Origin of the sequence: Planctomonas sp. JC2975, from assembly GCF_012985205.1 — a bacterium.
In the GTDB taxonomy this organism is placed as follows: domain Bacteria; phylum Actinomycetota; class Actinomycetes; order Actinomycetales; family Microbacteriaceae; genus Humibacter.
The window spans coordinates 2631736-2687704 of the sequence record NZ_JABEKS010000001.1; the positions used below are offsets into that span (position 1 = coordinate 2631736).

General features: G+C 66.4%; 56 protein-coding genes and 3 tRNA genes (2 of these 59 running past the window's edge). 34 read left to right on the forward strand and 25 right to left on the reverse strand.

Going from position 1 to position 55969, the window contains the following annotated elements:
* The 4 genes in view from yidC to rpmH are tightly spaced (at most 12 nt apart) and all read right to left on the reverse strand, a layout consistent with a single transcriptional unit that may run on beyond the window.
* Window positions 1-797, reverse strand: the 5' portion of a protein-coding gene (yidC, locus tag HII28_RS12005; protein ID WP_170025604.1) for a membrane protein insertase YidC. 187 nt of this gene lie to the left of the window's left edge; 797 of the gene's 984 nt are visible here — the first part of the coding sequence; it begins with the start codon at window positions 795-797; its stop codon lies off the left edge, out of view.
* An 11-nt stretch (window positions 798-808) separates the two neighbouring features.
* Window positions 809-1108, reverse strand: coding sequence for a membrane protein insertion efficiency factor YidD (yidD, locus tag HII28_RS12010; protein ID WP_240977341.1), 300 nt, complete (start codon window positions 1106-1108; stop codon window positions 809-811).
* The gene (gene rnpA / locus HII28_RS12015; RefSeq protein WP_170025606.1) at window positions 1108-1455 is read right to left on the reverse strand and encodes a ribonuclease P protein component; all 348 of its coding nucleotides are present in this window, start codon (window positions 1453-1455) and stop codon (window positions 1108-1110) included. Before rnpA ends, yidD begins: the two co-directional genes overlap by 1 nt.
* 12 nt (window positions 1456-1467) lie before the next feature.
* Window positions 1468-1605 (reverse strand): 50S ribosomal protein L34, encoded by a 138-nt coding sequence (gene rpmH, locus HII28_RS12020; protein ID WP_026940492.1) that lies wholly within the window; start codon window positions 1603-1605, stop codon window positions 1468-1470.
* Between the two features lie 461 nt (window positions 1606-2066).
* Between rpmH and dnaA the strand changes: the two genes are divergently transcribed.
* The 10 genes from dnaA (at window position 2067) to HII28_RS12070 (ending at window position 13598) form a co-directional block, all read left to right on the forward strand.
* A complete protein-coding gene (dnaA, locus tag HII28_RS12025; RefSeq protein WP_170025607.1) occupies window positions 2067-3491 on the forward strand; it encodes a chromosomal replication initiator protein DnaA in 1425 nt (474 codons plus the stop codon).
* A 437-nt stretch (window positions 3492-3928) separates the two neighbouring features.
* A complete protein-coding gene (gene dnaN / locus HII28_RS12030) occupies window positions 3929-5074 on the forward strand; it encodes a DNA polymerase III subunit beta (protein WP_170025608.1) in 1146 nt (381 codons plus the stop codon).
* A 49-nt stretch (window positions 5075-5123) separates the two neighbouring features.
* Window positions 5124-6011, forward strand: a complete 888-nt coding sequence (gnd, locus tag HII28_RS12035; RefSeq protein ID WP_170025609.1) for a phosphogluconate dehydrogenase (NAD(+)-dependent, decarboxylating) — start codon at window positions 5124-5126, stop codon at window positions 6009-6011.
* A gap of 178 nt (window positions 6012-6189) precedes the next feature.
* Window positions 6190-7419, forward strand: a complete 1230-nt coding sequence (gene recF / locus HII28_RS12040; RefSeq protein ID WP_170025610.1) for a DNA replication/repair protein RecF — start codon at window positions 6190-6192, stop codon at window positions 7417-7419.
* A complete protein-coding gene (locus HII28_RS12045) occupies window positions 7416-7901 on the forward strand; it encodes a DciA family protein (RefSeq protein ID WP_170025611.1) in 486 nt (161 codons plus the stop codon). Before recF ends, HII28_RS12045 begins: the two co-directional genes overlap by 4 nt.
* Before the next feature lie 124 nt (window positions 7902-8025).
* The gene (gyrB, locus tag HII28_RS12050) at window positions 8026-10017 is read left to right on the forward strand and encodes a DNA topoisomerase (ATP-hydrolyzing) subunit B (protein ID WP_170025612.1); all 1992 of its coding nucleotides are present in this window, start codon (window positions 8026-8028) and stop codon (window positions 10015-10017) included.
* A 101-nt stretch (window positions 10018-10118) separates the two neighbouring features.
* The gene (gene gyrA / locus HII28_RS12055) at window positions 10119-12746 is read left to right on the forward strand and encodes a DNA gyrase subunit A (RefSeq protein WP_170025613.1); all 2628 of its coding nucleotides are present in this window, start codon (window positions 10119-10121) and stop codon (window positions 12744-12746) included.
* Window positions 12739-13149 carry a DUF3566 domain-containing protein gene (locus HII28_RS12060; RefSeq protein WP_170025614.1) on the forward strand — a complete coding sequence of 137 codons (411 nt, stop codon included), beginning with the start codon at window positions 12739-12741 and terminating at the stop codon, window positions 13147-13149. The genes gyrA and HII28_RS12060 overlap by 8 nt, the downstream gene beginning before the upstream one ends.
* Window positions 13150-13343: 194 nt before the next feature.
* Window positions 13344-13417: transfer RNA gene (locus HII28_RS12065), tRNA-Ile, on the forward strand.
* A gap of 108 nt (window positions 13418-13525) precedes the next feature.
* Window positions 13526-13598, forward strand: a tRNA-Ala gene (locus HII28_RS12070).
* A gap of 60 nt (window positions 13599-13658) precedes the next feature.
* Here HII28_RS12070 and HII28_RS12075 read toward each other — a convergent pair.
* A complete protein-coding gene (locus tag HII28_RS12075) occupies window positions 13659-13886 on the reverse strand; it encodes a hypothetical protein (protein ID WP_170025615.1) in 228 nt (75 codons plus the stop codon).
* Between the two features lie 207 nt (window positions 13887-14093).
* On the opposite strand from HII28_RS12075, the gene HII28_RS12080 reads away from it, so the two are divergent.
* Window positions 14094-14516 carry an NUDIX domain-containing protein gene (locus HII28_RS12080; RefSeq protein ID WP_170025616.1) on the forward strand — a complete coding sequence of 141 codons (423 nt, stop codon included), beginning with the start codon at window positions 14094-14096 and terminating at the stop codon, window positions 14514-14516.
* Between the two features lie 78 nt (window positions 14517-14594).
* Here HII28_RS12080 and HII28_RS12085 read toward each other — a convergent pair whose 3' ends face one another.
* The gene (locus tag HII28_RS12085; RefSeq protein WP_170025617.1) at window positions 14595-15113 is read right to left on the reverse strand and encodes a hypothetical protein; all 519 of its coding nucleotides are present in this window, start codon (window positions 15111-15113) and stop codon (window positions 14595-14597) included.
* Between the two features lie 98 nt (window positions 15114-15211).
* Between HII28_RS12085 and HII28_RS12090 the strand changes: the two genes are divergently transcribed.
* Window positions 15212-15751, forward strand: a complete 540-nt coding sequence (locus tag HII28_RS12090) for a peptidylprolyl isomerase (protein WP_170025618.1) — start codon at window positions 15212-15214, stop codon at window positions 15749-15751.
* 213 nt (window positions 15752-15964) lie between these two features.
* Window positions 15965-16681, forward strand: a complete 717-nt coding sequence (locus HII28_RS12095; protein WP_240977342.1) for a rhomboid family intramembrane serine protease — start codon at window positions 15965-15967, stop codon at window positions 16679-16681.
* Between the two features lie 192 nt (window positions 16682-16873).
* On the opposite strand, the gene HII28_RS12100 is transcribed toward HII28_RS12095, so the two are convergent.
* Entirely contained in the window at window positions 16874-17122 is a 249-nt protein-coding gene (locus HII28_RS12100) for a cell division protein CrgA (protein ID WP_170025620.1), read from the reverse strand.
* A 107-nt stretch (window positions 17123-17229) separates the two neighbouring features.
* Between HII28_RS12100 and HII28_RS12105 the strand changes: the two genes are divergently transcribed.
* From HII28_RS12105 to HII28_RS12115, 3 genes are read left to right on the forward strand one after another with little or no spacing between them, the layout of a single operon-like run.
* Window positions 17230-18129, forward strand: coding sequence for a class E sortase (locus HII28_RS12105; protein WP_346769284.1), 900 nt, complete (start codon window positions 17230-17232; stop codon window positions 18127-18129).
* Window positions 18129-18290, forward strand: a complete 162-nt coding sequence (locus HII28_RS12110; protein ID WP_170025621.1) for a hypothetical protein — start codon at window positions 18129-18131, stop codon at window positions 18288-18290. Before HII28_RS12105 ends, HII28_RS12110 begins: the two co-directional genes overlap by 1 nt.
* Window positions 18287-18925: a gamma-glutamyl-gamma-aminobutyrate hydrolase family protein gene (locus HII28_RS12115; RefSeq protein WP_170025622.1), complete on the forward strand. Its 639-nt coding sequence runs from the start codon at window positions 18287-18289 to the stop codon at window positions 18923-18925. Before HII28_RS12110 ends, HII28_RS12115 begins: the two co-directional genes overlap by 4 nt.
* 427 nt (window positions 18926-19352) lie before the next feature.
* Here HII28_RS12115 and pknB read toward each other — a convergent pair whose 3' ends face one another.
* From pknB to HII28_RS12150, 7 genes are all read right to left on the reverse strand, one after another.
* Window positions 19353-21074: a Stk1 family PASTA domain-containing Ser/Thr kinase gene (gene pknB / locus HII28_RS12120; protein ID WP_346769286.1), complete on the reverse strand. Its 1722-nt coding sequence runs from the start codon at window positions 21072-21074 to the stop codon at window positions 19353-19355.
* Between the two features lie 77 nt (window positions 21075-21151).
* Complete coding sequence (locus HII28_RS12125) at window positions 21152-22861, reverse strand: serine/threonine-protein kinase (protein WP_170025623.1); 1710 nt, start codon at window positions 22859-22861, stop codon at window positions 21152-21154.
* Window positions 22858-24309: a penicillin-binding protein 2 gene (locus HII28_RS12130; protein WP_170025624.1), complete on the reverse strand. Its 1452-nt coding sequence runs from the start codon at window positions 24307-24309 to the stop codon at window positions 22858-22860. The genes HII28_RS12125 and HII28_RS12130 overlap by 4 nt, the downstream gene beginning before the upstream one ends.
* Window positions 24310-25707, reverse strand: a complete 1398-nt coding sequence (locus HII28_RS12135; protein WP_170025625.1) for an FtsW/RodA/SpoVE family cell cycle protein — start codon at window positions 25705-25707, stop codon at window positions 24310-24312. It lies immediately after the preceding gene.
* Window positions 25691-26938: a PP2C family serine/threonine-protein phosphatase gene (locus HII28_RS12140; protein ID WP_170025626.1), complete on the reverse strand. Its 1248-nt coding sequence runs from the start codon at window positions 26936-26938 to the stop codon at window positions 25691-25693. The genes HII28_RS12135 and HII28_RS12140 overlap by 17 nt, the downstream gene beginning before the upstream one ends.
* A 3-nt stretch (window positions 26939-26941) precedes the next feature.
* A complete protein-coding gene (locus HII28_RS12145; RefSeq protein WP_170025627.1) occupies window positions 26942-27610 on the reverse strand; it encodes an FHA domain-containing protein in 669 nt (222 codons plus the stop codon).
* Window positions 27607-28347, reverse strand: coding sequence for an FhaA domain-containing protein (locus tag HII28_RS12150; RefSeq protein ID WP_170025628.1), 741 nt, complete (start codon window positions 28345-28347; stop codon window positions 27607-27609). The genes HII28_RS12145 and HII28_RS12150 overlap by 4 nt, the downstream gene beginning before the upstream one ends.
* 356 nt (window positions 28348-28703) lie before the next feature.
* On the opposite strand from HII28_RS12150, the gene HII28_RS12155 reads away from it, so the two are divergent.
* A tRNA-Leu gene (locus tag HII28_RS12155) sits at window positions 28704-28787 on the forward strand.
* A 112-nt stretch (window positions 28788-28899) separates the two neighbouring features.
* Here the strand turns inward: HII28_RS12155 and HII28_RS12160 are convergent.
* Window positions 28900-29943: a zinc-dependent alcohol dehydrogenase family protein gene (locus HII28_RS12160; protein ID WP_170026116.1), complete on the reverse strand. Its 1044-nt coding sequence runs from the start codon at window positions 29941-29943 to the stop codon at window positions 28900-28902.
* Window positions 29944-30027: 84 nt separating this feature from the next.
* On the opposite strand from HII28_RS12160, the gene HII28_RS12165 reads away from it, so the two are divergent.
* Together HII28_RS12165 and HII28_RS20730 are read left to right on the forward strand one after the other, a co-directional pair.
* Entirely contained in the window at window positions 30028-30504 is a 477-nt protein-coding gene (locus tag HII28_RS12165) for an anthrone oxygenase family protein (RefSeq protein ID WP_205864645.1), read from the forward strand.
* Between the two features lie 120 nt (window positions 30505-30624).
* Entirely contained in the window at window positions 30625-31701 is a 1077-nt protein-coding gene (locus HII28_RS20730; RefSeq protein ID WP_346769287.1) for an alcohol dehydrogenase catalytic domain-containing protein, read from the forward strand.
* Between the two features lie 30 nt (window positions 31702-31731).
* Here the strand turns inward: HII28_RS20730 and HII28_RS12175 are convergent, their stop codons facing one another.
* Window positions 31732-33117 (reverse strand): glycine--tRNA ligase, encoded by a 1386-nt coding sequence (locus HII28_RS12175; RefSeq protein WP_170025629.1) that lies wholly within the window; start codon window positions 33115-33117, stop codon window positions 31732-31734.
* 170 nt (window positions 33118-33287) lie between these two features.
* Between HII28_RS12175 and HII28_RS12180 the strand changes: the two genes are divergently transcribed.
* Both HII28_RS12180 and HII28_RS12185 read left to right on the forward strand, forming a co-directional pair.
* Window positions 33288-34229, forward strand: a complete 942-nt coding sequence (locus HII28_RS12180) for a TIGR01777 family oxidoreductase (protein ID WP_170025630.1) — start codon at window positions 33288-33290, stop codon at window positions 34227-34229.
* Window positions 34216-34773, forward strand: coding sequence for a YdeI/OmpD-associated family protein (locus HII28_RS12185; protein ID WP_170025631.1), 558 nt, complete (start codon window positions 34216-34218; stop codon window positions 34771-34773). Before HII28_RS12180 ends, HII28_RS12185 begins: the two co-directional genes overlap by 14 nt.
* A gap of 27 nt (window positions 34774-34800) precedes the next feature.
* Here HII28_RS12185 and HII28_RS12190 read toward each other — a convergent pair whose 3' ends face one another.
* Together HII28_RS12190 and HII28_RS12195 are read right to left on the reverse strand one after the other, a co-directional pair.
* Window positions 34801-35580, reverse strand: a complete 780-nt coding sequence (locus HII28_RS12190) for an HNH endonuclease family protein (RefSeq protein WP_170025632.1) — start codon at window positions 35578-35580, stop codon at window positions 34801-34803.
* 227 nt (window positions 35581-35807) lie between these two features.
* On the reverse strand, window positions 35808-36509 hold the full coding sequence (locus HII28_RS12195) for a hypothetical protein (RefSeq protein ID WP_170025633.1): 702 nt from the start codon (window positions 36507-36509) through the stop codon (window positions 35808-35810).
* A 130-nt stretch (window positions 36510-36639) separates the two neighbouring features.
* On the opposite strand from HII28_RS12195, the gene HII28_RS12200 reads away from it, so the two are divergent.
* The 4 genes from HII28_RS12200 (at window position 36640) to HII28_RS12215 (ending at window position 40876) form a co-directional block, all read left to right on the forward strand.
* Window positions 36640-37269 carry a DUF2127 domain-containing protein gene (locus HII28_RS12200; protein ID WP_170025634.1) on the forward strand — a complete coding sequence of 210 codons (630 nt, stop codon included), beginning with the start codon at window positions 36640-36642 and terminating at the stop codon, window positions 37267-37269.
* Between the two features lie 10 nt (window positions 37270-37279).
* Window positions 37280-38782, forward strand: coding sequence for a glycerol kinase GlpK (gene glpK, locus HII28_RS12205; protein WP_170025635.1), 1503 nt, complete (start codon window positions 37280-37282; stop codon window positions 38780-38782).
* Between the two features lie 103 nt (window positions 38783-38885).
* The gene (locus HII28_RS12210) at window positions 38886-39572 is read left to right on the forward strand and encodes an endonuclease/exonuclease/phosphatase family protein (protein ID WP_170026119.1); all 687 of its coding nucleotides are present in this window, start codon (window positions 38886-38888) and stop codon (window positions 39570-39572) included.
* 29 nt (window positions 39573-39601) lie between these two features.
* Window positions 39602-40876: an aminotransferase class I/II-fold pyridoxal phosphate-dependent enzyme gene (locus HII28_RS12215; RefSeq protein ID WP_346769288.1), complete on the forward strand. Its 1275-nt coding sequence runs from the start codon at window positions 39602-39604 to the stop codon at window positions 40874-40876.
* A gap of 57 nt (window positions 40877-40933) precedes the next feature.
* Here the strand turns inward: HII28_RS12215 and HII28_RS12220 are convergent, their stop codons facing one another.
* Entirely contained in the window at window positions 40934-42424 is a 1491-nt protein-coding gene (locus HII28_RS12220; RefSeq protein WP_170025636.1) for an MDR family MFS transporter, read from the reverse strand.
* 67 nt (window positions 42425-42491) lie between these two features.
* Between HII28_RS12220 and HII28_RS12225 the strand changes: the two genes are divergently transcribed.
* The 3 genes from HII28_RS12225 (at window position 42492) to HII28_RS12235 (ending at window position 45563) form a co-directional block, all read left to right on the forward strand.
* The gene (locus HII28_RS12225; protein ID WP_170025637.1) at window positions 42492-43121 is read left to right on the forward strand and encodes a TetR/AcrR family transcriptional regulator; all 630 of its coding nucleotides are present in this window, start codon (window positions 42492-42494) and stop codon (window positions 43119-43121) included.
* A 97-nt stretch (window positions 43122-43218) separates the two neighbouring features.
* Window positions 43219-44613, forward strand: coding sequence for an MFS transporter (locus HII28_RS12230; protein WP_346769289.1), 1395 nt, complete (start codon window positions 43219-43221; stop codon window positions 44611-44613).
* A 146-nt stretch (window positions 44614-44759) separates the two neighbouring features.
* Complete coding sequence (locus tag HII28_RS12235; protein ID WP_170025638.1) at window positions 44760-45563, forward strand: ATP-binding cassette domain-containing protein; 804 nt, start codon at window positions 44760-44762, stop codon at window positions 45561-45563.
* Between the two features lie 70 nt (window positions 45564-45633).
* On the opposite strand, the gene HII28_RS12240 is transcribed toward HII28_RS12235, so the two are convergent.
* Window positions 45634-46191: a universal stress protein gene (locus HII28_RS12240; protein ID WP_170025639.1), complete on the reverse strand. Its 558-nt coding sequence runs from the start codon at window positions 46189-46191 to the stop codon at window positions 45634-45636.
* A gap of 8 nt (window positions 46192-46199) precedes the next feature.
* A complete protein-coding gene (locus tag HII28_RS12245) occupies window positions 46200-47201 on the reverse strand; it encodes a transcriptional regulator (RefSeq protein WP_170025640.1) in 1002 nt (333 codons plus the stop codon).
* Between the two features lie 113 nt (window positions 47202-47314).
* Here HII28_RS12245 and HII28_RS12250 point away from each other — a divergent pair, with 113 nt between their 5' ends.
* From HII28_RS12250 to HII28_RS12265, 4 genes are all read left to right on the forward strand, one after another.
* Window positions 47315-47686 (forward strand): VOC family protein, encoded by a 372-nt coding sequence (locus HII28_RS12250; protein WP_170025641.1) that lies wholly within the window; start codon window positions 47315-47317, stop codon window positions 47684-47686.
* A 40-nt stretch (window positions 47687-47726) separates the two neighbouring features.
* Window positions 47727-48794, forward strand: a complete 1068-nt coding sequence (locus HII28_RS12255; protein WP_170025642.1) for a 3-oxoacyl-[acyl-carrier-protein] synthase III C-terminal domain-containing protein — start codon at window positions 47727-47729, stop codon at window positions 48792-48794.
* 100 nt (window positions 48795-48894) lie between these two features.
* Window positions 48895-49428, forward strand: a complete 534-nt coding sequence (locus HII28_RS12260; protein WP_170025643.1) for an isoprenylcysteine carboxyl methyltransferase family protein — start codon at window positions 48895-48897, stop codon at window positions 49426-49428.
* Complete coding sequence (locus HII28_RS12265; protein WP_170025644.1) at window positions 49425-50489, forward strand: NAD(P)/FAD-dependent oxidoreductase; 1065 nt, start codon at window positions 49425-49427, stop codon at window positions 50487-50489. The genes HII28_RS12260 and HII28_RS12265 overlap by 4 nt, the downstream gene beginning before the upstream one ends.
* Before the next feature lie 102 nt (window positions 50490-50591).
* On the opposite strand, the gene HII28_RS12270 is transcribed toward HII28_RS12265, so the two are convergent.
* A complete protein-coding gene (locus HII28_RS12270) occupies window positions 50592-51266 on the reverse strand; it encodes an HAD hydrolase-like protein (RefSeq protein WP_170025645.1) in 675 nt (224 codons plus the stop codon).
* A 291-nt stretch (window positions 51267-51557) separates the two neighbouring features.
* Between HII28_RS12270 and HII28_RS12275 the strand changes: the two genes are divergently transcribed.
* Window positions 51558-51896, forward strand: coding sequence for an Lsr2 family protein (locus HII28_RS12275; RefSeq protein ID WP_170026122.1), 339 nt, complete (start codon window positions 51558-51560; stop codon window positions 51894-51896).
* 198 nt (window positions 51897-52094) lie between these two features.
* Here HII28_RS12275 and nucS read toward each other — a convergent pair whose 3' ends face one another.
* Window positions 52095-52790, reverse strand: coding sequence for an endonuclease NucS (nucS, locus tag HII28_RS12280; RefSeq protein ID WP_170025646.1), 696 nt, complete (start codon window positions 52788-52790; stop codon window positions 52095-52097).
* Window positions 52791-52875: 85 nt separating this feature from the next.
* Window positions 52876-54192, reverse strand: coding sequence for an MFS transporter (locus HII28_RS12285; RefSeq protein WP_170025647.1), 1317 nt, complete (start codon window positions 54190-54192; stop codon window positions 52876-52878).
* A 418-nt stretch (window positions 54193-54610) separates the two neighbouring features.
* Between HII28_RS12285 and HII28_RS12290 the strand changes: the two genes are divergently transcribed.
* Window positions 54611-55714 carry a substrate-binding domain-containing protein gene (locus tag HII28_RS12290; protein WP_170025648.1) on the forward strand — a complete coding sequence of 368 codons (1104 nt, stop codon included), beginning with the start codon at window positions 54611-54613 and terminating at the stop codon, window positions 55712-55714.
* A gap of 238 nt (window positions 55715-55952) precedes the next feature.
* On the opposite strand, the gene HII28_RS12295 is transcribed toward HII28_RS12290, so the two are convergent.
* Window positions 55953-55969 carry the 3' portion of an MATE family efflux transporter gene (locus HII28_RS12295; protein WP_170025649.1) on the reverse strand. Its footprint extends 1306 nt past the window's final position, so the window shows 17 of its 1323 coding nt (coding positions 1307-1323); its start codon lies off the right edge, out of view; it ends in the stop codon at window positions 55953-55955.

Below are 55969 nucleotides of genomic sequence, written 5' to 3' on the forward strand. Positions count from 1 at the left end.
TTCCGAATGACCAGGAACTGCTGACCCATGGTCCAGAGGTTGGACGTCAGCCAGTAGAACATCACGCCCAGCGGGAACGCGACACCGGAGAACAGGAAGACGAAGGGAAGCAAGTAGAGCAGGATGCGCTGCTGACGGAACTGCGGGCTCGCCTTCGTCTCGGGCGACATGTTCTTGGACACGATCTGCAGCTGGGTCAGGAACTGCGACGCAGTCATCAGCACGACCATCGTTGCGGCGATGATCATGACTTCCCAGCTGAAGTCCTTGCCCGCCATCATGAGTGTCCACTGCGAACCGAAGGACGCGTTGAGCGGTGCGCCGAGCAGGGTCGCGTTCTGGAACGAATGCAGGAGGTTGAAGTTGGCCAGAAGACCGACGCTGTCCTTGCCCTGCTGGGCGTCGTTCAGCACGTGGAACAGGCTGAAGAACACCGGCATCTGCAAGAGCAACGGGAGACAGGAGCTCAGCGGGTTCGTGCCCGTGCGCTTGTACAGCTCCATCGTCTCGCGGGACATCGCCTCGCGGGAGAGCTGGTCCTTCTTGCCCTTGTACTTGTCCTGGATTTTCTTGAGCTGCGGTGCGACCTCCAGCATGCGACGCTGGTTCTTGATCTGACGCACGAAGATCGGGATCAGCGCGGCACGGATCACCGCGGTCAGCCCGACGATGGACAGCACCCAGGTGAGACCGGCGTTGGGATCGAGACCGAGCGACGTCCAGAGCAGGTGCCAGCCGACCAGAAGCAGCTGCACGAGCCACTCGATGGGCCAGAGGATCGTATAGATGAAGTCCATCTGTTAGTCGGTCATCCTTTTGCGTGGCCGCGTGCCACCACGAACCCGAACGGCGTGACGGAATAGCGGGGGGTCTTCTTACGGGGAACATCGTCGACTCCGCCGGCGGCCCACGGGTGGCAGCGCGCAATGCGCACGACTCCCAGACCGGTTCCGACGATCAGGCCATGTTCCTGGATCGCACCGAGCGCGTACGCCGAGCACGAGGGGTAGTAGCGGCAGACATCGCCGTACAGCGGCGAGATCACAGCACGGTACGCGCGCAGAATCAGCACAGCGACGTTCCTCGGCAGAAGGAGGAGGGTCGTCATCACGGCATGCATCTGGCGCCCACTTTGTCGACGGCTCGGCGAATCTCACCTTGCAGGGTAGCCCAGGATGCCTGCGCAGACGCTGGCAGCGCCCGGACCACGATCTCGTGGCCGGGCGCTATATCCGGTAGGAGTTCTCTGCTCACGGCTTTGAGCCGACGACGCACGGTGTTGCGCACAACAGCGACGCCGACGGCCTTGCTCACGATGAAGCCGAAGCGAACCGGCGACGGATCGGGCACCCGCCTGACGTACGTGATCGTGTGAGTCGCGTGGACTCGCACACCCTTGCGGACCGTCAGGCGATAGTCAGCGCCACTCCGGATCCGGTTCGTCTTGGCGAGCACCGCACTGAGCTGCTACGCGGAAAGCTCGGTGCGGCCCTTGCGGCGACGGTTCGCGAGGATCGCGCGACCGGCACGCGTGCGCATGCGCAGACGGAAGCCGTGCACCTTGGCGCGGCGGCGGTTGTTCGGCTGGAACGTTCTCTTGCTCATCAGACTTGTCTCTCGATCGATGGAGTTCTCTTCGCGAGGCAGGCCTGGTGGGACACATCGCCCGAGGCGCCTGGAAGGAAGAAGTGCCGCTCGCACGGCAGGGGTCAACCCATTAACGGTACGGGGTGGCCTGCGCAAGGTCAAACCGAGCCCGAACGAAGCGTTGATTATCCCAAGGGACAGGACTATGCCTGGAAGGACGCGCCGACGTTCGCGGAGATCGCCTTCGCCCGAAGATTTGAGCGTGCGGGTCCGATTCGTTAGCGTGACATGCGGAGTTATCCCCAGGTTGTGAATCGATCTGTGTCCAACCCTTACGGCAGCATGCAGAATGCCGTTGCAACGCTGGGGATAACGGTGTGGATTAGAGCGGCCGGACCTGCTGCTTCGGCCGGCCTGATTCACGACGGGGTGGATCGGACTGCTGGTGCCAGGGTCCGTGAGAGTGATCTAGGGGAACTATGGCTGACGGCGATCCGGCGTTGACGAACGCATGGCGATCGGTTTTGTCGACGCTAGAAGCCGACGACCGGGTCACACCGCAGCTGTATGGATTCCTCAGCCTGGTCGAGCCGAAGGGCATCATGGCCGGCACCTTCTATCTCGAGGTGCCCAACGAGTTCACTCGCGGCATGATCGAACAGCGCTGCCGCGTTCCGCTGCTCAGCTCGATCGGAAGACTCGATGACTCCTTCGCGGTCTCGACCTTCGCGATCGTCGTTAATCCGGACATCACCCACGACTCCCCGCAGCTCGAACCGGACCGCCTCGAGTCCAGCTACATCGACACCCCGACCACCGTGACGCAGCCCTCGGCTCCGATCACGGAGATCAGCGCGGCTCCCCGGAGCTCCGATTCGCGACTCAATCCGAAGTACAGCTTCGACAACTTCGTCATCGGACAGTCCAACCGGTTCGCCCACGCTGCGGCCGTCGCCGTCGCCGAAGCTCCCGCCAAGGCCTACAACCCCCTCTTCATCTACGGGGACTCCGGGCTCGGCAAGACGCACCTCCTGCACGCGATCGGCCACTATGCCATGAGCCTGTACCCGGGCATCCGGGTCAGGTATGTGAGTTCCGAGGAGTTCACCAACGACTTCATCAACTCAATCGCCAACAACCGCGGCTCCTCGTTCCAGGCGCGATACCGCAACATCGACATCCTGCTCATCGACGACATCCAGTTCCTTCAGCGAGCAGTGGAGACGCAGGAAGCGTTCTTCCATACGTTCAACACCCTGCACGACCACAACAAGCAGGTCGTGATCACGAGCGACCTGCCACCGAAGCACCTCACCGGGTTCGAGGACCGCATGCTGACGCGCTTCGAGTGGGGTCTGATCACGGATGTCCAGGCTCCCGACCTCGAGACCCGTATTGCGATCCTGCGCAAGAAGGCGCAGAGCGAGCGGATCCTCGTGCCGGACGACATTCTCGAATTCATGGCGACCAAGGTGTCGAGCAACATCCGCGAGCTGGAGGGAACGCTCATCCGCGTGACCGCGTTCGCCAGCCTCAACAAGACACCGGTCGATATGAACCTGGTGCAGACGGTGCTCAAGGATCTGATCACGCTCGACGACGACAACGTGGTCGCGCCGGCAGACATCATCACGGCGACCGCCGACTACTTCAAGCTCAGCGTCGACGACCTCTACGGTTCGTCGCGTTCGCAAGCGATCGCCACTGCGCGCCAGATCGCCATGTATCTGTGCCGTGAGATGACGAACCTTTCACTCCCCAAGATCGGCCAGTTGTTCGGCAACCGCGACCACACCACCGTGATGTACGCGAACAAGAAGATCAGCGAGCTCATGAAGGAGCGGCGCTCGATCTACAACCAGGTCACCGAACTCACCGCGCGCATCAAGCAGACGCACCGCTGACCGCTCGTCCGACCATCGCGACCGGACGGCATCCGATGACAGCGCCGTCAGCGATGCCATCGTGTCCCGTCCCGAAGAAATCCACACTGTGGATAACCCTGGGGATACTTAACGAATAACAGCCTCCGCCATGTGAGCGATCGCTCGACGGCTGTGAAATCTTTGTCATTCGGTTGCAGCCGCGCCAGCAGCAGTCGTCCCGTCATCAACATGTCACTGACAACTCACAAGCGTGTAGTTCCCGCTGAATCACTGGAATGCACGGAGTTATCCACAGTATCCACAGCGGTTAAGCCGGTTAAAAGAACAAGAATTCTTAAGCAGGCGTCCGACAACCTCAGCTCCATCGACAGAGCCTCCGACTGCTTCGTCCACCGACGACAGGCTGGGGATAGCATGGAGCGCGCGCACTCGATCCACCGATAGGGGAGAACTTCGTGAGGTTTCAGGCCAACCGCGATGTGCTGAGCGAAGCCGTTTCGTTCACCGTCAAACTGCTTCCCCAGCGCACAACGCTGCCCATCCTCAGTGGAATCCTCATCACGACGACAGATTCCGGAATCTCGTTGTCTGCCTTCGACTACGAGGTCTCAGCTCAGACGGAGATCTCCGCGAACGTGGAAGAACCGGGAACGGTGCTGGTCTCCGGTCGCCTGCTCGCCGAGATCGCGTCCAAGTTGCCGAATGCACCTGTGACCTTCGCCACGGATGACAATCGCATCGTCGTTACGTGCGGCACCGCGAGCTTCACCCTGCTGTCTATGCCTGTAGAGGAATATCCGACGCTCCCGCAGATAGACGGTGAGTCCGGGCTGGTCCCGGCCGGCGACTTCTCCGAAGCCGTTTCCCAGGTCGCCGTCGCCGCATCGAGGGACGACGTGACGCCCGTGATCACAGGTGTCCAGCTCGAAATCACCGAGAACCGACTCAGCCTGGTCGCCACAGACCGTTATCGCGTCGCTGTGCGCGAGATCGACTGGGATGGATCGCTTGGGCAGACAGAGTCCTCTACTGCACTCGTTCCAGCGCGTACCCTGCAGGAGATCGGAAAGACCTTCGGTCACGACGGCACGATCAGCGTGACGCTCGTCTCCAAGGACGATCGCGAGCTCATCGCCTTTACCGCTGAGAAGAAGACCGTCACATCGCTTCTGATCAAGGGCAACTTCCCGCCCGTGAAACGACTCTTCCCCGAGAACGTCAACAACTACGCCGTCGTGAACACGGCCGATCTCATCGAAGCCACGCGTCGTGTGTCGCTCGTACTCGAGCGAGAGGCCGCCCTGCGGTTCTCGTTCTCCAGCGACGGCCTCACACTCGAGGCGATCGGATCGGAGCAAGCACAAGCATCCGAGAGCATCGACGCTCTCCTCACCGGACCGGACACCGTCGTCTCGCTCAAGCCCCAGTTCCTGCTGGACGGCCTCGGCGCCGTGCACTCGGAATACGTGCGCATCTCGTTCACGAAGACCGACAATCCCAACAAGCCTGGTCCCGTGCTCATCACGAGCCAGACCAGCAAGGAGCAGGCGGGGAGCGACAGCTACCGTTATCTGCTGCAGCCGAACCTGCTGTTGCGCTGACCCATCATCCGGTCGGTTCCGGTTCGGCTCACACCACGAAGGACTACTCATGCACATCGGTCTCATCGGTCTCGGAAAGATGGGCAACAACATGCGTGCGCGCCTCGAGCGCAAGGGCATCGAGGTCACGGGCTTCGACACGAACCCGGATATCTCCGACGTTGCAACGCTCGCGGACCTGGTTTCCGCGTTGCCCGCACCCCGCACCGTCTGGGTGATGGTCCCAGCGGGCGAGATCACCGATGGCGTCGTCAACGATCTGGCAGGTCTCCTCGAGGCGGGCGACCTGGTCATCGACGGTGGAAACTCCAAGTTCACCGAAGACTTCAAGCACTCCGAACTGCTCGGCAAGACCGGCGTCGACTTCATGGATGCCGGTGTCTCCGGCGGCGTGTGGGGACTCGACAACGGCTACGGCCTGATGGTGGGCGGCAGTGCCGCCCAGGTCGAGCGCGTCATGCCGGTCTTCGACGCGCTTCGTCCGGAGGGTCCGCGTGACGAGGGATTCGTCCATGTCGGCGAGGTCGGCGCGGGACACTACGCGAAGATGGTGCACAACGGCATCGAATACGCGTTGATGCAGGCATACGCCGAGGGGTATGAACTCCTCGACACCCGCAAGGACATCATCAAAGACGTCACCGGTACGTTCAAAGCATGGCAGCGCGGCACCGTGGTGCGCTCATGGCTGCTCGATCTGCTGGTTCGAGCGCTCGAACAGGATCCGGAGTTCGAGCACATCGAGGGTTACGTGCAGGATTCCGGCGAGGGCCGCTGGACCGTCGAAGAGGGTCTGAACAACGCCGTCCCGATGCCGACGATCAGCGCGTCGATTTTCGCCAGGTTCGTCTCGCGCCAAGAGGACTCTCCCGCCATGAAGGCCGTCGCTGCGCTTCGCAACCAGTTCGGTGGCCACGCCGTCAAGGCCGTCGACTGATCCGGTACCGCTGGTCGAGGTTGTCGAAACTGGTCGGGGTCGACCCATTGTGCTGGGTCGGCGCCCCACCGAAACCGACCGTCAGGTCGCCGCGCCGCGCGACGGAGCCGGCGGCCGGAAACGTGAACTCGACCGGCGATATGGGCTCCATCAAGGAGATTCCTGTGAGGGCTCGGCGATGAGGGTTACGCATTTGTCGCTGACCGACTTCCGCAACTACGCGCATGCCGAAGTCGAAATCGCGGCTGGTCCGAATCTGTTCGTGGGACGAAACGGGCAAGGCAAGACGAATCTCGTCGAGTCGCTCGTCTACGTCTCCACCGGCTCGTCGCATCGGACGCCTGTCGATGCGGCCATGATTCGACAGGACTGCTCCGCTGCGGTCGTTCGCGCCCGGCTCGAGCACGATGGCAGAGCCGTGATGCTGGAGCTTCAGCTCAACAGGGGGTCGGCGAACAAGGCGATGGTCAACCGGTCACCGTCTCGTCCTCGCGAACTCGTTCGCTATTTGTCCACGGTCCTGTTCGCGCCAGAGGACCTCGCGCTGGTGCGCGGTGAGCCGGCCATCCGTCGGCGTCTCCTCGACACGGTGCTCGTGCAGCGCACCCCGCGCCTCGCGGGCGTGCTCGCCGATTACGATCGTGTGCTTCGTCAGCGCAACACCCTTCTCAAGTCGGCCAGGGCATCAGGGGTGCGCGGGTCGGCGCTGTCCACCCTGGATGTCTGGGACGAACGGCTCGTCGCCCTCGGCTCGGAGATCATCGACGAGCGCTCCGACCTCGTCGACAAATTGCGGCAGCCTGTGCGGGATGCCTATCGGTCCGTGGCCGGCGACGATCACGACCCACGGCTGGTCCCCCTTCTCTCGGTCGACGGCGCGGCTCCGGATGAAGACGGCGACTCTGCATCCGAACCGGATACTGACGGCTCGGCCGGCGGATCAGGGACGACGAACGAGCGGTTCGCGGCAGCGATCGCGCGCCTGCGGCCGCGGGAGTTGGACCGCGGCGTGACCCTCGTCGGCCCGCACCGGGACGATGTGCGCTTCGAACTGAACGGACTGCCGGCCAAGGGCTACGCGAGCCATGGCGAATCGTGGTCGTTCGCGCTCTCGCTGCGGCTGGCATCCGCACAACTGCTGCGCGAGCACTCGACCACGGGCGATCCGGTGCTGATTCTGGACGACGTGTTCGCGGAACTCGACCAGACGCGACGGGCGCGGCTGGCGGCATCCGTGCACGATTTCGAACAGGTGCTCGTCACATCGGCCGTGCTCGACGACGTGCCGGCGGAACTCCGGGCGCATACCGTGCACATTCGGGCCGGCCGCGTGATCGACGCGGCTGAAGCGGGATCGGATGCCGGCCCTCAGCCTTCTGATCACAGTGAGGCCGACGAGGCGTCATGAGCGAGGCGTCCAACTTCTACCGTCACCTGAAGGAGCTCTTCGGAACGGACCCGGGCAGGGGACGGCGACGAACGGATCGTGCCGACAGACGTGATTCGAGGAACGCCAGCCAGCCGTTCGACCCGGGCCGTGAGCCTCACGGGCTCGGCCGTCTCATGGACTCGCTCGCCGACGAGCTCGGCTGGAACTCGCCGCTGGCCAAGTCCGAGCTGATGGCTGCGTGGTCGGAAGTGGTGGGCGAGGAGACGGCGAAGCACTCGGATCCGGTGGGCGTCGAGGGCGGCGTGCTCACTGTGCGATGCGACTCGACGAGTTGGGCGACACAGCTGCGCATCATGCGCGGAGAGCTGCTGCTGCACATCGAACGCCGGTATCCCGACGCGGGTGTGGAAAGTATCCGGTTTTTGGGGCCGGACGTCCCCACCTGGAAACGCGGCCCCAGGTCGGTTCCAGGGCGTGGCCCACGCGACACCTACGGTTAAGGCGCCAAATCAGGTCAACCCGTCACTTTCATCGCGTCAGACGGCCGTTTCTCGCCCGTTGATCAGGTCGTTCTTGGTAGAATGAGTGGTCACGAAAAGCGTGCGGTCAGGAGCTCTCAACCCGATGACGACAGAACCGAATACGGCTGGAACCGACAACAACTACGGCGCAAGCCAGATTCAGGTTCTCGAAGGACTCGAGGCGGTCCGCAAACGGCCGGGCATGTACATCGGCTCGACCGGTCCCCGAGGACTTCACCACCTCGTCACCGAGATCGTGGACAACGCCGTCGACGAGTATCTCGCCGGCTACGGCGACCACATCAACGTGACCCTGACCGAGGACGGCGCCGTGCGTGTGGTGGACAACGCGCGCGGCATCCCGGTCGACATCCACCAGCCGGAAGGCATCTCGACCGTCGAGCTCGTGCTGACTGTGCTGCACGCCGGCGGCAAGTTCGGCGGCGGCGCGTACGCGGTTTCCGGCGGTCTCCACGGCGTCGGCTCGTCGGTGGTCAATGCGCTGTCCAGCCGCCTCGAGGTCGAGGTGAAGAACCAGGGCCACGTGTGGAGGCAGAGCTACCACGACGGCGTCCCGGATGCTCCGCTCGAGCGGGGCGAGGAAACCAGCGACACCGGAACCACGATCACGTTCTGGCCGAGCGCCACGATCTTCGAGACGACCGAGTTCGACTACGACACGCTCCGCACTCGGTTCCAGCAGTACGCGTTCCTCAACAAGGGACTCACCATCTCGCTGTGGGACAAGCGCGAGCGCGAGGTGCTCGATGAAGAAGGCGAGCTCGCGCCGGACCGCAACGACACATTCCTCTATCAGCGTGGCCTCGAGGACTACGTCGAGTACCTCAACTCGGCGAAGCGTGCGGATGTCGTCAACGACGAGATCATCTCGTTCGAGTCCGAAGACACCGAGCGCAAGATCGCACTCGAGGTCGCGATGCAGTGGACGACCGCTTACACGGAGAGCGTCCACACCTACGCCAACACCATCAACACGCACGAGGGTGGAACCCACGAAGAGGGTTTCCGTGCCGCGCTGACGACGCTGGTAAACCGGTATGCGCGGGAGAAGGGCATCCTGAAGGAGCGCGACGACAACCTGTCGGGCGATGACGTGCGCGAGGGCCTGACCGCGGTGATCTCGGTGAAGCTCGCCGAGCCGCAGTTCGAGGGTCAGACCAAGACGAAGCTCGGCAACACCGAGGCGAAGGCGTTCGTGCAGAAGGTCGTCGGCGACCAGCTCGGCGACTGGTTCGACCGCAATCCCAACCAGGCCAAGGAGATCATCCGCAAGGCGATCCAGGCCGCCAGTGCACGAGTCGCCGCTCGCAAGGCGCGGGACACTGCCCGGCGCAAGGGTCTCCTCGAGGGTGGCGGGATGCCCGGCAAGCTGTCCGACTGCTCCAGCCGCAATCCCGCCGAGAGCGAGATCTTCCTCGTCGAGGGTGACTCGGCAGGCGGATCCGCGAAGCAAGGACGCAATCCGGCGACGCAGGCGATCCTGCCGCTGCGGGGCAAGATCCTGAATGTCGAGAAGGCACGACTGGACCGTGCACTGGCGAACGCTGAGGTGCAGGCGATGATCACCGCCTTCGGCACAGGTATCGGCGAGGACTTCAACGGAGAGAAGGCCAGGTATCACAAGATCGTGCTGATGGCCGATGCGGATGTCGACGGCCAGCACATCACGACCCTGCTGCTCACCCTCTTGTTCAGGTACATGCGACCGCTGATCGAGATGGGATACGTCTACCTCGCCCAGCCGCCGCTCTACCGGCTCAAGTGGTCCAACTCCGATCACCAGTTCGTGTATTCGGATCGAGAGCGTGATGCCCTGCTCGCGGACGGCCTGGCCGCCGGCAAGCGGATCCCGAAGGACAACGGCATCCAGCGCTACAAGGGTCTCGGCGAGATGAGCTATCAGGAGCTGTGGGAGACCACGATGGATCCGGAGACCCGCACGCTGCTCCAGGTCACCATGGATGATGCGGCCGCGGCCGACGAGACGTTCGCCACCCTCATGGGCGAAGACGTCGAGTCACGCCGCCACTTCATCCAGAAGAACGCGAAGGATGTGCGGTTCCTCGACATCTGATGGGTCCCGGCCGCCGGCCGGGAGTAACAGACGGATCACCCCGACACCGTGGGTGAACGAGGAATCGCAGCAGACGAGAAGAAGACGAAGAAGAGAAGTAGATGGCAGACGAGACCGACGGCATCGAGCAGACCGCATCCGAAGGAACCAACGATGGTGTCGGCATCGTGCACGGCAAGATCGAGCCGGTCGAGCTGCAGCTGGAGATGCAGCGCAGCTATCTCGACTACGCGATGGCCGTCATTGTCGGACGCGCGCTGCCCGAGGTGCGCGACGGTCTGAAGCCGGTGCATCGCCGGGTGATCTACGCGATGTACGACGGCGGATACCGTCCGGACCGGGCGTTCTCGAAGTGCTCCCGGGTCGTCGGTGATGTCATGGGACAGTTCCACCCTCACGGTGACACGGCCATCTACGACACGCTCGTTCGTCTTGTGCAGCCGTGGAGCCTGCGGTATCCGCTGGCGCTCGGCCAGGGCAACTTCGGGTCCCCTGGCAACGACGGTGCGGCAGCCATGCGGTACACGGAGACCAAGATGGCTCCGCTCGCCCTCGAGATGGTGCGGGACATCGACGAGGACACCGTCGACTTCAAGGACAACTACGACGGCCGCACGCAGGAGCCGTCCATCCTGCCGTCACGGTTCCCGAACCTGCTCGTCAACGGGTCGGTAGGCATCGCGGTCGGCATGGCCACGAACATCCCGCCGCACAACATGCGAGAGGTGGCCGCCGGCGCACTCTGGGCGTTGGAGCATCCGGATGCCACCCGGGATGAGCTTCTCGATGCGCTGATGGAGCGCATCAAGGGTCCGGACTTCCCGACCGGCGCGCAGATCCTGGGCGTGAAGGGCATCCACGACGCGTACCGCACCGGGCGCGGTTCGATCACGATGCGCTCGATCGTCAACGTCGAGGAGATCCAGGGTCGGACCTGCCTCGTCGTCACCGAGCTGCCATACCAGGTGAACCCGGACAACCTGGCGATCAAGATCGCCGAGTTCGTGAAGGACGGCAGGATCGCGGGCATCGCGGACATCCGCGACGAGTCGAGCGGTCGCACCGGCCAGCGGCTGGTCATCGTTCTCAAGCGTGACGCCGTCGCCAAGGTCGTGCTGAACAACCTGTACAAGCACACGCAGCTGCAGGAGAACTTCGGCGCGAACATGCTGGCGATCGTCGATGGCGTGCCGCGTACGCTGCCACTCGACGGCTTCATCAGCGCCTGGGTCGACCACCAGGTCGACGTGATCGTGCGCCGTACGCAGTTCCGTCTGCGCAAGGCCGAGGAAGACGCGCACATCCAGCGCGGACTCGTGAAGGCGCTGGACGCACTGGACGAGGTCATCGCGCTGATCCGCCGCTCTCCGAACGCCGACGAGGCGCGCGCCGGCCTGATCGACTTGCTCGACGTCGACCAGGTGCAGGCTGATGCCATCCTCTCCATGCAGCTCCGTCGCCTCGCGGCCCTTGAGCGGCAGAAGATCATCGACAACCTCGCCCGTCTCGAGGCAGAGATCGCGGACTACAAGGCGATCCTGGCCGACCCGGTGCGCCAGCGGACCATCATCAGCGAAGAGCTCACTGAGATCGCCGACAGGTTCGGCGACGAGCGCCGCACGAACATCCTGTACGGCTTCGACGGTGACATGAGCGTCGAGGACCTCATCCCCGAAGAGGAGATGGTCGTCACCGTCACCCGTGGCGGCTACATCAAGCGCACGCGCAGCGACAATTACCGTTCGCAGCATCGTGGCGGCAAGGGCGTCAAGGGCGCACAGCTTCGGGGAGAGGATGTAGTCGACCACTTCTTCGTGACGACCACGCACCACTGGCTCCTCTTCTTCACGACGAAGGGCCGGGTCTACCGGGCCAAGGGGTACGAAGTGCCCGAGGCGGGCCGTGACGCGAAGGGTCAGCACGTCGCCAACCTGCTCGCGATGCAGCCGGATGAGGAGATCGCCGAGATCCTGGACATCCGCGACTATTCCGCTGCGAAGTACCTGGTGCTCGCGTCGCGGGAGGGCCTCGTCAAGAAGACGGCGCTCGCCGAGTACGACACGAATCGCACGGGCGGGATCATCGCGATCAAGCTGCGCGAAGGTGACGAGCTGATCTCCGCGTTGCTGGTGGAAGAGGACTCGGACATCCTGCTCGTTTCACGCAAGGGGATGTCGATTCGCTTCACGGCGACCGACGAGGCGTTGCGTCCGATGGGCCGCTCCACCTCAGGCGTGATCGGCATGCATTTCCGTGATGACGACTCGCTTCTGGATGCCGCGGTGATCGGATCGCCGGGCTCCGAGCGCACGGATACCGCAGCATCCGCCGACGACGGTTACGTCTTCGTGGTCACCGAAGGTGGGTACGCCAAGCGCACAGCGATCGACCAGTACCGCCTCCAGGGACGCGGTGGCTTGGGCATCAAGGTCGCGAAACTGAGTGACGACCGAGGGGATCTTGCAGGTGCTCTCATCGTCGACGAGGACGACGAGGTGCTCGTGGTTCTTGCCAGTGGCAAGGTGGTACGCTCTGCCGTGGCCGAGGTGCCGGCGAAGGGCCGGGACACCATGGGTGTCGTATTCGCTCGTTTCGCCGATGACGACAAGATCATCGCCATCGCACGGAACAGCGAGCGGAATCTGGACGCTCACGACGCCGAACCGGTTGAAGTAGAAGCCGGCGAGGAGGCCGAGGAGCCCGGAAAGGACGACGCAGTAGATGAGTAGTGTGGCAGAACGATTGGCCCAGAAGTCCTCCACCCGCAGAGCACCCGCCAAGCAGGTGCGGCTTCGCCTGGTCTACATTGACTTCTGGTCGGCCGTGAAGCTGTCGTTCCTCGTCGGCTTGTGCCTGGCGATCATCTCGATCGTCGGATCGTTCCTGATCTGGGTGGTTCTCGACCAGACGGGCATCTTCGACAACCTGAACAGCCTGTTCAAGGACATCTCCGGTACCAGCGGAAGCGACTTGAAGTCGATTCTCAGCCTGGGAACGGTGATGGGTTTCTCGATCGTGGTCGCCATCCTGAACCTCGTCATCACGACGGCGCTGGGCGCGGTCTGCTCGCTGCTGTACAACCTCAGTGTGAAGATCACGGGCGGCCTGCTCGTCGGGTTCACCAACAACTGATTGAGGCGAGAGCAACGCGAGCCCACTCGCTTTGCCGAGCCGATTGAAGTTGTCGAGCGGCGTAGCCGCGAACACAACTGATTGAGGCGAGAGCAACGCGAGCCCACTCGCTTTGCCGAGCCGGGACGCCTCGATTCGCGTCAACGCAGACGCTCGGGTAGTCTGTCATTCGGCCAATTCAACGGCCGGATCCCGGGGATATAGCTCAGGCGGTTAGAGCGCTTCGCTGATAACGAAGAGGTCCGAGGTTCAAGTCCTCGTATCCCCACGGTTCGCTTCTTGCACTCGCAGGAAGCGCCAAAAGCTGCACAACGCGACGTGCTCGCCATCCGCGCAGCGACGCAAGCCGGGCGCGGACCGGCTTGCAAATAGGCACGGGGCCTTAGCTCAATTGGTAGAGCGCCTGCTTTGCAAGCAGGAGGTCAGGGGTTCGATTCCCCTAGGCTCCACAGATTGTTCCGTCGTGAGCCGCGCCGTTACGCGCCAGGGCGACACACGTCACGCGATCACTACGGGAACAGTTGGAAGATGCCGTAGGCGATCACGTCGAAGCTGGCGCTCCCGTAGAGCAGGTACCAGAGCGCAATCACCGCGCCGACGCCGATTCCCACCAGGAGCCCGAACGCCAGGCAGAGGCCGAGGATCCCGAGTCCCGCCGTTCCTCGCGTCGTTGGAGTGACGGTACCTTCGGTCGCATCCTCGGCTGCGTCGAAGAGTTCGAGTGCGTCGTCGCTCATCCGTCGGAGTCTACGGCGTCCGGCGCCCTCAGCGGATGTACGCGCCAACCGCCGGGCCGTCGTGCTGGTACTTCCCCTGGGCGTGGAGATCGCGGCTCCCGGATCGCCGTCGCCGACGCGGCCGACGTAGACGTGCGGACGCATGCACCTGGGCGTCGACGCCTGGCCGGTTCACGAAGGCGGAATGCGGCGTCGTAGGGTGTCTAGATGGACATCCGCGTCGCTGCGTACACCGTCATCACCGACGGAACCCGGGTTCTGCTTGCGCACTGGAACGAGCATGGCCGTAGCGGATGGACTCTCCCTGGTGGCGGCATCGAGTCAGGAGAGGACCCAGCGGATGCCGCGGTGCGCGAAGTGCGCGAAGAGACCGGATACGACGCGGAACTCGACGAGTTGATCGGCGTGCACTCGCACGTCATCCCGGAGAGTCAGCGGATCTCGGGCCACGGCCCCTTGCAGGGCCTGCGGATCGTCTACCGAGCGCACATCCTTGGCGGAACGCTCACCGACGAACTCGACGGATCGACGGATGAAGCGCAGTGGTTCGAGCTCGCGGACGTGGTCAACCTCCGCAAAGTGTCGCTCGTGGATATCGGACTGCAGTTCGCAGGTCTTGTCGCGGTATAGGACGACGGCCATGTCGTCACAACGCCACGAAAACGCGCCGTGCGACGCTGTGCACGGCGCGACTCCGCACCAGAGGTACTACTCGGCGACCGGCGGTTCCGGCAGCTCGTCCTCCGCGACCCACAGCTCGTCGTCGGCGCGGAATGTCTGCCAGACCGCGTACGCGATGCCGATGACAGCCACGGCGGCCACGGCCAACGCGAGGTACGTTCCGAATCCAGGGCCGGACTTCTCCGGCTGAGCCTTGTTGGTGAGCTCGCCCTTGGCGGCCTGCAGCCGCTTGACGGCGGCTTGGACACGGGTGTCATGCGCGACATCCGCAACGCTCAGCGCGGTGCCCAGCACCGTACCCATTGCAGGTACGACGTTGTTGGAGATGGCGTCGCCCGCGGCGCGGGTCACGGGCCTCACGTACTGGTCGTACCCCTCGCGAACGCGGGGAGAGACCTCTTCGCGCGTCAGGTGCACAGCCTGGCGGCCGGCCTCCTGAGCGACGACGTTCGCCCGGCCCAGCAGATCCTGCTGGACCCCCCAGAGTGCGAGGGCTTCAGCGCGAAGCCGGTTGAGTTCCTTCTGGCGCTTACGTGACAGACTCACGGTTCCTCCACCCGGTGTACTTGCAGGTTCCTCCATCTTGCCACCGAAAGCCCTGGCGGCCAGGGGGTGGACAAATCCGCTATGCAAGAATTGAGCCCATGTCCAAGCACACCGCGGTGGCGACTCTGCACACCAACTACGGCGACATCGCCGTCAACCTGTACGGCAACCACGCACCGAAGACGGTGCGCAACTTCGTCGGTCTCGCCACCGGTGAGCAGGAGTGGACGGATCCTCAGACGGGACAACCTCGCACGGACTCCCTGTACGAGGGCGTCGTGTTCCACCGCATCATCCCCGGCTTCATGATCCAGGGCGGCGACCCGCTGGGCACCGGCACCGGCGGACCTGGCTATCGCTTCGACGACGAGATCAGCCCCGAGCTCGACTTCACCAAGCCGTACGTGCTCGCCATGGCCAATGCCGGTATCCAGGGTGGTCGCGGAACCAACGGCTCCCAGTTCTTCATCACCGTCGGCCCCACCACGTGGCTGCAGGGCAAGCACACCATCTTCGGCGAGGTCGCAGACGACGACTCGCGTCGCATCGTCGACAAGCTCGCTGCTGTGCCGACGGATGCTCGCGACCGTCCGCTCGACGATGTGGTCATCGAGTCCGTCACGGTCGAGCAGGCGTAGTCCGCCGGCCTGTGCAGCTGTACCTTCCTTCAATCCGAGCACAGAGCACCAGAGCACAGAGTGTCGCAACCGTCGTCGTCGGGTGAGCCGTCCGCGCCAGCCTGCTACCGGCATCCGGACCGGCTCACGTATGTGAGGTGCCAACGCTGCGGCCGGCCGATCTGCGGAGAATGCCAGACGCCGGCACCCGTCGGATTCATCTGCCCGGAGTGCATGCGACAGCAGCGAGCGACAGCACCGCGCACGAAGCCGGCGTTCCTGACCAGGCTCACGGGACCGCGACAGCCCGTGGTCACCTACATGATCATCGCGGTGTGCGTGCTGGTGTTCATCGCACAGTCCTTGCCGGGAATCGGCTCGTCGGTCACGGGTGCGCTGCAGTACGCGGGCATCTACTCGTATCCGATCGCGTTCGAGCCGTGGCGATTGCTCACCGCGGTGTTCGCCCACGCGTCGATTCTGCACATCGCGCTGAACATGTACACGCTGTGGATCTTCGGTATCGTGCTCGAGCCCCTCCTCGGGCGTGCGCGATACGCGGTGCTGTTCGTGTTGGCCGGCTTGGCCGGTTCGGTCGGTGTGCTTCTGATGGCGCAGCCGAACGTCGCAGTCGTCGGGGCGTCCGGGGCGATCTTCGGAATGATGTCGGCACTGCTGATCATTCAGCGCCACCTCGGGGGACCGATCACTCAGCTCCTCGTGCTCGTCGGCATCAATCTCGTGATCAGCTTCCTCCCCGGAATGGGGATCGCCTGGCAGGCACACGTCGGCGGACTCGTCGGCGGAGCGATCGTGGGGTTCATCTACACGCAGACACGGCGACGGTCCCGGCGCCCGCTGCAGATCGTGCTGCTCTCTGCGTTCGCGATCGTTCTCGTGCTCGTCGGGATCTGGCCGTACCTCGCTGGTGCCGTCCCGACGGTTTCCTGAGTTATCCACAGGTTTACGCACAATAGTTATCCACAGGATTTCCCACAGGGGGATAATTACACCCGTGTAATTGCCCACTGACTGACAGGTGCTGTGGGGCGCCCTGTTCCGTGCTTCGTCGACTGCGAGCCGATTAACCGCAAAACGCGCCGACCGTGGTCGACGCGTTCGGAAGAGCGGTGGAGACGGTGATCAGCGCCACCGGGTGGTCATGAGGAAGCCGACGAAGGCGATGCCGAATCCGATCAGGATGTTCCAGGCGCCGAGTTGCGGGATCGGGTACTGGCTGCCGCTCACGTAGAACACGACGATCCACAGCAGGCCGACGATCATGAAGCCGAGCATGACCGGCAGGAACCATACCGGGTTGGGGGTCTCATCGGTGGATCGGACCTCATTGACCGATCGGGATGAGCGCTTGGAGCGGGTCTTGGAAGCCATAGTGCGAACATTCTAGCCGGAGACGATCGGCGGGATCTCTGCGTGGAGGCGATGAACATGAGCACCTCTCGGTAGCCGCACGGACTGGCCGATTAGACTCCGGAATCGTGACCGACCGCGACGAATCCGCTCCCGGAGAGGAGCTGCCCTTCGCGGAGGACTTTACGGGGTCGACGGGTGATGACGACCGGCTTCCCACTCCTCCGCACGCAGGGCGGCCGCGGCACGCGAACGGCCGACGAGCCGCAGCGAAGCCACGTCGCAAGGTGTCGGTCGTCGGGATCATCGGTGAGCTGCTGGTGACCGCAGGGGTGCTCGTACTCCTCTTCATCGGATGGCAGACCTGGTGGCAGTCGAGCGTGCTCGCATCCCAGCAGAACAGTGCGGCGGCGGAGCAGAGCAAGAAGTTCCTGGATCAGGCGAAGGACTCCCCGACCCCCACGCCGAAGCCGACTCCCTCTCCGGACTCCACCGCGGTGAGCTACGGCGATCCGCCGGTCATGAAGGCGCCTGGCGCCGCACAATCATTCGCCGTCATCTACGTGCCCCGGTTCGGAGCCGACTGGAAGCGCACGATCCGCGAGACGGTCGACGTGCAGAGCGTGCTCAACAGCTACAACGCCGGTGTCGGCCATTATTCGAACACGGCGATGCCCGGAGCGGTCGGGAATTTCGCGATCGCGGCGCACGACACCGGTTACGGCAACACGTTCATCGACGTCTCGAAACTTCAGGTGGGCGACAAGATCTACATCCAGACCAAGGACGGGTATTACACCTATCAGTTCCGGAACATGGAGTACATCAGGCCGGCCGCCATCCAGGTGCTCTACTCCGTACCTCAGGTGAAGGACGCGCAGGCCGGCGATCGCTACATCACCATGACCACGTGCAATCCGCCGTATCACGCCCAAGAACGCATCGCCGCCTTCGGTGTGCTGGAATCCTGGCAGCCGTTGTCAGTCGGACCGCCCAAGGAGATCGCGGCTGAAGTGGGGACCAACTGATGTATGGCGCGCTGTGGCGGGTGCTGCCCGGACCCGTCTGGCTGAGGATCATCATCCTCGTGGTCCTGGCCGTTGCGGTTCTCTACTGCCTGGTGACCTGGGTGTTCCCGTGGATCGATAGTCTGCTTCAAGGCAATGAGGAAGGAACCGTCGGCGTATGACCCGGGTGCTCGTGATCGACAACTACGACAGCTTCGTCTACACGCTGAACGGGTACCTGCGCGAACTCGGTGCGGAGACGGATGTCGTGCGCAACGACGCGATCGCCGCCGACGACATCCCCTCGGTGTTGTGCGACTACGACGCGGTACTGCTGTCGCCCGGCCCGGGAACGCCGCGGGACGCAGGGGTCTCGATCGCTACGGTGAAGGCTGCGCTCACGTCTGGGACGCCGTTGCTCGGGGTGTGCCTTGGACATCAGGCGATCGCCGAGGCGTTCGGAGCAACCGTGACCAATGCCGAGGAACTCATGCACGGCAAGACCTCGGTGGTGGATCACGACGGGTCGCCGTTCTACGACGATGTGCGTCAGGGGTTCACGGCGACGCGCTACCACTCCCTTGCGGTCGTCGACGGCACCGTCCCTGGCGACCTGATCGTGACCGCCCGCACGCCGGGTGGGGTCATCATGGGGCTGCGCCACACGACGGCGCCCATCTATGGCGTGCAGTTCCACCCGGAGTCAGTGCTCACGCAGGACGGCTACCGAATGCTGGGGAACTGGCTGGCGGTCGCCGGCCTTCCTTCTGCCAAGGAACGCTCCCGTACCCTGGACCCGCTCCTCGCCGTCAGTTGAGCGGATGCTGCTCGCGGCCCGCGCGCGGGCCGCAGAATGACCGGCGACTGGGACTCAGTGGATGTGACGACCGCGCACCCCGCGAGCTGGTTTCGACCAGCTCACCAGCGGTAACGCCCGTGCAGGGCGGAGCTGGGGGTTACGGACGAACCCGGTCCGCGCGATCAGCTGACCACAGGATGACCCGGTTTGCGATGGTCGGGGGTGTGTACGAAGGCGTCTCGAAAGGTCGGAGCGGGAGGAGCCGTGTTTTACGGGAGGCGGCCGCTCTTGGAGACGGCGGCGTGTACGGCGCCGGACGCAACCACACGCAGAGGCTGACTGCGGCGTGCCGGGCGCGGCTCGCTGGAGCTGAAAGCAGGGGCCATTCCTGATCGCCGCCGCGGCGCTGGCGCCGCCGAACCCATCGGTCGGCGGTTCGCGCAAATCAACCGGTGCAGTACGTGAACTTGATCGTCGATCCCTGGGCGACAGGGCCGGGTGCCTGATCCTGATGGTTCACCGGGGCGCCCGTCACCGTCTTGCACGTCGGATCCGCTTCCGGATCGGGGATGAGGCCGAGTTTGGGATCTTGCAGGGTCGTCGTCGCCTGTTGCACGCTCTGACCCGTGAGATCGGGGAGCGTGACCTGGCCGTTGGAGACCACGAAGTTGATGGTGTCGCCTTCGTGAGCGGTGGCACCGCTGGCGGGATTGGTCGAGATGACCACGTTGGCCGGCACGGTAGGCGAATCCTGTTGGTCGATCTGACCCATCACGAAGCCGGCCTGTTTCAGGGTGTTCTGGGCTTCGTCGACCGACTTGCCCGCGACATCGGGAACCTGGACCGCCTTGGTACCGCTCGAGACGTAGACCGTGATGGTGTCGCCCTTGGTCGCGATGACGCCAGCGGCGGGGTTGCTGCGGATGACCTTGTCCTTCGGCACCGAGTTGCTGGACTCGTCCGTGAAGGTGGATTTCAGCTTGACGTCGCCCAGCGCCTTGGTCGCCTGGTCGACGGTCATGCCGGCAACCACCGGGACCTTCGCTGCGTTGTCCGCGAGGTGCTGGGTGGGCGTCTGGTTGAAGACCCAGAGCAGCAGGGCTGCGATGATCACGGCGATGCTGAGCACGCCAGCCCAGATCCAGAGCACCGGTGGGCGACTCTGGGTGCGTACGACCTGATCGTCGTCGGCCAACTGGCGGAGTGCGGCCTCCGTCGGGGTGGGGCTGGTGGCGGACTCGCCGAACAGTGCGGCGTTGAACGCGTCGCGCTTCTTGTGGACCGGTACCTGCCCGGACGCGGCGAGCTCGAGGTCGTCCCGGAACTCGGCGGCGGTCTGGTAGCGCTGATAGCGATCCTTCGCCAAGGCGCGCAGCACGACCGTGTCGAATGCGGGCGAGACGCGCGGGTTCAGGCTGCTCGGCTTGACCGGCTGCTCGCTGACGTGCTGATAGGCGACCGCGACGGCGGTGTCGCCGCGGAAAGGCGGGCGTCCGGTCAGCATCTCGAACAGCACGACACCCGTCGAGTACAGGTCTGTGCGGGCGTCGACCGTCTCGCCCTTCGCCTGCTCCGGCGAGAAGTAGCTGGCGGTGCCGAGGATGGCCGTCGTCTGCGCCACAGTGGCCGAGGAGTCGCTGATGGCGCGGGCGATACCGAAGTCCATCACCTTCACTTGGCCGGCGCGGGTGACCATGATGTTGCCTGGCTTGATGTCGCGGTGCACGACGCCTGCTCGGTGCGAGTACTCGAGAGCGGTCAGCAGGCCGGAAGCGATGCGCGCCGCCTCAGCCGGCTCGATGGGGCCGTTGCGCAGGATGTCGCGCAGCAGCACGCCGTCGACGTACTCCATGACGATGAAGGGTGCCTGCACCTCGTTGCCATGCGCATCGCGCACGGTCTCCTCGCCGGCGTCGAAGACGCGGACGATGGTCGGATGCGCCATGCGCGCCGCGGCCTGCGCTTCCTGGCGGAAACGGGTGCGGAAGGCCGGATCGGTGGCGAGTGACGGCTTCAGCAGTTTGATGGCGACGGTACGCCCCAGGCGGATGTCGACACCCTTGTGCACGTCGGCCATCCCACCGCGCCCGATGAGCTCGCCCACGCGATATCGCCCCGCAAGCATGCGGGGTTCATCCGTGGTGGGGTAGTCGACGTCAGGCAACACTGCGAACAGTGTAGTGGGGCCAAGTTGAGAGTTCGGTACACCTCGTCGGGAGGGACGGGATCACCGTTCTGACCGTGTCACGGAGCCGGTGTAGCTGTCGATGCCGAGCCCTGAGCCGTGACGGTGATCGTCGGCGACTGACCCGATTCGACGGATGCGCCGCAGAAGATCGTGTACGAGACGGTGTGGTCGCCGGCGGAGGTGAACGTGATGGTGCCCTGCGAACCTTGGGTGGGTCCCGTCGGTGCCGGCTGGCCGTCCACGTAGAACTGACGACCGGTGAGGGACTGTCCGGCCGGGCATTGCGCGCCGCCGAAGTTGAACGTCGCAGGCTGGTTGACCACCGCCGGCTTCGTCACCTGCGTGACCGTGTCGGTCGGTGTAGACGGCGGCGCCATCGGGCCGTAAACGCTCAGGGTGATGGTCTGGGTGAACGCGACGTTTCCCGTCGGATTCACGCCGTTGACCACGTCCACCTTGTCCTGGCTCGTGGCAGGGCTCGTCACATCCTTCTGGATGTTGCTCTGGTTGAAGCCGAGCGCGACCAGCGCCGCGACCGCCTGGTCGTATGTCTTGCCCTTGTAATCGTTGGCGTTGACCGCCGCCGACGTGGCCTCCGTCTTGGTCGGCGTAGGCGTCTGCGTCTGCGTGTGCGCAGGCGTGCTGGCGGTCTTCGTCGGGGGCGGGGTCGGATGGTTCTGCGTGAGCAGCGCGATCAGCGTGGCGATGAGGATGATGGCGAGAAGCGCGATCAGCGCGATGAGCGGCCAGGTCCACGGGCTGCGCTTCTTCTTCTTCTCACCTTCTTCCTCTTCGGTCGTGATCTCTTCTTCGCCGTCGGCGGCCGACAGAACGGTGGTCGCATCCGTAGCGCCCGCTGCGGCGCCCGGCATGAGGAGTGTGTTGAACCGAGTGGTGTCCGTTCCCTCGCCGAGCACCGCTGGAACGGCGGCCGCGGCCGCCTGGATGTCGCCACGACGGAGTGCGGTCGCCGCACGAGCGAGGTGGGCAGCAGAAGCAGGACGCTCAGCGGGGTTCTTCGCGATGCACGCGTACACCAGGTTGCGCACAGGCTCGCTGACGGTGACGGGCAGCGGCGGAGGCTGCTCGTTGATCTGCGCCATGGCGATGGCCACCTGCGACTCGCCCGTGAACGGACGACGGCCTGCGAGGCACTCGTAGGCGACGATGCCGAGGGAGTAGATGTCCGTCGTCGGCGATGCGGGATGTCCGGATGCCTGCTCGGGCGACAGGTACTGCACGGTGCCCATGACCTGTCCGGTGGCGGTCAACGGCACCTGGTCGGCGATGCGGGCGATGCCGAAGTCCGTGATCTTGACGCGCCCGTCGGGCGTGATCAGCAGGTTGCCCGGCTTGATGTCGCGGTGCACGAGACCGGCGGCGTGCGCGGCGTGCAGCGCTGCGGCGGTCTGCGCCACGATGTCGAGCACCTTGTCGGTGGAGAGCGTGTGCTCGCGCTCCAGGATGTTGGACAGCGCCTCTCCGGGCACGAGCTCCATCACGAGGAAGGCGCTGCCGTCTTCCTCGCCATAGTCGAAGACGTTCGCGATGCCCTCGTGGTTGACCAGCGCAGCGTGGCGGGCCTCCGAGCGGAACCGCTCGAGGAACGTCGGATCGCCGAGGTACTCGTCCTTGAGGATCTTGATGGCGACCTGTCGTCCGATGACGAGGTCTGTGGCTTGCCACACCTCGCCCATGCCGCCGACTGCGATCCGCGACTGGAGTTCATAACGTCCACCGAACGTGAGCCCTGCCGTGGGTCTCATTTGCCAAGCACCGCCTCTAGTACCTTCTTAGCGATCGGAGCGGCGACGGAGTTCCCGTTGCCGCTCTGACCTAGTCCGCCGCCATCATCGACCACGACCGCAATGGCGAACTGAGGATCATTCGCGGGAGCGAATCCGGTGAACCACAGCGTGTACGGGTCATCACTGCCGTTTTGCGCGGTCCCGGTCTTTCCGCCGACCTTGACCCCGTCTATTCTTGCATTGCTCGCGACGCCTTCTGAGACGTCCCTGACCATGGTCGCGGCGATCTCGTCCGCCGTCTTCTTGCTGGTCGCACGTCCGAAGGGCGTGGCCTTGAACGACTCGCGCGCCTGCAGGTCCGGCGTGAGCACGGACTCCACGAGATTCGGCCGCATGACCTCTCCTCCGGTGCAGATGGCCGCCGAATTCATGGCGATCTGCAGTGCTGTGGCCGTGTCGTCCTTCTGTCCGAATCCGCTCATCGCGACGTCGGCGAGCGAGTCGTAGCCCGGGTATTCGCTGGGCGACGTGCGCATCGGCACGTTGAAGCTCTGATTGAAGCCGTACTTCTCCGCCTGCGCCTTGATGGCATCCGATCCCAGCTTCATCGCCAGTTCGGCGTACGGGATGTTGCACGACAGGATGAGAGCCGTCTCCAGCGAGACCGTGTCACCGGGGCCGCACGTCGAGTGCGAGTCGTTGTAGATCGTGGTGTTCGTGCCGGGGAGGGTCAGGCTGGACGGGTTGGGCATCTGCGATTCGAGCGTGTAGTTACCGCTCTCCAGCGCCGCCGACAGGACGACCGGCTTGAACGTGGATCCCGGTGGGTTCAGTTCGTTGATCGACTTGTTGATCAGGGGCGAACCGGCTGCGTCGAGGAGCTGCTGGTAGGTGGCATCCACCTGGTTGACGTCGTGCACGGCGAGCGTATTCGGATCGAAGGCGGGTTTCGACACCATGGCGAGGATGCGGCCGGTCTTCGGCTGAAGCAGGACCACGGCACCCTTCTGGTCGCCGAGCGCGTCGTAGGCGGCCTGTTGCGCGACGGGGTCGATCGTGAGCTCGACTGAGTTGCCCTGGGGATGCTTGCCGGTGACGATGTTCTGCAGTTGGTCGAGGAAGTCGTCGTTCGACGTTCCGCTCAGCTCACTGTTCATGGCGCCCTCGATACCGGTCGGTGCGCCGCTGATGGGGAAGAATCCGGTGACGGCCGAGTACAGCGGACCCTGCGGATACTGCCGCTGGTACTTGTAGGAGTCGTTGCTGGGGACGGACTCGGCGACGGGCTGGCCAGCCACGAGGATGGAACCTCGCTGCACCTGGTAGCTGTCGTACAGGGTGCGGGAGTTGCGGGCATCCGCGTTCAACACGTCGGCGGCCCCGACCTGGATGACAGACGTGGAGATGAAGAGCGCGAGGAACATGCACAGCACGACGATGCTGACCCGCTTGATCTCCCTGTTCATCTACACCACCAGCCTCGGTTGGTTGCGGACGGTGTCCGACAACCGCAGCAGCAGGGCCGCGATGACCCAGTTGGCCACGAGGGACGAGCCACCGGCAGCGAGGAAGGGTGTGGTGAGTCCGGTCAGCGGGATGACGCGCGTGATGCCTCCGATCACGATGAAGACCTGGAGGGCGACGGTGAACGCGAGGCCGACGCTGAGCAGCTTGCCGAAGTCGTCCTGACCGGCGAACCCCACTCGGAAGCCGCGCGACACGAAGAGCAGATACAGGCACAGGATGGCGAAAATCCCGATCAGCCCGAGTTCTTCACCGAGGCTGGCGATGATGTAGTCGCTCTCCGCGAGAGGTGTGACGGTGGGGCGCCCTTGTCCGAGGCCTGTGCCCAGCAGACCACCGTGCGCGAGGCCGAAGAGTCCCTGCACGAGCTGGAAGCTGCCGCCGTTCGCGTTGTAGACGTGATCGCTGAAGGGATTGAGCCAGTTCTGGAAGCGGCCCTGCACATAGTCGAGGACGCGGCTGGCGATGTACGCGCCGCCGACGAAGAGCACCAGACCGATGACGACCCATCCGATGCGCGCTGTCGCCACGTAGATCATCACCAGGAACAGGCCGAAGTAGAGAAGACCGGTTCCCAGGTCGTGCTGGAAGACGATCACGGACATCGAGATGAGCCAGAGCACGATGATCGGCCCCAGATCCCTCAACCGTGGGAAGCGGATGCCGAGGAACTTCTTGCCGACCATCGAGAGCGAATCCCTGGCCTGCACCAGGTATCCGGCGAAGAAGACGGCGAGAGCGATCTTTGCCAGCTCGCCCGGCTGGAAGCTGAACGGGCCGATGCCGATCCAGACGCGCGCGCCGTTGACCTCGCGTCCGATCACCGGGAGCATCGGCAGGATCAGGAGCACGAGAGCGCTGAAACCGAACACGTAGGTGTAGCGCTGCAGAACGCGGTGGTTGCGGATCAGCACGATGACGGCGATGGCGCAGAGGACCGCGATGGCTGTCCAGACGATTTGGCGGACCGCGGCGGAGTCCCATCCGCTGTCGTGCCGCGCGATGTCGATGCGGTAGATCTCCGCGATGCCGATGCCGTTGAGGACGGTGGCGATGGGCAGAACGAAGGGGTCGGCATCCGGTGCGAGATAGCGCATCACGATGTGCATGGCGACGACGAGTGCCGAGAGTCCGACGCCCAGGTAGATCAGGGTGAAGTCGAGATGTCCGAGAGCGCCGAGCTCGACCAGGATGACGGCGATGGCGTTGATGGCGCAGGCGAAGATCAGCAGGCCGAGCTCGAGGTTGCGCAGCTTCTTGGGCAGGCGGATGCGCCGCACCGGCGCTGTCGCAGGGCCGGAGCGGTCGGGGGACGCCGTCGCGCTAGCCGGAGCTGTCATCGGAGAGCTGGTTGATGATGCGCTGGGCGTCTTGGAGCGATGAGGCGTTGATGGTGTCTTGGACTTGCTGCTGCTCGTAGTCGCTCAGACTGCTGACGGAGACGTCCGTCTTCTGATAGACGTGCGAAAGCGAGATCGGACCGAGATTCTGCTGCACGCCCTGGAAGATCGCGACCTTGCCTCCCGATTCGCCGACGAAGTAGCGCGACTGCGTCCACTCGTAGCCCACCACCACCGCGAGCACGATGGCGATGAGCAGCAGGATGCCGCTGAGCAGCCAGGTGAGCTTGCGCCGGCGGGCGCGCCGCTGGTCTTCTTCGATGAGCTCGTCGAGGTAATCGTCCGTCTGCGGTTCGAAGTGGGTGGGACCGGTCGCGGGGCGGGACGAATGCAGTCGCAGGCCCGGCAGGCGCAGCGCCCGCGTGTGGGCGGATGGCTCCTGCTCGAACAGCACGGGTGACGCTGCGGATCCGACGGTGACGGGCTCGCGGATGCCGTCGGCCGTCGCGCGGTCGATGTCCACGATCACGACGGTGACGTTGTCGGGAGCGCCGGCGTCCAGGCTCGCGCGGACGAGTCGCTCCGCGGCCGCCGTCGGCGACTGGACGTTCGCCAGGATCGCCGCGATGACCTCTTGCTTGATGACACCGCTGAGGCCGTCGGAGCAGATCAGCCAGCGGTCGCCTGCGTACGTGTCGGCGGTCCAGGTGTCGATCTCCGGAGACGAGTCGACGTCTCCGAGCACGCGCATCAGCACCGAGCGGCGAGGATGCGTGAGCGCTTCCTCCTCGGTGATGCGCCCGGTGTCGACCAGTCGCTGCACGAACGTGTGGTCCGTCGTGACCTGCTTCAGCTCGCCCTGCCGCATCAGGTAGATGCGCGAGTCGCCGATGTGGGCGAACGCGATCTTGCCGTCCACGCGGATGAGCGCGCTGACGGTCGTGCCCATGCCGGTGAGCTCCGGATGCTCGAAGACCGTCTCGGCGAGAAGTCCGTTGGCCGCCAGCAGGGCCGACTGCAGGGCGATCTGCGCTTCCTCAGCCGTCGGATACGCGTGATCGATCTCTTTGATGCGGTTGGTCGCGATCGCGGACGCCACATCTCCGCCCGCGTGCCCGCCCATTCCGTCGGCGACCATGAACAGCGAGGCGCCGGCGTATCCGGAGTCCTGGTTATTCGAACGCACCTTCCCGACATGGGACAGCGCTACAGCAGCGAGGGAGGTCACCATGGGCTACCGCCGCAGCTCGAAGGTCGTCGTGCCGATCTTGATAGGAGCGTCGAGCGGTACTTGCGTGGGGACTGTGACGCGTTGCCCGTCGAGGAACGTGCCGTTGGTGGAATCGAGGTCCTGGATCATCCACTCGTTGTTCCACAGCATGAGCCGGGCGTGATGAGTGGACGTGTAGTCGTCGCGGATGACGAGCCCGGACTCGCCGGAACGGCCGATCGTGATGGGCTCATTGCCCAGCGTGACCTCGGTGCCGCGACGCGGACCCGAGGTGATCACCAGCTTGTTGGCGGTGAGCACGGTGGCCATCGGACGGTTGGGGAACGCGCCGGTGGGCTCGCCCGGCCTGGGGTGGCGTCCGGTCGCCGGTGCTGACTGCCGGTCGATGGGTCCGGTGGTCGGCCGGGCCAGACCGGCGAGTGGATGGTCGCCGGTGACGGCGGCGCCGGCCACTGCACCCGTCGCAGCGGAGACCCCGGCAGTCGGTGCGGAGGCAGGATGCGCGGACGGGACGTTCGCGAAGGGGCCGGGAGCGGCATCCGACTGCAGCTTGCGCACGCGCTGGCCGAAGAGGTCGCTGCGCAGCGCGTAGACGATGGCGAAGACGAACAGCCACAGCAGCAGGAGGAACCCGATGCGCAGCACGAGGAGCGTGAGCGTGCTGACTGTCATCGGTTCCAGAACCCGTCGATGTCATTGCGCCGCGTGACGTCGTCGGGCTCGCGAGTGTGCGATGAGCGGGCTGATGCCTGGGGCAACACGCGGAACACGATACGGGTGCGGCCGATGGTGACGACGGAATCCGGTTCGAGGATCGCCTTCTTCACCGGGCGTCCGTTGAGCTGGGAGCCGTTCGTCGAGCCGAGATCGCGCACCTGGGCGTGCGAGCCGTCCCACGTGATCTCGATGTGCTTGCGGGACGTGCCGCTGTCGTCGACGGTGATGTCAGCCTCGCGGCCACGGCCGACGACGGTACGGGAGTGCGTCAGCGGGTAGCGCTTGCCGTCGATGTCGAGCACGGGCACCCACGACACCTCACCGCGGATGTTCTGCGACTCGACCTGCATGATGCCCGTTGATAGCGAATCGTCTGGCTGCATGGTGATCTGGATGCCGCCGGCGAACTGGTAGTGCTGCTTGCGCGCGTGCTGCTGAACGAAGTCCGTCAGCTCGTCGGTGAGCGCGGGCCCCATGGCGTGCATCCGCTTGTAGTCACTGGGGGCGAGCAGCAGCGTGAAGTCGTTCGGGGCGAGGATGCGGTCGCGGGTGACGACGGCGGCCTTCGTGTCGAGTTCTCGACGGAGCGCACTCGTCAGCTCCACCGGTTGCAGGCCGGACCGGAAGGTCTTCGCGAACGCGCCATTGACGGCGCGTTCGAGGCCCTTCTCGAAATTGTCCAGAATGCCCACAGGTCTCCCGATCTGCCCGACGACTAGATGCATGTTAGCCGTACCCAGTGTGAAGAGACCCCGACGTTGACAGGAGGTGTCGGAGCGTCATCCGCACTCCGGACGCCGTGAACTCAGCGTTCTGTACCGGCCTGTTCGCCGTGTACGTTCACGGGCGATCCCGGGCGAGTCGCGGCATGGTCGGCGGCGTCTGAGGCTTGTGCGAGTGGCGCAGGTATGACGCGTGTATCGAGCGGTCGCGTGACGAGGTCGAGCACGATACCGGGCGGTGCAGGAGAGCGGATGCCGCGAAATGGCATCCCCGCCGATCGCATGCTAATCTCGCTGGGTTGGCACGCACGCGTGCCGGCGAATCAGCGCGAGTGGCGGAATAGGCAGACGCGCACGGTTCAGGTCCGTGTGCCCGTGAGGGCGTGGGGGTTCAACTCCCCCCTCGCGCACAAATCAGGAAAGCCCCCGAGAAATCGGGGGCTTTCCTGATTTGCCCACGAGGGGCTGCTGCGAACCGCCCCCAGGTAGACCAGAACGTCGGGATGCATTCGCCGCCACGCGTCACGGCCGGGCGATGACGATCCCCGCGCTGGCGGGCTGCGGGCGGTCCATCGCGACGAGTGCGTCGATGGCTCCGTCGAGATCCGTCGTCGACCCGATGAGCATCGACGGGTCGAGCCGTCCGTCGGCGATCAGTTCCAGCATCGCCGGGTAGTCGCGGGCGCTCATACCGTGGGATCCAGCGACCGTCAGCTCCCAGGCGATCACGCGGTCCCAGGGCAACTGGGCGCTCGCATTGTCGCCGAGCATGAGGCCGACCTGCACGTGCACGCCGCGCCTCCGCAACGATCGAACGGCGGATGCGGCGGTTCCGGCCGATCCGAGTGCGTCGATCGACACCTGGGCACCTCCACCCGTTGCATCGATGACGGCGCGCTCGAGGGTGGCCGCGTCGGTTCCTGACCGGATGGCGTGGGTCGCGCCGAGGTCGCTCGCCCTGGCGAGTGCGGCATCCGACACATCGACGGCTGCGACGCGTGCGCCGAGGGCGGAGGCGATCATGATCGCGGAGAGTCCGACACCACCGCATCCGAATACGGCGACCTCATCGCCGGCCCGCACGTGGGCGTGTGCGGTGATCGCACGGAAGGCCGTCGCGAACCGGCAGCCGAGCGCGGCGGCGGCATCGAACGGGACCGTATCCGGAAGCCTGACGAGGTTCGTGTCGGCCGCGGTGACGACGACGTACTCGGCGAAGGATCCGTCGCGCGTGAAGCCCGGCTGGGTCTGATCGGGGCAGACCTGGGCGTCGCCGCGAAGGCACCACTCGCACGTGCCGCAGCCGTTGACGAAGGGCGCCGTCACGCGGTCGCCCTCGGCGAAACGGGTCACCTCGGCACCGACGGCACTGACGACCCCGGCGAACTCGTGGCCGGGGATGATCGGCAGAGGCACGGGATCGTGTCCGCGCCACGCGTGCCAATCGGAACGGCAGACGCCCGTGGCCTCGACCCGCACGACTGCACCGCCCGGAGGACAGAGGGGAACAAGGACCTCGGCGATCCGCGGTCGCACTCCGACCTCGTCGTAGACGACCGCCCGCATCGTGTCTGCCACCAGCCCATTCTCGCTGCGACGATGGTTACGGTGGATGCACGTGGACATCGACGAGGGACGGGACGACGATCCATGGACGCATTGACCACGACCGCGCTCATCGCGGCGACCGTGACCACCGGACTGCTTGCCGGGGTCTTCCAGCTCTACACGTTCGCGATCATGCCTGGCCTGCGACGCGTGGACGACGGAACCTTCGTCACAGCATTCGCCTCGCTCGACAGGGCCATCGTCAACCCGTGGTTCCTGCTCGTGATCTTCTTCGGGTCGCCGGTGCTGACAGCCCTCGCCGCGATCGCCGGATGGGGCGGCCCCGGATTCGCGTGGATGGTCGGTGCCCTGGCCGCCACCGTCGCGTGCATCGTGATCACGGTGGTGGTGCAATTGCCGGCGAACAACGCGCTCAAGGTGGAGGCAGGCGATCCGCGTCAGGACGCCGGTGCGATTCGGGGTCGCTTCAGGGAGACGCGATGGGCTGCGTGGAATCTGGTTCGCTCGGTGCTGAGCACGGGCGCGGCGGTCGGTCTGGCCGTCGGACTCGCGCAGTGAGGGTCCTGCGGGTTCACCGTCGGCGTCGTGGTGAGTCTCGCGAGAGGCGGAACCTCCTGCTCTCCTAGCGCCGCGCGCGCGGTGCGAGCGCTCGATCGGGCCGACGACTCGAACGAGGTCGTGCTTCCGACCCTCGATCGCCCTAGGCTCGGACCCGACGTCGCCGCAGCGGCGAGAACGGGAGCGAAGGTGCGCGCGTTCGTGATCACCGCGCCGGGGCAGGCGGAGGTCGCCGATGTGCCGGAGCCAGTGGCGGCATCGGGTGAGGTCGTGGTCGACGTGCGACGGGCAGGCGTCTGCGGCACGGACATCGAGTTCTACACGGGTCACATGGCGTATCTGCACGACGGCAACGCCCAGTACCCGGTGCGGATCGGCCACGAGTGGATGGGCGTCGTCACGGAGCTCGGGCCCGGGGTGGATGCATCCTGGCTCGGTCGTCGCGTGACCGGCGACACGATGCTGGGCTGTGGACGCTGCAGGTTGTGTCGCAGTGGACGGCAGCACGTGTGCGCTGACCGCGAGGAGGTCGGGATCCGGCACGGACGTGCCGGCGCCCTCGCCGAGCGGATCGCCGTGCCCGCCACGTCGCTGCACGCCCTGCCGGCTTCCGTGGATGATGTGCTCGGCGCGCTCGTGGAGCCGGCGGGCAACGGACTGCGCGCGGCGAGGGCCACGGGATCCGCCGAGCGCGTGCTCGTCGTCGGACCCGGCACGATAGGGCTGCTCGCCGCGATGTTCGCGCGCGCCTCCGGGAGCGAGGTGCACCTCGTCGGGGTGACGCAGGCATCCGTCGACTACGCGCGGTCGCTGGGGTTCGCCGCCTGGCTCGGCTGGGACGGTGTGCCGGATGCGGCCTTCGACGCCGTGATCGATGCAGCGACTGATGCCGCGACTCCCGCACGTGCGGCCGACCTGGTCCAACCGGGCGGGCGCGTGGTGCTCATCGGCATCGCGTCCGAGCCGAGCCTCGTCGACTCGCGCACCCTGCTGATGAAGGATGCCACGGCGACCGGGATCATCAGCGCTTCACCCGGTCTGGATGCCGCGATCGCCGGCTTCGCATCGGGCGCAGTTGACGCCCGGCCGCTCGTCGCCTCGACCGTCAGCCTCGACCACGTGGCCGACGTGCTCGCCGGACACCGCCCGGCAGATGCCGGCCCTGGCCCGAAGATGCACGTCGACCCGCGACTGTGACGCGGAGCTGAGCGCATCCGCGCCGGTGGCTCAACGCTCCTTCAGGCGCTCCGTGAGGTACGCGTCGAGCCCCTCGAGCGGGATGCGCTCCTGGCTCATTGTGTCGCGATCGCGCACGGTCACGGCGTTGTCGTCGAGCGAGTCGAAGTCCACCGTGACGCAGAACGGCGTACCGATCTCGTCCTGGCGGCGGTAACGACGGCCGATTGCGCCCGAGTCGTCGAAGTCGACGTTGCGGTGCTTGCGCAGGTCGTCGGCGAGTGAACGCGCCAGAGGCGAGAGCCGCTCGTTGCGCGACAGCGGCAGCACGGCCACCTTGACCGGGGACAGCCGCGGGTCGAGCTTCAGCACGGTGCGGGTGTCGGTGCCGCCCTTCGCGTTCGGCACTTCTTCCTGGTGGTACGCGTCGACGAGGAACGCCATCATCGAGCGGGTCAGGCCGAACGACGGCTCGATGACGTAGGGCAGGTAGCGCTCGTTGGTGGCCTGATCGAAGAACGCCAGGCTCTGGCCGGAGGCATCCGTGTGGTTCTTGAGGTCGAAGTCGGTGCGGTTCGCAACGCCCATGAGCTCGCCCCAGCCCTTGCCGCTGAAACCGAACTCGTACTCGATGTCGATGGTGCCGTCCGAGTAGTGCGCGCGCTCCGACTCGGGTACATCGAACTTGCGCATGTGCGACGGGTCGATGCCCAGGTCGACGAACCAGTTCCACGAGGCTTCCACCCAGTGGTCGAACCACTCGCGCGCGTCCGCGGGCGGTACGAAGAACTCGATCTCCATCTGCTCGAACTCGCGCGTGCGGAAGATGAAGTTGCCCGGCGTGATCTCGTTGCGGAACGCCTTGCCGACCTGGCCGATGCCGAAGGGCGGCTTCCTGCGCGCGGCCTGCACGACGTTGGCGAAGTTCACGAAGATGCCCTGTGCGGTCTCCGGTCGCAGATAGTTCAGGCCGGAGTCGTCCTTCACCGGGCCGAGGAACGTCTCGAGCATCATGTTGAAGTCGCGCGGCGGTGTCCACTGCCCGCGGGTGCCGCAGTTCGGGCAGACGATGTCGCCCATGCCGTTCTCCGGCGCGCGACCCTTCTTCTCCTCGAACGCCTCGATGAGGTGGTCCTCGCGGAAGCGCTTGTGGCAGTGAAGGCACTCGACGAGCGGGTCGGTGAAGACGCCGACGTGGCCGGATGCCACCCATACCTGCTTCGGCAGGATGACTGCGGAGTCCAGACCCACCATGTCGGCGCGTCCGCGCACGAACGTCTGCCACCACTGGCGGCGGATGTTCTCCTTCAGCTCCGTGCCCAGGGGGCCGTAGTCCCACGCGGAGCGCGATCCGCCGTAGATCTCGCCCGACTGGAAGACGAACCCGCGGTGGCGGGCGAGGGCGATGACGGCATCGAGCGCAGTCTGGTCGGGCATGGGTGCATCCCCTTTCGAGGAACTGGTGGATGGGAGCACGTGACTGTCTAGTTTAGTGATCCTCAGATGAGGGCTTTCCCCGTCGTCCCGCGTGCGAAACCGCACTGTGAAGGGAAGCGGATGTGCGCATCCGGTTCATCTTCACGGCCGACGGCGGCAGAGTGGACCACATGGCGGAGAAGACGAGCGCTCGCGGATCCCGGCGCATCGTGATCGCGGGAGCATCGGGCATGATCGGGACCGCGCTGACGGCGCGGCTGAAGGCGTCGGGCGACGAGGTCGTCTCGCTCGTGCGCAGGCCGGAGCGTGCCCAGGGGGAGGTGCGTTGGGATCCAGCTGCCGGCGCCCTCGATCCGGCGGTGCTGAGCGGAGCGGATGCCGTCGTCAGCCTCTCCGGGGCCCCCACCGCCCGGCTGCCGTGGACGCGCGCATATAAAGAGGTCGTGATGCAGTCGCGGCTCGCCGTGACGCGAACCATCGTGGATGCCATCCACGCCGCGCAGCGGCCGCCTGCAGTCTTCGTGAGCGGATCGGCCGTCGGCTACTACGGTGACCGCGGCAACGAAGACCTCGCCGAGTCGTCGCCGAGGGGGACCGGCTTCCTGTCCGCGGTCGTCAAGGCGTGGGAGGAGGAGGCCGCACGGGCCTCCGATGCCACACGCGTGGCGTTCGTGCGCACGGGTCTCGTCGTCGGACCGGGCGGCGCCATGAATCCGCTGGGTTTCCTGGCGAAGGCCGGACTGGCCGGGCCGATCGGATCCGGCCGCCAATGGTGGCCGTGGATCAGCCTCCGCGACGAGGCGGCGGCGATCGACCACGTCATCGGGTCGCGGCTCGCCGGCCCGGTCGCCTTCGCCGGGCCGACTCCGGCGACCGAGGCGGAGTTCATGCGCACCCTCGCACGTCTCGTGCACCGGCCGTACGGGATGCCGGCGCCGGCCTTCGCGCTGCGACTCGCGCTGCGGGACGCGGCCGACGAGCTGCTGCTCGGAAGCCAGCGGATGCTGCCCGCCGCGTTGCTGCAGGACGGCTTCGAGTTCCGAGACCCGACCATCGAGTCGGCCCTCGTCGAGTACCTGCGTGCGGAAGGACACCGAGATGCCCAGCGATGATGCGGAACAGGTTCACTGCGAGGATCCGGCAGCCTGGCGCGCCTGGCTGCTGCGCAACCACGACTCGTCCTCGGGCGTCTGGCTGGTGTCGTGGCGACGTCCGACGGGGCGCCCTGCCATGACCTATGACGAGTCGGTCACCGAGGCTGTGGCCGTCGGATGGGTGGACAGCCAGGCGAAGACGATCGACGAGGAGCGCTCCGCGCTCTGGTTCGGTCCGCGCCGACCGGGGTCGCCGTGGGCAGGGACGAACAAGGTCCGCGTGACGCGGCTGGAGTCGGACGGCAGGATGACGGATGCCGGCCGGCGAGTCATCGAGATCGCCAAGGCGGACGGCAGCTGGACTCTGCTCGACGACGCCGAAGCGCTGGTTGTGCCGGATGACCTCGCGGTGGCGCTAGCGGATGCAGGCGCGACGGACGCATGGTTCGCGCAGACTCAGAGCGTGCAGAAGGCCTCGCTGACGAAGCTCGCGCTCGCCAAGCGGGCGCAGACGCGCGCTAAGTACGTCGGGCAGATCGCCGAAGGACTCGAGGCGCGCTGAGTGCCGGCGCCCCACGATCGCTGACGTTCAGCCGAGTCCGACGGTCGGCGCGAGGGCGGAGACCCAGGCTTGCTGGGAGGGGCATCCGCCGAGGATCCGTTCCAGCGCATCGTGCTCGGCCTGCGTCACCCACAGGTGATAAGCGGCCTTCACGGACACCTGCTTGGCGGCGTACGTGCACCAGTACGAGCGGTTCGGCGGGAGCCAGGTGGCGGCATCCCCATCGCCCTTGGCGCTGTTCGTCGGTCCGTCGACAGCCAGGAGTTCGAGCGGATCGTTGGCCATGGTCTCGCGCTGCTGCTGCGTGAGCTGCTGTGCGCCGGTCTCCCAGGCATCCGACAGCGGCACGACGTGGTCGATCTGCACGAGCAGCGATGTCTGCACCCCGCGCTGGAAGTCGATGGTCTTGCCGGTGTACGGGTCGTTCAGCACACCCGTCTCGACGGTGCACGACCCCTTCTTCACGACCTGCAGGAGGTCGCGCGACAACACATCATCGCGGGTGTCGCAGTGGTTGCCGTCGATGTCCTTCCACGCCTCGCCGAAATCGCCGACGCGATCGTATCCGGTGTGCGGTGCACGTCCCTTGACCGGGATGGTGTCCAGCGCGGCCAGAGCTGTGCCCGACGCAGCAGGTGCGGCTGTCGAGATCGTGGCCGATGGGTTGGAGCCGTCCGAGGAGCCCTCCGACAGAGCGGATGCCACGCTCGAGCACGCCGCCAGCGACAGGGCCGCCGCGGTGACGACGATCAGCGCAAGGGTGCCACGAGCGGTGCGAAGAGCGCGGCGAGCAGGAGCAGGGGGCATGCGGATCTTCCTGGCCGTGGCGCCGTCGGGCCGACGCTCTTGACGAGGGTAGCGGCATCCGCAGACACGAGGACGAAGGCAGTCCGGACAGCGCACGGCGCCGGCGGGGCCATCGCCATCCGCCGAACGCCGGCGTCTCGCCCGGTGGCGGGGAGACGCCGCGCCGACCGGAAAAACGTGCTGAGAGACTACGCCGCTGCGGCCGTCGGGTAAAGAAGGATGCTCGACTATTCGGTGTGCGCTGCCCCCGCCGCGGTGCGGGCCGGCCGGCGTTCTGGACTGAGCAGCGCCTGCGGCATGACACTACGCGGCCACTTCCAGATGAGCGTGAACCCGAGCGTGATGACGGCACCCACCGTCGCGGCGATGATGTCTCCCATGGTGTCCGTGTTGCCGTTCTGCGCGTGCGTGCCGAACAGGTGATCGCTCGTGAACTCGCAGATCTCCCAGGCGGCGGCGAACGCCATCGGCGTGAGGATTCCGATCGTCAGCGAGAACCACCGCGGCAGCACGATGTCCACGTGTTCCTCGACGCGGCGCACCGCGAGCCATCCGGCCCAGGCGAGCATGATGCCGGAGTCGAAGTGCACGAGCTTGTCCCAGTGCGGAATGTATCCGTAGACCCCGAGCGCGCTCCCCGCGAACGGGCCGGCAGTCATGAAGATCAGGAAATGAAGCTGCAGAGCACGCGGCACGACCGTGCGGAACACGATCTGAGCTATAGCCGGCACCCAGAGCGCCGGAACCAACAGGACCGCGACGATCATGTCGGTCCGCAGGCCGAGCAGCGAGAACACGACGGTCAGCACGATGAACCCGATCTGGAACGGCAGAGCCAGGAGAGCGGATGCCCAGGCCGCGCGCAGCACTTCGGCCGGGCGTCCGGTCCGACGGGGTCTTTCGGGTGCGGCGGCCTCCGAATTCTCCATGGTGCCACTCTGCGCTCCCGGCACCCGGAAGGTGTCCAGGCGCGACGGCTTCACCGGTGAGTGATAGGTCGAATGCGCGCTGCAGGTCATCTCAGCGTGCTCTGAGTACCTGCCATCGAGACTCGGATCCATGAAGGACCCCGGACCCGGCGACAACCCGGCCGGTAACGCTGCGGCGCGAGGCTCTCGTAGCGGCGACCATGGGCCGCGCGATCTCCGGCGCGGTCGGCTGCTCGATCTCGCCTTCCTGATCGGTGTCGCCTTGAAGGCCGTCGACGGTCTGTTCGAAGTGGTGTTCGGCATCCTGCTGCTCGTGCTCGGTCCCGCCCAGCTGATGCATCTGGCGCAGCTGCTGACGGCCGAGGAGCTGCAGGAGGATCCGGACGACTTCGTCGCCCACCTTCTGCTGCGGGCGGCATCGACCCTCACGCCGTCCGGGGCACGGATCGCGGCCGCCTACCTGCTGCTGCACGGCGTCGTGAAACTGGTGATCGTGGTGGCCGTCATCCGCGGATCGGCGAAGGTGTACCCGTGGGTGCTGGTCGCACTCGGCGTGTTCCTGGTGTGGCAGGTGGCCGAGCTGGTCCTCCATCCGACGGTCGGAATCGTCGTGCTGACGGTGCTCGACGCTGCGATCATCGCGCTGACGTGGCGCGAGTGGCGGGAGCACCGCAGCTTCGCATCCGCGTTCCGTTCCGTTTTTCCTCCGCGCAGAAGACCGGCCGCGATGCTCTCGGCCGACGGCGGAGACACGCCCTAGCCTGACGAGCATGTCGACCCATATCCTCGCCATCGACCAGGGGACCACCAGCACCCGTGCGATCGTCTTCGACCACACCGGCAGCGTCGTCTCCGTCGGCCAGTTGGAGCACAAGCAGATCTTCCCCAAGGCCGGCTGGGTCGAGCACGACCCGATGGAGATCTGGCGCAACGTGCGAGAGGTCATCGGCATCGCGCTCGCCAAGGCGAACCTGACCAGACACGATCTCGCGGGCGTCGGCATCACGAACCAGCGCGAGACGACCGTGGTCTGGGACAAGGCCACAGGCAAGCCGGTCTACAACGCGATCGTCTGGCAGGACACCCGCACGCAACCGATCGTGGACCGACTGGCCGTCGACGGAGGTCTGGATCGCTTCTCCCACGACGTGGGGCTTCCGCTGGCGACGTACTTCGCCGGCACCAAGATCGCCTGGATCCTGGAGAACGTCGACGGCGCGCGCGAGCGTGCAGAGCGCGGCGAGCTGCTCTTCGGCACCACCGACACCTGGGTGCTCTGGAACCTCACGGGCGGTAAGCACGGTGGCGTGCACGCCACGGATGTGACCAACGCGTCCCGCACCCTGTTCATGGATCTGACGACGCTGGACTGGCGGGACGACATCCTGGATGTCTTCGGGGTGCCGCGGTCGATGCTGCCGCAGATCCGTTCGTCCAGCGAGGTGTACGGCGAGGCGGAGACCCACAGCCTGCTTCGGGAGGCGCCGATCGCGGGCATCCTGGGCGACCAGCAGGCGGCGACCTTCGGTCAGGCCGCCTTCGGCGCCGGCGAGTCGAAGAACACGTACGGCACCGGAAACTTCCTCATCGTGGGCACCGGTGAGGAGATCGTGCACAGCAGCAACGGCCTCATCACCACGCTCGCGTACCGGCTCGGCGACGAGGCGCCGCGGTATGCGCTGGAAGGATCCATCGCCGTCACCGGCTCGCTCGTGCAGTGGCTGCGCGACAACCTGGGCATCATCTCCGACGCGAAGCAGGTGGAGAAGCTCGCGGCCTCTGTCGATGACAACGGCGGGGCCTACATCGTTCCGGCGTTCTCCGGCCTGTTCGCACCCTATTGGCGACCGGATGCCCGCGGCGCGATCGTAGGTCTCACCCGTTTCGTGAACAAGGCGCACCTCGCCCGTGCGGCACTGGAATCGACCGCCTACCAGACCCGCGACGTGCTCGAAGCCGTCGAACAGGACACCGGGAAGGCCATCACGGAGCTCAAGGTGGACGGCGGGATGACGGCGAACGAGCTGCTCATGCAGTTCCAGGCCGACCTGCTCGGCATCCCCGTCGTGCGTCCCACCGTCGCGGAGACGACGGCACTCGGCGCCGCCTACGCCGCCGGCCTCGCACTGGGGTTCTGGCGCGATCGCGACGAGCTCCGTGCGAACTGGCAGGAGGGCAAGCGGTGGGAGCCGGCATCGGATCGAAAGCCCGTGGAGCAGCTGTACAAGACCTGGAAGAAGGCCGTGACGAAAACGTTCGATTGGGCCCAGTAGCGGGGGCGAAGCATCCGGTGGTCGGCCTGCGTTCACACGTCGCACACACCGCGCAGGTATCATCGCTCCACCCGACCGCACCGATGAAGAAGTGATCGTCCTGATACGCGTACTGAGTTACAACCTCCGCAAGAACCGAGCGACAGGCGAGCTCATCGACCTCGCCACGGCCACCTCGGCCGACGTGATGTGCCTGCAGGAAGCCGACACCACGGTGCTGCCTGAGGAGGTCGGAACGCTCCGGCTCGCCGATTCCACCAAGCGCAACCGCCTCGGCCTCGCCGTTTACTACCGCGCCGACCGGTTCCACCTGCGAGAGACCGACACGTTCGAGCTGAAGAAGTCGCTGCACGACCGCGTGCTGGCTCCTGCTCACGAGCGGCTCGTCGGGACGCTGCTCCAGGATGCCGCGACCGGCCACGAGGTCGTCGTCGCGTCGTTCCACGCTGCACCGCTCACCGCGCTCAACTCGTTGCGCCGCACGCAGATCCATGCCGCGCACGCCGAGCTGTTGCGGCTGGGACGCGGAGCGCCCACGCTCATGATCGGCGACTACAACTATCCGTTCTTCACCCAGTCGCTGGGTGAGAAGGTCAAGGCGGCCGGGTACGACATGTCGCTCAGCGACCGCAAGACGTACACGCGCTACAAGTTCTTCAAGGGACACTTCGACTTCGTCACCTCGGCCGGGCTCGACGTGCGCACCGTCGAGACGCTGCCAAGGGGAGACTCCGACCACTTTCCGATCGTGGTCTCCGCCGACTACGGCAGCCTCGCGAAGGCGAGCTAGCGGCATACGAGGCTGACTACGATCGAAGGGTGGCCGCCCTCACCGAATTGTCATCAGCAGAGCTCCGCGAACTGCACGCGCAGCTGACCGCCGACTACGCCGCGCTCGTCGAACGCGGACTGTCCCTCGACATCACGCGCGGCAAGCCGTCAGCCGAGCAACTCGACCTGTCGAACGCCCTGCTGACGCTGCCCGGCGAGGGGAACTACCGCGACGCTGCGGGAACGGATCTCCGCAACTACGGCAACCCGCAGGGCCTCCCCGGTCTGCGCGCCATCTTCAGCGACGTGCTGCGAGTGCCGGTTCCTCAACTCCTCGCCCTCGGCAGCTCGAGCCTCACGATCATGCACGACGTGGTCGTGCACGCTTTGCTGCACGGGCTCCCAGAGAGCGAGCGCCCGTGGTCCCGCGAGGAGACCGTGTCGTTCATCTGTCCTGTTCCCGGGTACGACCGCCACTTCGCGATCACGGAGCACCTCGGCATTCGCATGATCCCGGTTGCGATGACGGATGCCGGACCCGACGTCGCACAGGTCGAACGTCTTCTCGCCGAGGACCCGACGATCCGCGGCATGTGGTGCGTCCCGGTGCATTCCAACCCCACGGGTGCCGTCTACACCGAAGAGGTCGCGCGCGCTCTGGTTTCGCTGCCCGCGGCATCCGACTTCCGCATCTTCTGGGACAACGCCTACGCCGTGCACCACCTCACGGACGACGTGCCAGAGCCCATCGACATCCTGTCGCTGGCGGCAGAGGCCGGTAACCCGGACCGCGTGTTCGTGTTCGCTTCCACCTCCAAGGTGACGTACGCGGGCGCAGGCGTTGCGTTCTTCGGGTCGTCGCCGGAGAACGTGTCGTGGTACCTCAGTCACGCGGCCGTGCAGTCGATCGGACCGGACAAGCTGAACCAACTGCGCCACGTGCAGTTCCTGAAGGACGAGGCAGGCGTCAAGGCGCACATGCTTCGCCATCGCGCACTGATCGAGCCGAAGTTCACGGCCGTGAGCGAGGTCTTCGAGCGGCGGCTCTCACCTTATGGGGCCGGCTCCTGGACCACTCCGACCGGTGGCTACTTCGTGAGCCTCGACGTGCACGACGGATGCGCAGAGCGAGCCGTCGCACTCGCCGCTCAGGCGGGCATCGCGGTGACTCCTGCAGGGTCGACGTATCCGTACCACCGCGATCCGAGGGACGCGAACATCCGGATCGCTCCGACCATGCCGTCGCTCGCGGAGCTGGTGGATGCGCTCGAGGGCATGTGCACCGCCATCCTGCTCGCGGAGGTCGAGCAGCTGCTCGGCTGACGCCTCTCCCGCGGTGCACGTTCACCCCGCGGTGCGGGCTCAGCCAGCGGTGCAGACTCAGCCCGCTGGTTCGGTCGCGAGCTTCGACGGACCGGTCTCAGACGCGACGACCGCGAGCGGCTCCGCCGTGCGCTGCCGTCCGGGAAGCGTGAACGAGAGCACCGAGGCCACGGCGGTGAAGCCGATGGACCACCAGAACGCCTGGTCGTAGGCGGTCGCGACGCCGTTCGTGCCCTGCGACGCGTGCGCGACGAGCGCCGACTGGAGGATGACGGCGAGCACGGCCGTGCCGAACGATCCGCCGAGCTGCTGTGCCGTTCGCGTGATGATGCTCGAGTGCGGGATGTCCGCCTTGTCGAGCCCGACGAATGAGGCGACCATCAGCGGCATCACGACGGCGCCGAGTCCGAATCCGCGCACGAAGAGCATCGCCATCAGGTACCACTCGTTCGTCGTGGCCGTGCTGAAAGCGAACGGGATCGTGGCCAGGCCGACGATCGCGAAGCCGACGACGCCCACCCAGCGCGCGCCGATGGCATCCGTCAGTCGTCCCGCGAGGGATCTGCTGGCCAGCGTGCCGACGCCCTGCGGGATGAGGAACAGCCCTGCCGCGAGCACGTCTGCGCCGCGCAACTGCTGCAGATAGAGAGGGAGCAGCAACATGATGCCGTAGGCGGCAAGCCCGGAGAGGAACAACAGGCTCGAAGCGGACCACACCGACCTCTTGCGGAAGAGACGGATGTCCACCAGCGCCTTGTCTCCCCGCGCGAGTGCGTAGACGACGAACGCGACGAGGAGTGCGCCGCCGATCGCGAGCGGCAGCCAGGCATCCGTGGCGGCGAAGCCGTCGGATCCGGCGGAGTTGCTGAGCCCGAGCAGCAGGGCGACGAGTGATGGAAGAAGCAGGATCATGCCGACCACGTCGAGGCGTGCACGCGAGGTGCGCGCGGCGTCGCGGGGGAGCATCCGCCAGGCGAGGAAGAGGCCGACGACGCAGAACGGAACGTTGACCCAGAAGATCCACTGCCAAGGGAGCCAGTTGAGGATGATCCCACCGACCGCAGGTCCGAGGATCGGGCCGAGCATGGCGGGCAGTCCGACCGTTGCGGCGAGGCGTCCGAGGTTCTTGCCGCCGGCGGCCTGCATCACGATGGTCTGGAGCAGCGGCAGCATGAGCCCGCCGCCGACGCCCTGAACGACGCGGAAGGCGATGAGGCTCGGCGCGTCCCAGGCCAGGCTGCAGAGGATGGAGCCGACGAGGAAGAGGGTGAGCGCGAGCATCCACGCGCGTTTGCCGCCGAGAAGCCGCTGCACCCAGGCGCTCAGCGGAACCGTCGCGGCTAGGGCGAGCACGTAGCCGGTGGTCACCCATTGGATCGTCGAGACCGGCACCTTGAGGTCGATCGAGAGCGTGTGCAGTGCGACGCTCATGATGGTGGTGTCGAAGACGACCGCGAGCACGCCGACGACGAGAGCGGTCGTGGTCCGCTTCAGTTCTCGATCGGCGCCAGGTGCCGGTGCCGGATCCGAGTGGGTTGCCGTGCTCATCACTCCTCCATTTAGATACACGACTGTATCTAAAGCCCAGAGTAGATCATCGCGATAAGATACACAAGTGGATCTTGAATCGGATGCCTCACCCACCCGCCGGCGCGGCGCGGAGCTCGAGGACGCCCTGCTCGAGGCCGCGTGGGAGGAACTGACCGAGAAGGGCTACAACGGGCTGACCTTCGACGCCGTCGCCGAGCGGGCCCGCACGAGTCGTCCTGTGCTCTACCGCCGCTGGCCGGATCGCGCGTCGCTGGTGCTCGCCGCGATCGGGCGGCACTACGACAACGACCCCGTCGAGATTCCCGACACCGGAACGCTGCGCGACGACCTGAAAGAGCTGATCCGCATCGCCAGCGGGCGGCGCATCGAGATGGTCGTCATGCTCAGCGCGCAGCTGAGCGGGCTGTTCAGCGAATCCGGGATGTCGTTGGGCGACCTTCGCGAGCGCCTGCTCGGCGGCCAGCGCACGGTCTGGAGCTCGATCATCCTCGCGCGCGCTCAGGAACGCGGCGAGATCGATCTGGATGTCGTTCCCGAGCGGGTGCAGAACCTCCCGTTCGATCTGTTCCGGCACGAACTCTTGATGACGCACACGCCGGTGACGGAGGAATTCGTCAGCTCCACCGTTGACGGGATCTTCCTGCCCCTCGTGGACCACTACATGCAGAAGGCGTCGAATTCGAAGAGCGGCTGAAGAACTCGCCTTGACGCGCGTTCCTCCCGAGCCAGACGTCCCGATCGGGCCCTGACGTGATGTCTAGCTCCAGCGCGCCTTCCGGCAGACTGTCTGAGTGCCCCGCTCCGCCACGCTGAACCGACCGCTCGCCCTGCTCGCTGCGGTCGGCCTGTCGATGGAGAACCTCGACGGCACGATCATCCAGACCGCGGCACCCGCGATGGCGCACGACTTCGGTGTGCGAGCTGTCGACCTGAATATAGCCATGACGGCATATCTCCTCACGGTCGCCGTCTGCGTCCCCGTGAGCGGATGGCTCGCCGACCGTTTCGGAGAGCGGCGCATCTTCGCGACGGCGCTGGCCGTGTTCACCATCGCGTCAGCCCTGTGCGCCTTCGCGCCCAGCTTGCCGCTGCTCACTGCTGCGCGCGTGCTGCAGGGTATCGGCGGCGCGATGATGGTCCCGGTCGGCCGGCTGGCCGTGCTGCGCGGCCTCGACCGACGGGACCTCCTGGATGCCATTGCCTACCTCACGTGGCCGGGTTTGCTGGCGCCGGTGGTAGCGCCCGCACTCGGCGGCATCCTTACGGACACCGTCGGGTGGCCATGGATCTTCCTCATCAACATCCCGTTCGGCATCGGTGCGTTCGTCGTCGCGCTGAGGATCGTGCCCAACACGCCGAGCCAGGAGGCCCGGCGGCTCGACTGGGCCGGATTCGGGCTCACCGGCGTCGCGCTCGCGGCGCTCGTACTCGGCATGGAGCAGATCGGATCCGCGCCGACGAACTGGGGATGGGCCATCTCCTACCTGGTCGTAGCAGCGGGGGCCGGCGTTGCCGGGGTGGTCTGGATGCGGAGGGCGCGGCATCCGCTGTTGAACTTCGCCGCTCTGCGAATCGATACATTCCGGGTGGGGAATGTGGGTGGCGGCGTGTACCGCCTGATCATCAGCGCCGCCCCGTTCCTCTTCACGCTGCTGTTCCAGGTGGGCTTCGGATGGAACGCGGCCCAGGCCGGCCTGCTCGTCGGCGCCGTGTTCGTGGGCAACATCGCGATCAAGCCACTGACCACACCGCTCATCCGCCGGTTCGGATTCAAGAACGTGATCGTCGGCAGCAATCTGCTGGGCGCGCTGGTCTACGTGGCGTGCGTCTTCATCGACCCCACCACCCCTCTGTGGCTGATCGCCGTGCTGCTGTTCCTGAGCGGGGTGTTCCGCTCCATCGGGTTCAGCGGATACAACTCCCTGCAGTTCGCCGACGTGCCGAGCGAGCTGATGACCTCGGCGAACACGCTGGCCTCGACCATGCAGCAGGTCGCTGTCGGTATCGGTATCGCTGTCGCCGCCCTCATCGTGCGACTCACGACCGCCGCCGCGTCCACGCTCGGCCCATCGGATGCCTGGCTCGGCTACCGCTGGGCGCTCGCGGTCGTCGCTGTGCTGCTCGTCTTCCCCATCGTGGAGGCCGCCCTGCTGCCGCGCCACGCGGGCTCCGCCGCCCGGCGGTGACGACCCGGGCGGTGAACCGGCGTCGACACGCGCAGCGTGGATCCCGCGACCGTACTCAGGACATCCGCAGAGATGTCCACCCAGAGTCGGTTCGTCGGCACATGTCCTGAATTGGGCCGTGGCCGGGGTGCGACCAGAATGGATCGGTGTCCGAACGAATCCTCACCGTGTCCGATGTCGCCTTCGTCCGACAGGGCCGGGCGATCCTCTCCGACATCTCACTGACGGTCGACCGCGGTGAACACTGGGCTCTGATCGGAGCGAACGGCGCTGGAAAGTCGACGCTGCTCAGCCTGCTCGGCGCGGTGCAGCATCCAACGCGCGGCAGCGTCGATGTGCTCGGCAAGCGACTCGGCAAGGTCGACCTGCGTGAGCTGCGCTCGATCATCGGCCATGTGAACCCGAGGCACCAGGTGCGTTCACCGCTCACCGTGCGCGAGGTCGTCGCTACCGGGGCGACAGGCACGCAGGAGCTCATGATGCGGTGGGAGCCGACGAGCCACGAGCGCATCCGCATCGACGGACTGATCGCGCTCATGGGCATGACGGCCAGACGGGATGCCCGCTGGCCGAACCTGTCCCAGGGCGAGCGCGGACGCACCTTGATCGCCCGCGCTCTGATGCCGGATCCGCACCTGCTGTTGCTCGATGAGCCCACGACGGGTCTCGACATCGCCGCACGCGAGCACCTGCTCGACCGGGTGGACGAGCTGCGGGAGCGGCATCCTGATCTGGCCAGCGTTCTCGTCACTCATCACCTCGAGGAGCTGCCGGCCTCGACGACGCACGCCATGCTGCTGCGCGACGGCCGAGTGCTGGCGCAGGGCGAGGCGGATGCTGTGCTCACAGGGTCCCTGGTCAGCGAGGCCCTCGACTACCCACTGACCATCACGCGGGTTGAGGGTCGCTGGAGCGTGCGCACGGACAAGACCGTCGCGCGAACCCGCTGAGCGTCGCTGCACTCACTCGGGGATCTCGTGCCTTCGACCGTTGCGTGAGTCTTCGGCCGGCGCCTCGGCGTCAGAACGCGTCGTCGCCGCGACGCGCGGGGTCCGCTCCCTCGATCGTGTGCGCGACCGGAATGACGATCACGGGACGCGCCTGGTTGTGGGCGAGTGCGACCGCGATGGATCCGGCGAGGAACTCCTCGAGACTCGCCCGGAAACCGGGTTTGCGAGTGCCTACCGCGATGGCGCGCGCGTCCAGCTCGTCGGCGAGCCTGGCCAGTTCGATCGCAGGATCGCCTGCGCGTGCGACGTACCGCACCGACGCGTCTGGAACCCCGGGGGCCTTCGCGAGCAGGGCGCTGATGCGCCCCGCCAGCTCAGGATCGAACCGTTCCTCCTGCGGGTCGGTGGCGTCCGGATCCAGCGGCATCGAGAGCACCGACCCGTCAGGCAACGTGCTTATCGAGTAGCGCAGCGGCTCGACGGTGACGAAGACCAGAGCCGCGCCGAGCTGGCGTGCGAGCGACGCCGACTCGGTGATGACGACGTCGGGGACATCGGCCACGACGCCGACGACCACGGGTTGGGCGGATGCCGCGCCGCCACTCTGCGAACCTGCTGCCTCGCTCATGGTTCGCACTATACCGACGCACCGTCGGCGAGTCCCTGTGCTTCCTCGGCGGCGCGCGCCGCGGTCGCCGGTCGCCGCGCGGCCCTGGCGATCTCGGCCAGCAGGTGACCGTCGGCACGGAGCTCGTAACCGACGTCGCCGGGAATCCACGCGAGAGCGGAGACGACGTGCGCGACCGTCTCGCCGGTGAGTGGCCAGACGCAGCGATCGTCGCCGTCCGCGACCATCCCGGCGTCCCATCCGCCCATCCGCGAACGCATCTCGGGGAGCGGAACCTGCAGCACGACGTCGACCCGAAGCGGCGCGCGCAGCGAGCGGATGCTGCTGCGCACGTATCCCACCGCGTCGCCTCCCGGAACCTCTCGCGGCTGGAATCGAACCCGCGTTCCGAACACGTCGGCGACGCGGTCGATGCGGAACGTTCGCCACCCTTCCCGGTCGCGGTCCCAGGCGACGAGGAACCAGCTGCGACCCTGCGACACCAACGCGTGCGGCTCCACGCTGCGTTGCGATTCGGTGCCGTCTGCGCTGCGGTAGCGGAACCGGATCCGCTCCTGGTCGCGGCACGCCAGCGCGAGCGCCCCTATCAGCTCGGCGCCGACGGGCACGCCGCCCGACGGCGAGGTGTGCAGGGCGGCGGCCAGGGCATCCGTTCTGGCGCGCAGCGCTGGTGGAAGGAGTTGCTCGAACTTGGCGAGAGCGCTCAGCGTCGTTTGCTCGCCGTCGACGAGCCCCTGAGCGACGGCGGAGCGCAGACCCACCGCCACCGTTACCGCCTCCTCTTCGGTGAGCAGCAGTGGCGGGAGGTGCGCTCCGGCCTCGAGCCGATAGCCACCGGCCGACCCGCGCACGGCGTCGATGCGGTAGCCGAGCTCGCGGAGTCGCTCGACGTCGCGGCGCAGAGTGCGCTCGGTGATCTCGAGGCGCTCCGCGAGCTCGGGGCCCGGCCACTGGCGATGGGTCTGCAGCAGGGAGAGCAGTTCGAGGACGCGGGATGCTGTGGCTGCCATGCATCCATTCTCTTGTCCATCAGGACAGAATCTGACCTGATGGCTCCGTAACGTTCTTCACATCAGCACGGCGGACCGAACGGCGGCCGCCGATGACGCGAAAGGGATCCGCCATGGACTTCAAGATCGAACTCGTCTTCGTGCCCGTCTCCGACGTCGACCGTGCCAAGCACTTCTACGCCGACCAGCTCGGCTGGCACGTGGACTTCGACTCAACGGTGAACGAGGAGATCCGGTTCGTCCAGATCACCCCGCAGGGCTCGGCGTGCTCCATCGCGTTCGGCCGCGGCCTGATCGACATGCCCGTCGGCAGCCAGCACAGCGTGCAGCTCGTGGTCGACGACGCGGATGCCGCGCGCCGGCACCTGCTCGACGGAGGCGTCGACGCCAGTGAGGTGGACGACCAGCCGTGGGGCCGCTTCGTCACCTTCTCCGACCCGGACGGCAACAGCTGGACGCTCCAGCAGCTTCCGAAGCGCGGCTGATGCCCAGCGGGGCGCAGGGGCGCGGTGATACCGTCCACCTGTGTCCCGTATCGTGGCGGCCGCGCCGGCCGTCCCCGCGTTCCGCTACTCGCAGGCGGAGATAACGACAGCGCTCGAACCGCTGCTGACCCACGATCCGGCTCGGGCCGCCTTGTTGCGGCGCATCCACGCGTCGGCCGGAGTGCAGACGCGCAACCTGGTGATGGAGCTCGATCGGTACGCGACCCTCGATTCGTTCCACGAGGCGAACGATTTGTTCATCGCCGCCGGAGCCGATCTTGCGGAGAAGGCGACCAGGGATGCGCTGGATGCCGCGGGCATCGGTGCGAACGAAGTGGACTTCGTGCTCTTCACGTCCGTGACCGGCGTCGCCGCGCCGTCGATCGATGCGCAGCTCGTGACACGCCTTGGCATGCGTCCCGACGTGAAGCGGCTGCCGTCGTTCGGGCTCGGATGCGTCGCGGGCGCCTCGGGACTGGCGAGGGTGCACGACTACCTGGTCGGGCATCCGAACGACATCGCCGTGCTCGTCTCCGTCGAACTGTGCTCGCTGACGGTGCAGCGCGGGGACGACTCGATGGCCAACATCGTGGCCAGCGGCCTGTTCGGCGACGGGGCCGCTGCGGTCGTGGTGGCGGGGGATGCCGTGGCTCGCGAACGCGGGCTGACCGGTCCGGACGTGCTCGACACCCGCAGCAGCCTGTACCCGCAGACCGAAGACGTCATCGGCTGGGACATCGGCGGCAGCGGATTCCGCATCGTGCTCAGTGCCGGCGTTCCCGACGTGATCGGACGCCATTTCGCCGGAGACGTGCACGCGCTGCTCGGCGCCAACGGACTCACCGTCGCCGACGTCGGCACGTGGCTCGCGCATCCCGGCGGCCCCAAGGTCCTGGAGGCGTTCGCGCAGGCGCTCGGGATCGAGGATGCCGCGCTCGAGCCGAGCTGGCGCGCGCTCGCGGCGGCGGGCAACCAGTCGTCGGCCGCGGTGCTGGGCGTTCTCGCGGAGGCACTGCGCACTCCGGTGCCACGGGATGTCGGGCTGTTGTTCGCCTTGGGTCCTGGCGTCACCGCGGAGCTCGTGCTGCTGCGCTGGGCCGCCGCGTGATGCTGCGGGTCCGGGGACGGGTGCGAATCAGGGGTCGAGGCCGCGTGGACGGACCGGAATCCCGCTTGATCATGCTCAGTCGCCCGACGGGAGTCGTCCGATGATCTGGTACGTCGCACTGGTGCTCCTCGTGGGCGTCGACCGCATCGTCGAAGTCGTGCTCTCAGCGCGCCACGCTCGATGGTCGTTCGCGCAAGGAGGCAGGGAGTACGGCCGCGCACAGTTCGTTCCGATGGTCGTGCTGCACGTCGGACTGCTGATCGGATGCGTCGCAGAGGCATGGTTCGCGCAGCGTCCGTTCCTCCCGTGGCTGGGCTGGCCGATGTTCGCCCTCGTCGTGCTCGCGCTGGTGCTCCGGTGGTGGTGCATCGGCGTGCTCGGAAGGCAATGGAACACCCGCGTCATCGTCGTGCCCGGGCTGACGGCCGTGCGGCGCGGACCGTATCGATGGTTGCGGCATCCGAACTACCTCGCAGTCGTGATCGAGGGATTCGCCCTCCCGCTCGTGCACACGGCCTGGATCACCGCTGTCGCCTTCACCGTGCTGAACGCCGTGTTCCTCTACGCATTCCGCATCCCGACGGAGAACAGGGCGCTCGCCGAGCTGTCCGAGCCGGTGCACGCGCGGAGATGACCACGGACACCCAGCTCGCCATCGTCGGCGGTGGACCGATCGGACTGGTCACGGCCCTGCTCGCTGCGAATGCCGGGCTCGAGCCGGTGATCATCGAGCCGCGCGCGACGCCGATCGACAAGGCGTGCGGCGAGGGTCTGATGCCAGGGGCGTGGCGGATGCTCCACGAACTGGGCCTGGACCCGTCTGGCGCCGAACTCCACGGGATCGCGTACGTGCAGGGGCGGAGCCGGGCCGAGCACCGGTTCCGCGATGGATGCGGTCGCGGCGTCGAGCGTACGGTGCTGCACGCGACGATCGCGGCGCGCGTTGCCGAGCGGGGCATCCCAGTGGTGGAAGGCCGCATCGATCGCCTCGACCAGAACGACGCGGGCGTGACGATCGGCGGGCCGGGTCTCGATCTGCTCGGTGCGCGGTATGTGATCGGCGCAGACGGGTTGCACTCGCGCGTGCGGGAACTCGCGGGGTTGGCAGGGCGCACGCAGCGCGCATCCAGGAGACGGTTCGGCCTGCGCAGGCACTACGCGATCGCGCCGTGGAGCGATCTCGTCGAAGTGCGCTGGACGCCCAAGGCCGAGCTGTATGTCACGCCGCTGGGTCCCGAGCGGGTCGGCGTCGCGGTTCTCGCTCGACGCGGCGTCGACTTCGACCGGGCGGTGGGCGACGACCGCGAACTGGCGGAGCTTCTGAGAGCGGATGCCGCCGGCGGCTCCCGAGCGCGGCTCGGCAACGTGCGCGGCGCGGGTCCGCTGCTGCAGCGCACCTCGGCGCGGACCGCCGGCCGCGTGCTGCTCGTCGGCGACGCCTCCGGCTACGTCGATGCGCTGACCGGCGAGGGGCTCCGCGTGGGGATCGCCCAGGCCCGCGCCGCGATCGCGGCGATCTCCGCGGGCGATCCGTCCCGTTACGAACGGGACTGGATGCGGATCACGCGCGACTTCCGTCGTCTCACGACCGGACTCGTCGTCGCGGCCGGTTCACCGCTCAGGGGAACGATCGTCCCCATGGCTGTCCTCGTCCCCCCGCTGTACGGCGGGATCGTGGAACGCCTGGCACGCTGACCGCCATCGAAGCGGCCAGGCGAATTCACCGAACTCGCGCGATCGTCTTCACTGGGACTGCGACCGCGGCTGCGCCGAATGGCGCAGTCACGCGGAAAACGTTCAGCCGATCAGCAGGTTGCGGAGCTGATCCACCGAGTGCACGACAGCCATCGCGCCGACGGCTTCGACCGGGGATCCGTATCCCCACTCGACGACGATCGACGGAACGTCGTTGGCTTCGGCACCGAGCACGTCGTGTCCGCGGTCGCCGATCATCACGAGGTGCGAGGTGTCGACACCGCGTTCGGCGAGCTGCTCGCTCACCCAGCGGATGACATCAGCCTTGGTCGTGTTGTGGCCGGATTCCGGTGAACCGCCGACCACGTCGAAGTACGGCAGCAAACCGAAGTGCTCGAGGATGCGCGTGGCACGCTTCGTCGGCTTGCTCGTCGCAAGCGCGATCGGGATGCCCGCCTCCCGCAGGGAGTGCAGCAGGCCCAGCATTCCAGGGAACACGGCGTTGCCGTGCAGGTCGGTGAAGTCGGCGCGCGAACGGTAGGCGGCGACAGCGGCCTCCACCTCGCCATCCGTCAGGCCGAAGGATGCGAGCGTCTCGTGCAGCGGAGGACCGACGTGCACGGTGAGGGAGTCGGGGTCGGAGACGGGATGGCCCACCTCCTCCAGCGCAGCAGCCAGCGATTCGGTGATGCCGGGGGCGGAGTCGGTCAGGGTGCCGTCGAGATCGAACAGCACGGCGGACCAAGTACGGGTGGTCTGGGGGGACTGTTCGCTCATGATCGAAGTCGGGATAGTCATGGCCGGGCCATGCTACGACTTTTTGCCGAGCGCCGCCTCCACGTGGTCGCCGGCCACGACCTGACCCCGGGATCGAGGATTGAACTCCATGGCGGCGAAGTCTGCCGTGGCGATGAGTGAAAGAGCCAAGTGAGCCGGATGATCGGCTTAGTCCAGCGTGAATGGCGAGCCGTTTCACTGCGACAATTGCCGGACTGCAAAGAAAGCGTCGGCGGTTCGGGTATTCGTATCCACATTTCGTCGACGCGGTGTTTTCCGTATGGTTATCTCATGGCTAAGAAAACCACAGTGGTTCTCGTCGACGATATCGACGGCGATGAAATCGAGAACGGAAAGGGCGAAACCGTCTATTTCGCTCTCGACGGCGTCTCCTATGAGATCGACCTGACCACCACGAATGCAAGCCGATTGCGGGACGCGTTGCAGGAATTCGTGGAAGCCGGACGCCGCACAGCACGCGGCACGCGCTCGGTGGCCACCGGCCGCACCTCCCGCTCGAAGGAAGACCTCGGTGCCGTCCGCGAGTGGCTGCGGGCACACGGACACACCGTCTCCGACCGCGGCCGTATTCCGGCGGCACTTCTGGACGAGTACCACGCCAACGCCTGAATACGATCGAGTCGCCTTCGACAGGACTCGAAACGGCAGTTCGACGGAGCAGTTCCGAAGGATATCCGCGCCACAAGCGTGCGCCGCGCGGCCCGGTCCTTCGGGACTGCTGTCGGCTTTAGAGAAGGATACCCGACTATTGCGGAGGCCACTTCAGAACGCTCGGCGCGCGTCAGAGCCGTATGCCGGAGTCGCGTGTCAGAACAAACGACTCAACGAGTCATCGATTCCGCGCATTTCGTCGTAGTCGAGCACCACACAGCGGATACCGCGATCCTCGGCCAGGGTGCGTGCCTGCGGTTTGATCTCCTGTGCTGCGAAAACGCCGGCGACCGGCGCGAGCAGCGGATCCCTGTTCATCAGCTCCAAGTAGCGCGTGAGCTGTTCGACGCCGTCGATGTCGCCCCTTCGCTTGAGCTCGACGGCGACCGAGTGGCCGTCGGCATCTCGGGCGAGGATGTCCACCGGCCCGATCGCCGTCATGTACTCGCGTCGCACGAGGGTGTGTCCGTCGCCGAGGAGATGTATCTGCTCGGCGAGGAGCTTCTGCAGGTGGGCCTCGACACCATCCTTCTGCAGTCCGGGATCGATGCCGAGCTCATGGCTCGAGTCGTGCAGCAGCTCGTGCACGCTGACGATCAGGCGATCGGAGGTCTTGGAGTTGGTGACGGTCCAGATTTCAGTGGCGCCGGCATCGGCTTGGTCGGAGTCGGGGTCCGAGACCGTGAGGGTGCAGGGCGGGCTCATCCAGTTCAGCGGCTTGTAGGAGCCTCCGTCGGAGTGCACGAGCACGCTGCCGTCCGATTTCAGCACCAGCAGTCTGGTGGCGAGCGGGAGGTGGGCGCTCAGGCGTCCCGCGTAGTCGACGGAACAGCGGGCAACAACCAGACGCACCTGTTGAGGCTAACGGATGCGCGCACGTCGTTCGCGCGCTGCCACCGGTATCCCCGGCACGGCGCGACGAGCGCTGCGTGTGCAGCTAGGCCGCGTTCCGCTGCGGGTCGGGCTGCGGCATCCGCTCTCCCACGTGGTGTTCGCGATGCCGCAGTGCTGGGGCGCAGACGAACGCGGCGACGAGAAGGATGAGCACGACGTAAAGAGCGTTGAGGATGCCGAACTGCTGACCGAGGAAACCGATGACCGGCGGCCCGGCGAGGAACGCGAGGTAGCCGATCATGGCGACGGCGGAGACGCGAGCCGTGGCGTTCTGCTCGTCATCTGCTGCCGCCGACATGCCGAGCGGGAAGCCGAGCGACGCGCCGAGACCCCAGAGCACGACGCCCGTGATGTATGCCGCCGGATGCGGCAGCAGGATGAACGCCAGGAGCCCGATCACGCCGAGTCCCGCTGTGAGACGGATCGACCACACTCGTCCGATGCGATCGACGGCCGGACCGCCGATGACGCGCCCGAGGGTCATCGCTGCGACGAACACGTCGAGTACGAGCGCACCGCCGGCATTCGTGAGGCCGTGGCCGTCGACCGATGCCAGGGCGATCCAGTCGTTGGCGGATCCCTCCGCGAACGCCATGCCGAGCATGACGACGCCGATCAGCACGAGGCGCCAGTCCGCCCAGACCGTGATCTGCGACTTGATCGTCTCGCCGAACGAGCGGCGGCGCGGAGCGACGGCCATCGCCGGGTCGTCGAAGGAGTCGAGGCCGCCCGCGGCCTCCTTGTCCAGCACGTCCTGGGTGTTCGGCACGTAGCGGACCGCATACGCCGCAGCAGCGATCGTGATCACGGCCATCACGGTGAAGTGCCAGAAGATGGAGATTCCGAGCGCCGCGCAGGCGGCGCCGATGCCGGCACCGACCACCGTTCCGATGCTGAAGCAGGCATGCATGAGCGGCATGATCGTGCGGCCGATCCGCTTCTCGACCGCGGCGGCCGAGACGTTCATCATCACGTCGATCGCACCGTTGCCGAGTCCGAGCAGCGCGAGTCCGACGACAACGATCGGGAACGACACGAGGACGGTGGCGCCGAACCCGACGACGGCCAGTCCGAGTGCAGCGGTGACGGCCACGATCGCGATGCCCCGCTTCGTGCCGACCCGTGCCTGCAGCGGCGGAGCCACCACGAGACCGACGATCGCTCCGATCGAGACGCCGAGCAGGATGAGCCCCACCACGTCGGTCGGCAGCTTCAGCGAGTCGCGCACGCCGGGAACGCGGGAGACCCAGCTGGAGAGGAACAGTCCGCTGACGATGAAGATGGCGAAGAGCGCGTTGCGCCAACGACGCAACTCGGGTGCGACGCGGGCGCGGGGAGCGGTGGTGTCGGTACGTGCCATGGGGAATCGATCGTGACGGCGCCGGTCGGCGGTGATGGAAGAAGGTCGTTTGCGGGAGATAGGGCGTGGCATCCGCTCCGCCCGCGACCCGGACGGCCGTCGGAACCCGGGCGGCCGTCCGAGACGGGTTGCGGACTGTGCCCGCCACGGCGCCCCCGCCGTTGCGGTGCACGGACGCGGTAACCGCAACTCACCGGAGGATGAGTCTGATGGATCGATTCGAGACGTTCGCGTTCTCGAATCGATTCGACCGCGTCTTTCGCCTAAGCTAGCGAATCGGATGCCGACCGTCAAGACGACAGGTGTCCGCGGCTCGCCCGCAGTCCGGTGTGCGAGACGTGCCCGCCGTCCGTTGGGCGGCATCCATGCATCCGGCCGATGACGCGCACCCGCGGATCGGCCGCACGAAGGGAGTCGGATGCCCGATCACGATTCCAGCCGCCCGACCCTCGCCGACGTCGCCGCGAAGGCCGGCGTCTCGGCGTCGACCGCGTCGCTGGCGTTCAGCGGATCCGGTCCGGTCGCAGAGTCCACCAGGGAGCGCGTGCTCCAGGCCGCGAGGGATCTGCACTACGCCGGTCCCGACCCGCGGGCCAGGTCGCTGCGCCGAGGGCGCTCCGGCATCATCGGCGTCGTCATCGAGGAGCGGGTGCGCGAGGCGTTCAGGGACCCGATCGCCATCGCCCAGTTCGACGGCCTCTCCGAGGAGATCGGCCACATCGACGCTGCGCTGCTGATCCTCGCGGCCGCGGGTCCCGCCCAGCCGCTGGCCGGCGTGAAGGCGATGCCGTCGCAATCGACCCAGGCGGTCACGGTGGAGGACGCCCCGATCGATGCCGCGGTACTGATGGGATGCTCGCCCCGGCTCGCCGACAGCATCTCCGCACTGCGCAACCGGGGCCTGCCCGTCGTGGCGATCGAGGGATACCCGGCGGACGGCATCCTGGTGATCGAGCAGGACAACAAGGATGCGACCGAGCGCGGTGCCAAGCACCTCGAGCAGCTCGGCCACGAGCGGGTAGCGATCGTCACGTTGCCGCTCGACCTGTTCCACCACCGGGGGTTCGTCACCGACGAACTGCTCGCGATCAGTTCGTCTGCAACGGCGCTGCAGCGGCTGGAGGGCGCGCGCGCGATCTTCCCGGATGCCCCTGCCTACGCCGCCGCCGGAAGCTACGTCGACGAAGGACGCCGTGCAGCGCGCGAGATCCTCTCCGTGCCGCCCCAGGACCGGCCGACCGCGATCATCGCGCAGAGCGATCTGCTCGCCGTCGGAGTGATCCGGGCAGCTGAGGAGCTGGGCATCTCGGTTCCCGACGAACTGAGCGTGATCGGCTTCGACGGCGTGCGTGTCGACGGGTTGTGGCCGTACGAGCTCACCACGCTCGAGCAGCCGGCCTACGAGAAGGGTCGGGCTGCAGGGCGCGCGATCGTGCGGATGCTCGCCGGCGGCGAGGCGGAGCCCGTCGCGTTCACGAGCGTGCTCCACGTCGGCAACACGACGGCGCCGCCCCACCCCTGACCGTCCGCCTCGTCACTCTGCCCGTACCCCGCGCCGTGGGCGCGTTCCGCGCACCCTCTCGCGAGAGTGCCCGATTCCTCCGCCCCAGGGTGCCCGAACCTCCTCCCGAGAGTGCCCGAATCTCCGCGCGAGAGTGCCCGATTCTCCGCGCGAGAGTGCCCGATTCTCCGCGCGAGAGTGCCCGAATCTCAGCGTGAGGTGCCCGAATCTCCGCGCGTGAGTGCACAAATCCGCTCGGTCAGGCGCGGACGGCGC

What these genes read in the sequence shown, in the direction of transcription:
- HII28_RS12165 (WP_205864645.1), top strand. Translation starts at nt 30,028, where the DNA reads ATGGACGCATTGACCACGACCGCGCTCATCGCGGCGACCGTGACCACC.
- HII28_RS12130 (WP_170025624.1), bottom strand. Translation starts at nt 24,309, where the DNA reads ATGAACAGGGAGATCAAGCGGGTCAGCATCGTCGTGCTGTGCATGTTC.
- HII28_RS12260 (WP_170025643.1), top strand. Translation starts at nt 48,895, where the DNA reads ATGATCTGGTACGTCGCACTGGTGCTCCTCGTGGGCGTCGACCGCATC.
- HII28_RS12190 (WP_170025632.1), bottom strand. Translation starts at nt 35,580, where the DNA reads ATGCCCCCTGCTCCTGCTCGCCGCGCTCTTCGCACCGCTCGTGGCACC.
- HII28_RS12075 (WP_170025615.1), bottom strand. Translation starts at nt 13,886, where the DNA reads ATGAGCGACGACGCACTCGAACTCTTCGACGCAGCCGAGGATGCGACC.
- recF (WP_170025610.1), top strand. Translation starts at nt 6,190, where the DNA reads ATGAGGGTTACGCATTTGTCGCTGACCGACTTCCGCAACTACGCGCAT.
- gyrA (WP_170025613.1), top strand. Translation starts at nt 10,119, where the DNA reads ATGGCAGACGAGACCGACGGCATCGAGCAGACCGCATCCGAAGGAACC.
- HII28_RS12060 (WP_170025614.1), top strand. Translation starts at nt 12,739, where the DNA reads ATGAGTAGTGTGGCAGAACGATTGGCCCAGAAGTCCTCCACCCGCAGA.
- HII28_RS12180 (WP_170025630.1), top strand. Translation starts at nt 33,288, where the DNA reads ATGGCGGAGAAGACGAGCGCTCGCGGATCCCGGCGCATCGTGATCGCG.
- HII28_RS12245 (WP_170025640.1), bottom strand. Translation starts at nt 47,201, where the DNA reads ATGGCAGCCACAGCATCCCGCGTCCTCGAACTGCTCTCCCTGCTGCAG.
- HII28_RS12100 (WP_170025620.1), bottom strand. Translation starts at nt 17,122, where the DNA reads ATGGCTTCCAAGACCCGCTCCAAGCGCTCATCCCGATCGGTCAATGAG.
- gyrB (WP_170025612.1), top strand. Translation starts at nt 8,026, where the DNA reads ATGACGACAGAACCGAATACGGCTGGAACCGACAACAACTACGGCGCA.
- HII28_RS12285 (WP_170025647.1), bottom strand. Translation starts at nt 54,192, where the DNA reads ATGGCACGTACCGACACCACCGCTCCCCGCGCCCGCGTCGCACCCGAG.
- HII28_RS12140 (WP_170025626.1), bottom strand. Translation starts at nt 26,938, where the DNA reads ATGGTGACCTCCCTCGCTGCTGTAGCGCTGTCCCATGTCGGGAAGGTG.
- HII28_RS12160 (WP_170026116.1), bottom strand. Translation starts at nt 29,943, where the DNA reads ATGCGGGCGGTCGTCTACGACGAGGTCGGAGTGCGACCGCGGATCGCC.
- HII28_RS12090 (WP_170025618.1), top strand. Translation starts at nt 15,212, where the DNA reads ATGTCCAAGCACACCGCGGTGGCGACTCTGCACACCAACTACGGCGAC.
- dnaA (WP_170025607.1), top strand. Translation starts at nt 2,067, where the DNA reads ATGGCTGACGGCGATCCGGCGTTGACGAACGCATGGCGATCGGTTTTG.
- gnd (WP_170025609.1), top strand. Translation starts at nt 5,124, where the DNA reads ATGCACATCGGTCTCATCGGTCTCGGAAAGATGGGCAACAACATGCGT.
- HII28_RS12270 (WP_170025645.1), bottom strand. Translation starts at nt 51,266, where the DNA reads ATGAGCGAACAGTCCCCCCAGACCACCCGTACTTGGTCCGCCGTGCTG.
- HII28_RS12250 (WP_170025641.1), top strand. Translation starts at nt 47,315, where the DNA reads ATGGACTTCAAGATCGAACTCGTCTTCGTGCCCGTCTCCGACGTCGAC.
- HII28_RS12110 (WP_170025621.1), top strand. Translation starts at nt 18,129, where the DNA reads ATGTATGGCGCGCTGTGGCGGGTGCTGCCCGGACCCGTCTGGCTGAGG.
- yidD (WP_240977341.1), bottom strand. Translation starts at nt 1,108, where the DNA reads ATGACGACCCTCCTCCTTCTGCCGAGGAACGTCGCTGTGCTGATTCTG.
- HII28_RS12275 (WP_170026122.1), top strand. Translation starts at nt 51,558, where the DNA reads ATGGCTAAGAAAACCACAGTGGTTCTCGTCGACGATATCGACGGCGAT.
- HII28_RS12290 (WP_170025648.1), top strand. Translation starts at nt 54,611, where the DNA reads ATGCCCGATCACGATTCCAGCCGCCCGACCCTCGCCGACGTCGCCGCG.
- HII28_RS12135 (WP_170025625.1), bottom strand. Translation starts at nt 25,707, where the DNA reads ATGACAGCTCCGGCTAGCGCGACGGCGTCCCCCGACCGCTCCGGCCCT.
- HII28_RS12240 (WP_170025639.1), bottom strand. Translation starts at nt 46,191, where the DNA reads ATGAGCGAGGCAGCAGGTTCGCAGAGTGGCGGCGCGGCATCCGCCCAA.
- glpK (WP_170025635.1), top strand. Translation starts at nt 37,280, where the DNA reads ATGTCGACCCATATCCTCGCCATCGACCAGGGGACCACCAGCACCCGT.
- HII28_RS12115 (WP_170025622.1), top strand. Translation starts at nt 18,287, where the DNA reads ATGACCCGGGTGCTCGTGATCGACAACTACGACAGCTTCGTCTACACG.
- rpmH (WP_026940492.1), bottom strand. Translation starts at nt 1,605, where the DNA reads ATGAGCAAGAGAACGTTCCAGCCGAACAACCGCCGCCGCGCCAAGGTG.
- HII28_RS12265 (WP_170025644.1), top strand. Translation starts at nt 49,425, where the DNA reads ATGACCACGGACACCCAGCTCGCCATCGTCGGCGGTGGACCGATCGGA.
- HII28_RS12220 (WP_170025636.1), bottom strand. Translation starts at nt 42,424, where the DNA reads ATGAGCACGGCAACCCACTCGGATCCGGCACCGGCACCTGGCGCCGAT.
- HII28_RS12095 (WP_240977342.1), top strand. Translation starts at nt 15,965, where the DNA reads ATGCGACAGCAGCGAGCGACAGCACCGCGCACGAAGCCGGCGTTCCTG.
- HII28_RS12195 (WP_170025633.1), bottom strand. Translation starts at nt 36,509, where the DNA reads ATGGAGAATTCGGAGGCCGCCGCACCCGAAAGACCCCGTCGGACCGGA.
- HII28_RS12080 (WP_170025616.1), top strand. Translation starts at nt 14,094, where the DNA reads ATGGACATCCGCGTCGCTGCGTACACCGTCATCACCGACGGAACCCGG.
- HII28_RS12185 (WP_170025631.1), top strand. Translation starts at nt 34,216, where the DNA reads ATGCCCAGCGATGATGCGGAACAGGTTCACTGCGAGGATCCGGCAGCC.
- HII28_RS12145 (WP_170025627.1), bottom strand. Translation starts at nt 27,610, where the DNA reads ATGACAGTCAGCACGCTCACGCTCCTCGTGCTGCGCATCGGGTTCCTC.
- HII28_RS12200 (WP_170025634.1), top strand. Translation starts at nt 36,640, where the DNA reads ATGAAGGACCCCGGACCCGGCGACAACCCGGCCGGTAACGCTGCGGCG.
- HII28_RS12175 (WP_170025629.1), bottom strand. Translation starts at nt 33,117, where the DNA reads ATGCCCGACCAGACTGCGCTCGATGCCGTCATCGCCCTCGCCCGCCAC.
- HII28_RS12045 (WP_170025611.1), top strand. Translation starts at nt 7,416, where the DNA reads ATGAGCGAGGCGTCCAACTTCTACCGTCACCTGAAGGAGCTCTTCGGA.
- HII28_RS12125 (WP_170025623.1), bottom strand. Translation starts at nt 22,861, where the DNA reads ATGAGACCCACGGCAGGGCTCACGTTCGGTGGACGTTATGAACTCCAG.